The 57,671-nt window shown below is 61.4% G+C and carries 54 protein-coding genes (2 of these 54 running past the window's edge); 24 read left to right on the top strand and 30 right to left on the bottom strand.

Translation table 11 applies throughout. The annotated features are described in order from the left end of the window. The 5 genes from IPM54_09265 to IPM54_09245 all read left to right on the top strand — a co-directional run. Nucleotides 1–317: the 3' portion of a helix-turn-helix transcriptional regulator gene (locus IPM54_09265; GenBank protein MBK9260011.1), read on the top strand. 58 nt of this gene lie to the left of the window's left edge; the window shows 317 of its 375 coding nt (coding positions 59–375); its start codon lies off the left edge, out of view; it ends in the stop codon at nt 315–317. A 240-nt stretch (nt 318–557) separates the two neighbouring features. Further along, nucleotides 558–1,856 (top strand): Hsp70 family protein, encoded by a 1,299-nt coding sequence (locus IPM54_09260; GenBank protein ID MBK9260010.1) that lies wholly within the window; start codon nt 558–560, stop codon nt 1,854–1,856. Nucleotides 1,857–2,190: 334 nt separating this feature from the next. Further along, entirely contained in the window at nt 2,191–2,565 is a 375-nt protein-coding gene (locus tag IPM54_09255) for a helix-turn-helix transcriptional regulator (GenBank protein ID MBK9260009.1), read from the top strand. 160 nt (nt 2,566–2,725) lie between these two features. Beyond that, nucleotides 2,726–3,823, top strand: coding sequence for a redox-regulated ATPase YchF (gene ychF, locus IPM54_09250; protein MBK9260008.1), 1,098 nt, complete (start codon nt 2,726–2,728; stop codon nt 3,821–3,823). A gap of 50 nt (nt 3,824–3,873) precedes the next feature. Continuing rightward, nucleotides 3,874–4,245, top strand: a complete 372-nt coding sequence (locus IPM54_09245; GenBank protein MBK9260007.1) for a YkgJ family cysteine cluster protein — start codon at nt 3,874–3,876, stop codon at nt 4,243–4,245. A gap of 21 nt (nt 4,246–4,266) precedes the next feature. Here IPM54_09245 and IPM54_09240 read toward each other — a convergent pair whose 3' ends face one another. The 9 genes from IPM54_09240 to IPM54_09200 form a co-directional block, all read right to left on the bottom strand. Then, nucleotides 4,267–5,412, bottom strand: coding sequence for a hypothetical protein (locus IPM54_09240; protein ID MBK9260006.1), 1,146 nt, complete (start codon nt 5,410–5,412; stop codon nt 4,267–4,269). 104 nt (nt 5,413–5,516) lie between these two features. Next, nucleotides 5,517–6,950, bottom strand: coding sequence for a HAMP domain-containing histidine kinase (locus tag IPM54_09235; GenBank protein ID MBK9260005.1), 1,434 nt, complete (start codon nt 6,948–6,950; stop codon nt 5,517–5,519). After that, nucleotides 6,947–7,639 carry a response regulator transcription factor gene (locus IPM54_09230; GenBank protein ID MBK9260004.1) on the bottom strand — a complete coding sequence of 231 codons (693 nt, stop codon included), beginning with the start codon at nt 7,637–7,639 and terminating at the stop codon, nt 6,947–6,949. Before IPM54_09230 ends, IPM54_09235 begins: the two co-directional genes overlap by 4 nt. Further along, entirely contained in the window at nt 7,636–10,731 is a 3,096-nt protein-coding gene (locus tag IPM54_09225; GenBank protein ID MBK9260003.1) for an efflux RND transporter permease subunit, read from the bottom strand. Before IPM54_09225 ends, IPM54_09230 begins: the two co-directional genes overlap by 4 nt. Beyond that, complete coding sequence (locus IPM54_09220; protein MBK9260002.1) at nt 10,728–11,810, bottom strand: efflux RND transporter periplasmic adaptor subunit; 1,083 nt, start codon at nt 11,808–11,810, stop codon at nt 10,728–10,730. The genes IPM54_09225 and IPM54_09220 overlap by 4 nt, the downstream gene beginning before the upstream one ends. Continuing rightward, on the bottom strand, nt 11,807–13,048 hold the full coding sequence (locus IPM54_09215; GenBank protein ID MBK9260001.1) for a TolC family protein: 1,242 nt from the start codon (nt 13,046–13,048) through the stop codon (nt 11,807–11,809). Before IPM54_09215 ends, IPM54_09220 begins: the two co-directional genes overlap by 4 nt. An 84-nt stretch (nt 13,049–13,132) precedes the next feature. Next, entirely contained in the window at nt 13,133–13,936 is an 804-nt protein-coding gene (locus IPM54_09210) for a putative DNA-binding domain-containing protein (GenBank protein MBK9260000.1), read from the bottom strand. Beyond that, nucleotides 13,923–14,804 carry a DUF692 domain-containing protein gene (locus IPM54_09205; protein MBK9259999.1) on the bottom strand — a complete coding sequence of 294 codons (882 nt, stop codon included), beginning with the start codon at nt 14,802–14,804 and terminating at the stop codon, nt 13,923–13,925. Before IPM54_09205 ends, IPM54_09210 begins: the two co-directional genes overlap by 14 nt. 183 nt (nt 14,805–14,987) lie before the next feature. Beyond that, nucleotides 14,988–16,121, bottom strand: coding sequence for a DUF3089 domain-containing protein (locus IPM54_09200; GenBank protein MBK9259998.1), 1,134 nt, complete (start codon nt 16,119–16,121; stop codon nt 14,988–14,990). Nucleotides 16,122–16,289: 168 nt separating this feature from the next. On the opposite strand from IPM54_09200, the gene IPM54_09195 reads away from it, so the two are divergent. After that, nucleotides 16,290–17,177, top strand: a complete 888-nt coding sequence (locus IPM54_09195; protein MBK9259997.1) for a hypothetical protein — start codon at nt 16,290–16,292, stop codon at nt 17,175–17,177. 9 nt (nt 17,178–17,186) lie between these two features. Then, nucleotides 17,187–18,383: a hypothetical protein gene (locus IPM54_09190; protein ID MBK9259996.1), complete on the top strand. Its 1,197-nt coding sequence runs from the start codon at nt 17,187–17,189 to the stop codon at nt 18,381–18,383. A 1-nt stretch (nt 18,384) separates the two neighbouring features. On the opposite strand, the gene IPM54_09185 is transcribed toward IPM54_09190, so the two are convergent. From IPM54_09185 to IPM54_09160, 6 genes are all read right to left on the bottom strand, one after another. Then, entirely contained in the window at nt 18,385–22,263 is a 3,879-nt protein-coding gene (locus tag IPM54_09185; protein ID MBK9259995.1) for a protein kinase, read from the bottom strand. A 96-nt stretch (nt 22,264–22,359) separates the two neighbouring features. Beyond that, on the bottom strand, nt 22,360–22,902 hold the full coding sequence (locus IPM54_09180; protein ID MBK9259994.1) for a hypothetical protein: 543 nt from the start codon (nt 22,900–22,902) through the stop codon (nt 22,360–22,362). Further along, nucleotides 22,895–23,863 carry a hypothetical protein gene (locus IPM54_09175; protein ID MBK9259993.1) on the bottom strand — a complete coding sequence of 323 codons (969 nt, stop codon included), beginning with the start codon at nt 23,861–23,863 and terminating at the stop codon, nt 22,895–22,897. The genes IPM54_09180 and IPM54_09175 overlap by 8 nt, the downstream gene beginning before the upstream one ends. Then, nucleotides 23,860–25,215 (bottom strand): DUF1552 domain-containing protein, encoded by a 1,356-nt coding sequence (locus IPM54_09170; GenBank protein MBK9259992.1) that lies wholly within the window; start codon nt 25,213–25,215, stop codon nt 23,860–23,862. Before IPM54_09170 ends, IPM54_09175 begins: the two co-directional genes overlap by 4 nt. Then, nucleotides 25,215–26,882 carry a DUF1592 domain-containing protein gene (locus IPM54_09165; protein ID MBK9259991.1) on the bottom strand — a complete coding sequence of 556 codons (1,668 nt, stop codon included), beginning with the start codon at nt 26,880–26,882 and terminating at the stop codon, nt 25,215–25,217. The genes IPM54_09170 and IPM54_09165 overlap by 1 nt, the downstream gene beginning before the upstream one ends. Before the next feature lie 127 nt (nt 26,883–27,009). Continuing rightward, on the bottom strand, nt 27,010–28,194 hold the full coding sequence (locus tag IPM54_09160) for a hypothetical protein (protein MBK9259990.1): 1,185 nt from the start codon (nt 28,192–28,194) through the stop codon (nt 27,010–27,012). Between the two features lie 15 nt (nt 28,195–28,209). Between IPM54_09160 and IPM54_09155 the strand changes: the two genes are divergently transcribed. Next, nucleotides 28,210–28,365, top strand: coding sequence for a hypothetical protein (locus IPM54_09155; protein ID MBK9259989.1), 156 nt, complete (start codon nt 28,210–28,212; stop codon nt 28,363–28,365). A 537-nt stretch (nt 28,366–28,902) separates the two neighbouring features. Here the strand turns inward: IPM54_09155 and IPM54_09150 are convergent. The 4 genes from IPM54_09150 to IPM54_09135 all read right to left on the bottom strand — a co-directional run bounded on the left by IPM54_09150 (nt 28,903) and on the right by IPM54_09135 (nt 32,012). Further along, nucleotides 28,903–29,493, bottom strand: coding sequence for a hypothetical protein (locus tag IPM54_09150; protein MBK9259988.1), 591 nt, complete (start codon nt 29,491–29,493; stop codon nt 28,903–28,905). A gap of 14 nt (nt 29,494–29,507) precedes the next feature. Continuing rightward, nucleotides 29,508–30,590 carry a PAAR domain-containing protein gene (locus IPM54_09145; protein MBK9259987.1) on the bottom strand — a complete coding sequence of 361 codons (1,083 nt, stop codon included), beginning with the start codon at nt 30,588–30,590 and terminating at the stop codon, nt 29,508–29,510. Between the two features lie 86 nt (nt 30,591–30,676). Then, entirely contained in the window at nt 30,677–31,357 is a 681-nt protein-coding gene (locus IPM54_09140) for a TetR/AcrR family transcriptional regulator (GenBank protein ID MBK9259986.1), read from the bottom strand. 256 nt (nt 31,358–31,613) lie between these two features. Continuing rightward, nucleotides 31,614–32,012 (bottom strand): RNA-binding protein, encoded by a 399-nt coding sequence (locus IPM54_09135; protein MBK9259985.1) that lies wholly within the window; start codon nt 32,010–32,012, stop codon nt 31,614–31,616. Nucleotides 32,013–32,408: 396 nt separating this feature from the next. Here IPM54_09135 and IPM54_09130 point away from each other — a divergent pair, with 396 nt between their 5' ends. From IPM54_09130 to IPM54_09110, 5 genes are all read left to right on the top strand, one after another. Beyond that, on the top strand, nt 32,409–33,392 hold the full coding sequence (locus IPM54_09130; protein MBK9259984.1) for a tyrosine-type recombinase/integrase: 984 nt from the start codon (nt 32,409–32,411) through the stop codon (nt 33,390–33,392). Nucleotides 33,393–33,408: 16 nt separating this feature from the next. Further along, nucleotides 33,409–33,642: a hypothetical protein gene (locus IPM54_09125; GenBank protein MBK9259983.1), complete on the top strand. Its 234-nt coding sequence runs from the start codon at nt 33,409–33,411 to the stop codon at nt 33,640–33,642. Further along, entirely contained in the window at nt 33,639–34,526 is an 888-nt protein-coding gene (locus tag IPM54_09120; GenBank protein MBK9259982.1) for a hypothetical protein, read from the top strand. Before IPM54_09125 ends, IPM54_09120 begins: the two co-directional genes overlap by 4 nt. A gap of 61 nt (nt 34,527–34,587) precedes the next feature. Next, nucleotides 34,588–34,917 carry a multidrug efflux SMR transporter gene (locus IPM54_09115; protein ID MBK9259981.1) on the top strand — a complete coding sequence of 110 codons (330 nt, stop codon included), beginning with the start codon at nt 34,588–34,590 and terminating at the stop codon, nt 34,915–34,917. Continuing rightward, nucleotides 34,917–36,239 carry a phenylacetate--CoA ligase family protein gene (locus tag IPM54_09110; protein ID MBK9259980.1) on the top strand — a complete coding sequence of 441 codons (1,323 nt, stop codon included), beginning with the start codon at nt 34,917–34,919 and terminating at the stop codon, nt 36,237–36,239. Before IPM54_09115 ends, IPM54_09110 begins: the two co-directional genes overlap by 1 nt. Nucleotides 36,240–36,327: 88 nt before the next feature. Here the strand turns inward: IPM54_09110 and IPM54_09105 are convergent, their stop codons facing one another. Continuing rightward, the gene (locus IPM54_09105; protein MBK9259979.1) at nt 36,328–37,671 is read right to left on the bottom strand and encodes a fatty acid desaturase family protein; all 1,344 of its coding nucleotides are present in this window, start codon (nt 37,669–37,671) and stop codon (nt 36,328–36,330) included. A 67-nt stretch (nt 37,672–37,738) separates the two neighbouring features. On the opposite strand from IPM54_09105, the gene IPM54_09100 reads away from it, so the two are divergent. Next, nucleotides 37,739–38,941, top strand: a complete 1,203-nt coding sequence (locus IPM54_09100) for an aromatic ring-hydroxylating dioxygenase subunit alpha (GenBank protein ID MBK9259978.1) — start codon at nt 37,739–37,741, stop codon at nt 38,939–38,941. 50 nt (nt 38,942–38,991) lie between these two features. Here the strand turns inward: IPM54_09100 and IPM54_09095 are convergent, their stop codons facing one another. Further along, nucleotides 38,992–39,330, bottom strand: a complete 339-nt coding sequence (locus tag IPM54_09095; GenBank protein ID MBK9259977.1) for a hypothetical protein — start codon at nt 39,328–39,330, stop codon at nt 38,992–38,994. Further along, nucleotides 39,327–39,674, bottom strand: a complete 348-nt coding sequence (locus IPM54_09090) for a hypothetical protein (protein ID MBK9259976.1) — start codon at nt 39,672–39,674, stop codon at nt 39,327–39,329. The genes IPM54_09095 and IPM54_09090 overlap by 4 nt, the downstream gene beginning before the upstream one ends. 140 nt (nt 39,675–39,814) lie before the next feature. On the opposite strand from IPM54_09090, the gene IPM54_09085 reads away from it, so the two are divergent. Next, on the top strand, nt 39,815–40,303 hold the full coding sequence (locus tag IPM54_09085) for a dual specificity protein phosphatase family protein (GenBank protein ID MBK9259975.1): 489 nt from the start codon (nt 39,815–39,817) through the stop codon (nt 40,301–40,303). 49 nt (nt 40,304–40,352) lie between these two features. Here the strand turns inward: IPM54_09085 and IPM54_09080 are convergent, their stop codons facing one another. The 5 genes from IPM54_09080 to IPM54_09060 all read right to left on the bottom strand — a co-directional run bounded on the left by IPM54_09080 (nt 40,353) and on the right by IPM54_09060 (nt 43,223). After that, nucleotides 40,353–40,721 carry a helix-turn-helix transcriptional regulator gene (locus IPM54_09080; GenBank protein MBK9259974.1) on the bottom strand — a complete coding sequence of 123 codons (369 nt, stop codon included), beginning with the start codon at nt 40,719–40,721 and terminating at the stop codon, nt 40,353–40,355. 171 nt (nt 40,722–40,892) lie between these two features. Continuing rightward, nucleotides 40,893–41,324, bottom strand: coding sequence for a hypothetical protein (locus IPM54_09075; protein ID MBK9259973.1), 432 nt, complete (start codon nt 41,322–41,324; stop codon nt 40,893–40,895). Then, the gene (locus IPM54_09070; GenBank protein MBK9259972.1) at nt 41,321–41,716 is read right to left on the bottom strand and encodes a hypothetical protein; all 396 of its coding nucleotides are present in this window, start codon (nt 41,714–41,716) and stop codon (nt 41,321–41,323) included. Before IPM54_09070 ends, IPM54_09075 begins: the two co-directional genes overlap by 4 nt. Further along, a complete protein-coding gene (locus IPM54_09065) occupies nt 41,703–42,251 on the bottom strand; it encodes an RNA polymerase sigma factor (GenBank protein MBK9259971.1) in 549 nt (182 codons plus the stop codon). The genes IPM54_09070 and IPM54_09065 overlap by 14 nt, the downstream gene beginning before the upstream one ends. Nucleotides 42,252–42,266: 15 nt before the next feature. Beyond that, entirely contained in the window at nt 42,267–43,223 is a 957-nt protein-coding gene (locus IPM54_09060; protein MBK9259970.1) for a Spy/CpxP family protein refolding chaperone, read from the bottom strand. 81 nt (nt 43,224–43,304) lie between these two features. Here IPM54_09060 and IPM54_09055 point away from each other — a divergent pair, with 81 nt between their 5' ends. The 3 genes from IPM54_09055 (at nt 43,305) to IPM54_09045 (ending at nt 45,565) form a co-directional block, all read left to right on the top strand. After that, nucleotides 43,305–43,736, top strand: coding sequence for a hypothetical protein (locus IPM54_09055; protein MBK9259969.1), 432 nt, complete (start codon nt 43,305–43,307; stop codon nt 43,734–43,736). Between the two features lie 573 nt (nt 43,737–44,309). Then, the gene (locus IPM54_09050; GenBank protein ID MBK9259968.1) at nt 44,310–45,074 is read left to right on the top strand and encodes a ParA family protein; all 765 of its coding nucleotides are present in this window, start codon (nt 44,310–44,312) and stop codon (nt 45,072–45,074) included. Next, entirely contained in the window at nt 45,071–45,565 is a 495-nt protein-coding gene (locus tag IPM54_09045) for a hypothetical protein (protein ID MBK9259967.1), read from the top strand. The genes IPM54_09050 and IPM54_09045 overlap by 4 nt, the downstream gene beginning before the upstream one ends. A gap of 28 nt (nt 45,566–45,593) precedes the next feature. On the opposite strand, the gene IPM54_09040 is transcribed toward IPM54_09045, so the two are convergent. After that, nucleotides 45,594–47,036, bottom strand: coding sequence for a hypothetical protein (locus IPM54_09040; GenBank protein MBK9259966.1), 1,443 nt, complete (start codon nt 47,034–47,036; stop codon nt 45,594–45,596). A 162-nt stretch (nt 47,037–47,198) separates the two neighbouring features. Here IPM54_09040 and IPM54_09035 point away from each other — a divergent pair, with 162 nt between their 5' ends. The 5 genes from IPM54_09035 to IPM54_09015 all read left to right on the top strand — a co-directional run bounded on the left by IPM54_09035 (nt 47,199) and on the right by IPM54_09015 (nt 54,944). Next, nucleotides 47,199–48,932 (top strand): right-handed parallel beta-helix repeat-containing protein, encoded by a 1,734-nt coding sequence (locus IPM54_09035; GenBank protein ID MBK9259965.1) that lies wholly within the window; start codon nt 47,199–47,201, stop codon nt 48,930–48,932. Between the two features lie 682 nt (nt 48,933–49,614). After that, complete coding sequence (locus tag IPM54_09030; protein MBK9259964.1) at nt 49,615–50,967, top strand: cation:dicarboxylase symporter family transporter; 1,353 nt, start codon at nt 49,615–49,617, stop codon at nt 50,965–50,967. Nucleotides 50,968–51,128: 161 nt separating this feature from the next. Further along, on the top strand, nt 51,129–51,476 hold the full coding sequence (locus IPM54_09025) for a hypothetical protein (protein ID MBK9259963.1): 348 nt from the start codon (nt 51,129–51,131) through the stop codon (nt 51,474–51,476). Between the two features lie 146 nt (nt 51,477–51,622). Continuing rightward, nucleotides 51,623–52,294 (top strand): carbonic anhydrase, encoded by a 672-nt coding sequence (locus tag IPM54_09020; GenBank protein MBK9259962.1) that lies wholly within the window; start codon nt 51,623–51,625, stop codon nt 52,292–52,294. A gap of 346 nt (nt 52,295–52,640) precedes the next feature. Next, entirely contained in the window at nt 52,641–54,944 is a 2,304-nt protein-coding gene (locus tag IPM54_09015; GenBank protein MBK9259961.1) for a hypothetical protein, read from the top strand. Between the two features lie 978 nt (nt 54,945–55,922). Here the strand turns inward: IPM54_09015 and IPM54_09010 are convergent. Next, complete coding sequence (locus IPM54_09010) at nt 55,923–56,339, bottom strand: FixH family protein (GenBank protein ID MBK9259960.1); 417 nt, start codon at nt 56,337–56,339, stop codon at nt 55,923–55,925. 4 nt (nt 56,340–56,343) lie between these two features. Next, nucleotides 56,344–57,135, bottom strand: coding sequence for a hypothetical protein (locus IPM54_09005; GenBank protein ID MBK9259959.1), 792 nt, complete (start codon nt 57,133–57,135; stop codon nt 56,344–56,346). Between the two features lie 272 nt (nt 57,136–57,407). Between IPM54_09005 and IPM54_09000 the strand changes: the two genes are divergently transcribed. Further along, nucleotides 57,408–57,671, top strand: the 5' portion of a protein-coding gene (locus IPM54_09000; GenBank protein ID MBK9259958.1) for a HAMP domain-containing histidine kinase. It continues 1,032 nt past the right edge of the window; only the first 264 of its 1,296 coding nucleotides appear in the window; the start codon lies at nt 57,408–57,410; its stop codon lies beyond the right edge, outside the window.

Genomic DNA, 57,671 nt, shown 5'->3' with positions numbered 1-57,671 from the left:
AGCTCCGCCTCGAGCGCAACATGTCCCTTGCTGAATTGGCTGATGTAGCCGAGTTGTCGAAGGGGCATCTTTCCAGCGTCGAGCATGGTCTTGCTGCGATCACCATTCAGACGATTTCGCGTCTGGCCAAAGGTCTTGGTGTTCCCGCGCTCTATTTGCTCACGTTCCCGCCGGATGACGAGCGTGATCAAGTAGCGGAGCTGGTGCGCAAGCTGCCTTCGAATGAAGTGGTGAAGTTGCGGCGCGAGCTCACGAAAACGGTCAAGGAATCGACGAAGTCTGCCAAGAGTGCCAAACCATCGGCACGCAGCCGGTAGTCCTACTCCGCCACATTGGACAAAGTGAAGCTTTGGGAGCTGCTTGATTTCACGGCGCCGCGGTGGGGCCCCACTGTTTGAGCCCGCGAAGCGGGCGAGTTTGGGGTGCCGCGGATGCCGTGAAATCAAGCCTCCCAAAGCGCTGCCAACGCAGATGGCAAAGAAGCGAGGGTGCAAATCTTGGCACCGCTTCAATTCTCCCCTTGTCAAAGACAATTTTTCGTAGCAAACCGCCGCCCCATGCGAAGCACTCCGAGCGCCTCGTTTCGGCCGGCCGTGTATGCCATCGACTTCGGCACCTCGAATTCGCTCCTCGCAGCCGCGAATGCGCAAGAAACCGCTCCCCCCGTGCCGCTCGACGATGGCGCCGATGACCCGTCGGTGCTCCGCACGTTGCTGTTCTTCGGCCAAAATGAATTTTCTTGCGGATCGAGCGCCATTGCTCAGTTCGTCGAGGGCGGGATGCAGGGTCGCCTCATCCGCTCCATCAAAAAGTTTCTACCTTACCGCAGTTTTTCCGGTACGCAGATCGGCCATCGGGTCGTCTCGATCGAAGACCTCATTGGCAGGTTTTTGCGCGTCATGCGCGAACGAGCCGATCAATACTTCAATACGCGCGTCGATCGTGTGGTGCTGGGACGCCCGGCCAAGTTTTCGCTCGATGCCGAAGACGACCAGCTCGCCCAATCACGTCTCGAACGAGCGGCGCTGATTGCGGGGTTCCGTGAGGTTTCTTTTTGCCCCGAGCCTGTTGCGGCAGCGCAGGATTTTCAGGTCGAGCTCGACAGGCCTCGCGTGGTGCTCGTCGCCGATTTCGGCGGTGGAACGTCGGACTATACCATCGTCCGGATGCGTCCCGAAGGGTTCGACCCAAGTGACGTCCTTGCGCTCGGGGGCATTTCCGTCGCCGGTGACGCGCTCGACGGAAGCCTCATGCGGCACAAGATTGCTCGTCATTTTGGCGCCGACGTGACCTATCGCGTACCGCTCGGGTCGAATACCCTCACGATGCCTCGCGCCATCAGTGAAAAACTCTGCTCGCCGGCGGACATGACGGTTTTGCAGCATCGCGACGTACTCAACTTCTTGCGTGACGTCAAATCCTGGTCGCTTGGGCCCGACGACAAATGCAAAATGGATCGGCTTTTGTGCCTCGTCGAAGACTCGCTTGCCTTCAAGCTTTTCGAGTCGATCGAGCGAACCAAGTGTGCATTGTCCTCGAGCGACGATGCCACGTTCCACTTCGATTATCCGACGATTCATTTGAACGAAAGCGTTCGGCGGGACGAATTCGAGGCTGGTTCGGCGCGTGAAGTCGGCGCCATCCTGGGCGCGCTCGATCGAACCGTATCGGAGGCGGGACTCGAGCCTGGCGACATCGACGTCGTGTGTTGTACGGGCGGCACGGCGCGCGTTCCGCAGATTGCTCGGGGCATCGAGCATCGATTTGGCAAGGGCAAGGTGAAGGAGCTGCGAGCCTTCCACTCGGTCGTTCAGGGACTTGCCGAACGGGCGCGAATGATCGCCGGCGCGTCATGACCCTTGCGCGTGGGGGCTCATCGGCGTGTTCGGCGCTCTCATACATTGCGCACCACAAACGTTAAAAACATCACAAGCACCTGCGACAAACGGTGAGCTGGGTGCTCGTCGAGTGCGCTTGGTAGCGGCTGCCTGCTTTGAACGCGCCTTGGGACGACTGTGAGGTGGGGGTGTGGCGGAGTATTACATTACCTTGCCAAACCACCCGCCGACAAACTTTTTTCTCGAGCCGGTGATTTTTTTGTTGGCCTTTCGGATGGCCCGGTGGTAATCGTCTCCATGCCCAAGCGCATTGAACCGGAACCCGTGCGCTGAAAGGTGGTAATCGTCTCCCATGCCTCGACGCGTTGAACCGGAACCCTACGCTTTGAAAGTTGGCGAGCGCCTTCGGATGCTGCGCCTCGAACGCAACCTCTCCTTGGCCGAGCTCGCCGATGTGAGTGAGCTTTCGAAGGGGCATTTATCCAGCATCGAGCATGGCCTCGCTGCCATCACCATTCAGACCATCTTGCGCGTCGCCAAGGGTCTTGGTCTCCCGCCTCTTTACATCCTCACGTTCCCCGCCGACGACGAACGCGCCCACATCATGGAGCTCGTGCGGAAGCTTCCCAGCAGCGAGGTGACGAAGCTACGACGTGAGCTGGCCAAGGCTGCGAAAGAAGCTGCGAAAGCCGCCAAGCCGGTCAAGCCGCAACGTTCTCGAGGCTGAGCCCTTCACGCCATCGTCGCCTTCAACCGCCCGCCATCGGCCTCCCAGCGCGCACGTTAGCCCGCGACCAGACGCCTGCCAAATTGCGTGCGCATTCGCTTGAGCTTCCGTCCGGGGCGTGCTAATTCCGCGCGCCCTTCAATCCACACGCACTCTTCCTATGGCACTGAAAGTCGCGATCGTCGGTTTGCCGAATGTAGGCAAGTCCACTCTGTTCAACGCCCTCACCCAAACGGCTGCAGCTCAAGCGGCCAACTACCCTTTCTGCACCATCGAGCCCAATGTGGGCGAGGTGGCCGTTCCTGAGCCGCGCCTCGAGAAGCTCGCGGTGCTTGCTGGGTCCAAGGACATCATCCCGGCTCGGATCAACTTCGTCGATATTGCTGGCCTGGTGCGAGGGGCTTCCAAGGGCGAAGGGCTCGGCAACCAGTTTCTGGCCAACATTCGCGATTGTGATGCCGTGGCGCTCGTGGCTCGGTGTTTCAAGAACGACGATGTCACGCACGTGGAAGGACGAGTCGATCCGCTCGCGGACGTGGACATCATCGAAACCGAATTGATGCTGGCGGACATAGACAGCTTGGAAAAACGCATTCCGAACTTGGAAAAACGCATCCGGGGCGGAGACAAAGAAGGAGCGGCGACGCTGCGACTTTTGAAGCTTGCGCTCGAGCAGCTTCATGCGGGGCGTCCGGCCTTTGCGGCGAAGGTGGAGCCCGAGGACGAAAAAGCTTGGCGCATGCTGCAACTGTTGACTGCAAAGCCGGCGCTTTATGTATGCAACGTCGAGGAAGCTTCGGCGGCGACGGGCAATGAGCTATCCGACGCCGTGGCAAAGCGGGCGGCGCAGAATGGGGCGAAGTCGGTCGTGATTTCGGCGCAAATCGAAGCTGAAATTGCGCAGCTCGGAGCGGCCGAACGAGCCGAATTCCTCGAAACGTTGGGGTTATCCGAGCCGGGGCTCAATCGATTGATTCGCGAGGCATACGCGCTCTTGGGGCTGCAAACCTATTTTACCATCGGCCCGAAGGAGGCGCGCGCATGGACGATTCCGGTTGGAGCGACGGCGCCGCGGTCCGCGGGAGAAATTCATACGGACTTCGAGAAAGGCTTCATCAGTGCCGAAACGATCACCTATGAAGATTACGTGCGATACGGCGGCGAGGCGGGCGCATCGCAGGCGGGGAAAATGCGCAAAGAAGGCAAATCGTACGTCGTGAAAGACGGCGACGTGATGCACTTTCATTTCAACGTTTGACCGTGACGCGGCACTTGCCATCGTAGAGCGGCTGCCATAGCCTTTCGCCCATGCCGCTCGCTCCGCTAGAAGGACGACCCGATCCGAACGGTGCCGATTGTGTATCGTGCGGGCGCTGCTGTCATCACGGCCCGCACACGGTCATGCTGCACGAGAGCGACGAGGAGCGAATGGGTGCGGACGTCTTGCGCCGACTTACCGTTTTGCTCGACCGTCCTCCGTTTTTCCGATTCGTCGAGAACGACGGCGAGCGGTGCGGCGCCCTCGATGTCTCGGTTCCCGACCACTTTCCTTGCTCCATCTATGCGGTTCGCCCGGAAGGCTGTCGTGAGGTCGAGCCTGGTTCGCCCTGTTGTTTGGAGGCGCGGCGTCTGGGGCATTTGGGCAAGAGCGTCGAATTCAAGCGGCCGCGTGGCGCGTAACATGGCCACGCCAAACTGCATTCAAGGTGCGCATTCGGCAAGCAATGTATCTCGAATGAAGGTTGCGCCTTCGATCGACTGATCCATTTCGTGGGCAGCTCCGGCAACGTATGACACCTTCACGTTCGCGCCCTTCGCGGAGAGCTCGTTATAGAGAGCGGTCACGAGCGGCTGATACGCCCCGGGGTCGAGTTTGCCCACGGCGAAATGGACGCGTGCGCCATCGAGCGATGCGGCATTCGGTCCCACATCGGGGCTTGCTGCTTTCAGAATATCGAGGTCGCCTGCCATGGGTGCGCTGCAGCGCGTGGCTCCGCCGAACGATTGGTCAATCAGCGATCGCGGGCCATTGCCGAGCTGACAGCCGGTGCTTGCGCAATCGGGGCAACTGCCTGCTTTGAGGGCCGCGCATTCCGCCGTCCACGCCACGTCCAAGGCCCCGTTGCACGCATAATCGAGCCGGTGGAACGGGCCCGATGTCGGCAAGGCATAATCGAGCACCTTGCCTGCTTGTTGCCACGTCACGGCATACCCGATTTCCGCGCTTCCTCCCGAGTTGCCCGTGGCACAGAGCAATTTGTCCTTGGCCACGTTCTTCTTCAAATACCGCGCGAGAGCCGCATAACGGCAAGCTGCCTGCTGCGGGCCATCTTTGGCGCCCGTGAACCATCCGCCGGGCCAGCGTCTGTCAAGCACGGTAAAACCCGCATCCATCAAGGCTTTTCGCTGCACGAATTGATAATATCCCGTCCCATCACCGCCGCTGCCGAAGATGATCGCTCCTTTCGTTGCTCCTCCAGCAGGCTCGAAATACGCCACATCGACGATTGCGGGGTCAGCCCCTCCGCAAACGACTTCGTAGGATTCGCATTTCGTTGCCGCCATGACCTGTTTCTCGCAAGGCTCTGCGCGAAGCGTCACGGATTCCGCTGGCACACCGCCGCCCCCCGCGCCGCCCATGCCAGCCGAGCCGCCAGCTCCAGCGTCACCACCGGCGCCAGCCGATCCGCCTCCTGCGCCACCACCACCATCACCCCCGCTGCCCGCGGAACCTCCACCCGAGCTGCTGCTGCTGCCGGTGTTCGTGCTCGTATTGTTGCCGTTGCCTCCGGAACAAGCCGAAAGCGTGAAAAGAATCGATGTAAGCAAGACGAAATGAACACGCATGGAACCCATCCTATCAACGCCGCTTCGTGCGGCGCCCGACATGGACACGGCAATGGGTCTACACGTAAAAAATTATCGTGGCAAAAGGCCGTGCACAAAACCGCTCACACGACCGGCGTCCTTGCACCTCTCGATGCGGTATCGCCATCCGGTCGATCCGCGCGCCGAGGCGCGAGCCGCGGAACTTCCAGCACGAAGGTCGCCCCTTGACCATCTGCTTCCACAACATATGCCGTACCCCCGTGCCTGCGCATGATCTCGCGCACGATGGAGAGCCCAAGTCCCGCACCTTGGCCCTGTTTTTCCTTCATTCCGCGGTAAAACGGCTCGAAGATGCGTTCCACGTCCTCGGCCGCTACGCCCGGCCCCTCGTCACGCACGGACAACCGCCATACGCTCCCTGCGCCTTCGATACCCACATGAATCGTCGATCCCGCCGGCGCGTGCGTCATGGCATTGGAAAGCACGTTGTCGATGGCTTGTCGCATCGTTTGCGCTTCGAGCTGCGCCATGGCGTCCGTCGGCAATGCCAATGCAATCGTCACGCCTCGCGCCTCGGCCTCCGCTTCGCACGCCTCGACGGCTTCTCGAGCCAAGGTCACCAAATCGTGCGCCGCGACTTCGCGCGTCACCTTGCCGAGCGCCGCAAGGTCGAGCAGCCGCGTTGCAAGCTCCGACAAGCGAACGACTTCCTTGCGAGCCTCGGCAAGCGCCTCGCGCAATTCGTCGGCCGTTCGCTCCTTGCGCAAGGCCAGGTCCATTTCCGTGCGCATCAGCCCCAGCGGCGTGCGCAGCTCGTGCGCCGCATTCGCAATGAGCCGCTCTTGCGCATCACGCGCGGCGCGTAATCGCTCCATTGCATCCGCGAGCGCTACGCGTAAATCGGCAATCTCGTCGCCCGTCGGATCCGGCGGCAAACGCCACGCGAGCGCCCCGCCTCGCAGTTCCGGAAGCTGCGCCGTCATGTCCGCGATTCGACGGCTCATCTTTCCCGCTTGCCCCCATTGCACGAAAAACAAAAGCGCCGCGGCCATGGCCACGAGCCCCAGCGTCGCCTGCCAATAAAGCCGCATCGTGACGTCGATTTCCGACAGCGGGCTCTCCAGCGAAAGCACGAATTGCTCACCCGACGGCGATTTGACGGCAACGGTCAGCGTACGCATGACGCGCCCATCCGACACCACTTGCGTGAACAGCCGCGGCGTGGCGCTCGAAGCATTCACGTCCGGCGGGTCCGGGATCCACCCATCCTCGGGAAAGTGCGTCACGAGCTCGCCGGACGCGCGGAAAAGCCCCACCATGGGAACGAACGTGCGAACGTTGTCCGCCAAAGGCGACTTGCCCAAATGCAAATGCGGTTTGCCTTCGGGCCCGTCGAAGAGGCTCACGCTCTCCACCGCGGCTTGCCCAAGGAGCGCCCTGTCGAGCGCGCCGTGCAAATTCGCTCGGAAGACCAACCCCGCCGCCACGACGGCAAGCAGCAGCGCGAGCGCGGGCAATGCCGCGCCAAACACCAAGAGCCGCGCCCGAACCCTCATGAAGCGCTCCGCGGCGGTTTTTCGATCACCAGCCGATACCCAATGCCTCGAACCGCTTGAATGGCCACTGCCTCTCCGCAAATGGCGCGCAATTTATTCCGCAAATAACCCACGTACACATCGACGACATTCGGCGCGCCGACGAACCCCGTCCCCCACACCGTCCCCAAAAGCTCCGTGCGCGTCAGCGTTTCGCCCGCATGTCCCGCCAATTCCAAAAGGAGCGCGAATTCCCGCGCCGTGAGCGTTTCCTCGATGCCGCCATTCGATAGGACCCGCCTGCGCGCATCGAGCACCGCGGGACCAACCTTCGTGAGCGGTTCGTGCCCCGCGCCGCGACGGTGCAACGCTTCGAGCCGCGCGACCAATTCTTCGAAGTCGAAAGGTTTGACCAGGTAATCGTCCGCGCCCGCTCGCAACCCCGTCACTCGCTCGCCCACGGTTCCCCGCGCCGTGAGCAATAGAACCGGCGTCTTCAAACCTCGTTCACGCCACCGCCTCAGCAGCGACACGCCGTCCATCTTGGGCAGCGACCAATCCAAAATGATGACGTCGTACGCCACGTCGAGCGCCTGGTCGAGCGCCTCCAGGCCGTCCGCCGCAAGGTCCACCTGATGGCCCTCTTCACGCAAACCGCGCTCGAGCAAGCGGGCCATCTTCGCTTCGTCCTCGACGACGAACAGTTTCATGCGGCCATCGTAGCACTGGAACGAGCACGACCCAGCCAGCCATACAGGCTCGGTACGATCAAAAGCGTCAAGATGGTCGATGTGACGAGGCCCCCGACGACCACGGTCGCCAGTGGCCGCTGCACTTCCGAACCGACGCCGCGCGAAAGCATCATCGGGACAAACCCCAGTGCCGCGACGAGCGCCGTCATGAGCACCGGGCGCGCTCGGGATCGCGCCGCATTTTCCGCAGCTTCGCCAGGATCCATGCCTTCCTTTTCATTCGCGAGCACGCGGGACAGCAGCACGACTCCATTGAGCACCGCAACGCCACTCAGCGCAATGAATCCCACGGCCGCGGAAATCGAAACGGGCATGCCGCGCATCGTGAGCGCCACGATGCCGCCAACACAAGCAAACGGCACGTTGGTGAAGATGATGAGCATGGGTTTTACCTTGCGAAACGCCGCATAAAGCGCCGCCAATATCAAGGCGATGGCGGCCGGAACCACGACGAGCAACCTGCGCGACGCCTCCTGAAACGTCTCGTATTGCCCGCCCCACACGACGCGATATCCACGCGGCGGCGGAGTAGCTCGCTCCACACGCGCACGCACGCGCGCAACGAGCTCACCAAGGTCCGCACCGCGTACGTTGAAGCCCACGACAATCCGCCGCTCGCCATCTTGATGACTCACCATGCCCGGCGTGAGGAGCTGCTCGACCGTCGCCACGCGCGAAAGCGGAACGAGCCCTCCGGTCGCCGTGGGCAAACTCGTGTTTGGCAAGTCAAACGCTTCGGGTGCCCCTGCAATTCGCAGCACGACCGGAATGCGCAAAACTCCATCGTAGGTCGTGCCCACTTGAATGCCGTTTTTCACGGCTTGCACGGCATCGAGCACTTCGCCCACGCCAAGGCCCACTTGCGACGCTTCGAGCGGTTTCGGCTCGACTTCGATGAGCGACACGTCCGGTGGTGCCAAGATCTTCACATCCGCCGCTCCTCGTTCCGCCGCAATTTCCGCTGCAATTTTCGTCGACAGCTCGCGCAGTACGCTCAAGTCGGCCCCATACACGCTCACCGCGACGTCCGATACCGCTCCGCCGAGCAATTCGTTGAACCGCATTTGGATCGGCTGCGTAAAAGATGGATCCGCGCCCGGAGACGCCTCGTCCACTCGACGCCGAATCTCCTCGATGAGCGCTTCGCGCTCGAGCCCCGGACGCCACCGATCTCGTGGCGCGAGCGTGATGAACACGTCGGCTTGTTCGAGGCCCATGACATCCGTTGCGACCGCCGGGCTGCCAATGCGCGAAACCACCTGCTCCACCTCGGGAACCTGCCGCGCGGCCGCTTCGAGCTTGCCCGCTTCGACGACCGCCGTCTCCAGGCGAATGTCCGGCGCACGCGTCGTTTGCACGACCAAGTCGCCCTCGTCGAGCTGCGGCGCAAGCTCGCTGCCCGAACGAAGAAACAACGCCACGCCAATTGCACAAAGCACCAGGGCAAACCCCGCGACGAGCTTTGGACGTTTGACCACAAACGAAAGTTGCGGCCCGTAAAACCGATTGATGATTCGTACGAGCAACGGGTCGCGTTCGGGAACGTCCTTGGGCCGCAAGACCAAACTCATCGCCGCAGGTATGTACGTCAGCGACAAGACGAGCGACGTGAAAAGGGCAAATACCACCGCCAATGCCATGGGGCGAAACATCTTTCCATCGACGCCGGTCATCGTGAGCACCGGCAAGTAGACGATGAGAATGATGAGTACCGAGAAAAACACGGGGCTTGCCACATCGCTCGCCACACGGCTGATCCACGACACGCGCTCGGGTCCCTGTTTTGGCGGATTGCCCTTGTGCGATGCGTGAAACATGTGCTCGACCATGACCACGGAACCGTCGACCACGAGGCCGAAATCAATGGCTCCGAGGCTCATCAGGTTGCCCGGAATTCCAAAAGCCACCATCGCGGAAAGTGCACCGAGCATCGAAATGGGAATCGCCGACGCCACGAGCATGCCGGCGCGCGCGCTGCCGAGCATCGCGAACAGCACGACGATCACGAGCAGCCCGCCTTCGAGCAGGCTTTTGCCAACCGTGCGCAGCGTGCTCGTGACGAGCGTGCTGCGGTCGTACACGACACGCACGGCGACGTCCTCGGGCAAACTCGCGCGCACCTCGGGCATGCGTGCGTGAATGTGGTCCATGACGTCGAGCGCATTGGCGCCTCGAAGCATCTGCACCATGACGTACACGACTTCGCCACCGCCATCGGCCGTCGCCGCGCCAATGCGAGGCACGCCTCCGATGCGCAAATCGGCGACATCCGATACGCGCACGGCTCGGCCCGATTCATCGAGCGGCGAGACGATGGCGTGTCCCAATTCGGACGCATCTTTCGGCTGAGCTACCGCGCGCAAGAGTGCTTGACCGGTTCCAAGCGGCAAACTGGCACCCGGTGCGCTGCCCGTGGATCGTTCGAGCGCCGTGCGCAATGCATCGAGCGTGATGCGGCGTTGCGCAAGTCGCGCCGGATCCGCGACGACTTCGATGGTGCGTTGCTCGCCGCCCCATGTGTTCACTTCGACGACGCCCGGTACGGCACGCAAAAGCGGCGCCACGCGAATCGATGCAAGCTCGAACAATTCCGCACGCGAACGCGCGGGTGACGCGAGCGTGAAATGAAATATTTCCCCGAGCCCTCCCGTAACCGGTCCAAGCTCCGGTGCTTCGACGCCCTGGGGAAACGTGCTCGCGAGACCTCCCACACGCTCGGTGACCATTTGCCTTGCGAGATACGGGTCCACGTCGTCGTCGAAGACCACGGTCACCGCTGAGATGCCGTAACGCGAAACGCTTCGGTGTTCGTCGAGCCCCGGCAAGCCACCAATGGCCAATTCAATGGGACGCGTGATGCGCCGCTCGACTTCTTCCGGCGTGAGGCCCGGCGCTCGCGTGAGCACCAGGACTTGGTTGTTCGTGATGTCCGGCAGGGCATCGAGCTTCAGTCGCACGCCAATGACGGCGCCTGCAATCGCAAACGCCAGCGTCACGGCGACGACGAGCCAACGATGACGAATCGATAGTTGAACGAGTGCGGCGATCACTCGACGCCTCCTCCCGCAGGTTTGTCGCCGCGCAGTGCAAGCGCCAACGATGCATCGGCTGCGACTTCGTCCCCAATGCCGAGACCTCCTTCGACGATGGCATCGGCACCCGATGTCGAAAGCACTTTGACGGGTAAAACATCGCCCGTTTTTCGCAGCACGACGACGGGTTTGCCGCCCTCGAGCTTGACCGCTGCCGCGGGCACGGCCACCGCTCCACCTTTGGGATCCGGCACCACGCGCACCTTGCCGAGCGTTCCGTGAGGCAATGCGATCGGCTCACGAGCCTCGAACCACGCGGCGACAGCGCCATCTCGTCCGCTGACGCTCGGCGCTTCGGAGAGGAGCTTCAGCGCAATGGTTTGTCCGAGTGGACCGACGAAGACGTAGCCAGCATTGGCAGGCGGTTTCTGGGAAAACCGCGCCTCTACGCGAGCCGAACCGGCTCGTTCGACGCGAGCAATGGGTGGGCTCGAAGGTTCACGCGTTTCACCGAGCACCGCGTCGACTTCCGTGACGATTCCACCAATGGGGCTCTTCAGCGTCATTTTGCCGCCGGATGCCGCCAAGCTCGATGCGTCTTTGGGCCCGAGCCCCGCAATTTTCAGCGTAGCGAGCGCAATTTGCTGATCGGCGAGCGCATTCGCCATCGCGCTGTCCACCTCGGCGATCTCGGACAGACGCGTCAAGCCTTCTTTACGTAACGACTCGAGCTGCGCTTTGCGTTTGCTTTGCGCAGAAAGGCGCGTGCTTGCAGCCATGTACGCACCCGCTGCACGTCCGAGCTCCGGCATGACCACATCCGCAATGGCCGCATTTTCGGCCACCTCTTGACCATGCTCGACGTGTACCTTCAGCACCTTGGCCGCAAACGACGGCGATACCGCCGCTTTGGCACCCGCCGGAGGCAACGTTTCAGCGGGCGCTTCGAGCAGCGACAATCCTTCCGGCGCCCGCGCCGCAACCCAGGGCGTCTCGGCACTCTTGGGACTCGATTCCGCCATGACACGCGGAGCCTCTTCACGTTGAGCGCACGCACAGAAGAGCAGCGCCAAAAGCCACGACCATCGCCCGTTCATCGTGCCGTCTCCCGTTTTGCATCGATTGCCGAAAGCCAAAGCCACACTTTCACACGCGCCCAGGCATTCTGAGCTCGCGCTCTTTCCAGCCGACCACGCGCATTCGTCACGTTTCGCCGCGCCGTGATCACCTCGAGCATCGTTGCTTCCCCAGCCTCGAAAAGCCGTGTCCGATGCGAAAGCGCTTCTTCGAGCGGCGGGAGAATTGCATTCGCTATCGTGTCGACGACCTCCTGCGAATGATCCACTTCATGCAAGCCCATCGCCAAGTCCGCCACGGCATTGGCCTGTTCGCGCTTCGTTTCCCCATCGAGCTGCGTGGCGCGGGCGATCGTCACGCTTCGTTCGCGTTCACCACGATCGAACATGGGCAGCGTCAAACCCACCGCACCGAACCCGACAAACCCCCGCGGAGAATCGCGCTGCACGAAGAGGCCAACCGATAACGACGTCCCGCGCGCTGCTTTCTCTTCGGCACCGCGAGCTCGCTGCACGTCCGCCTCGAGCGCCTTCAATTGCACCGCTGGCAATGCCGAAGCTCGCTGCAATGCATCGCGCCGGTTTGCGCCCACCGGCACCGGCGCCAATGGCAAATCGCCCGTCGATCCCAGCGGATCCGCGCCCGCTGCAAGCACTCGAGCCAACAAGAGACCTCGCTCGAAAACTTCACCCTCGGCGCTCACCACCCCGAGCCTCGCTTCGGCATGGTATGCTCGCGCTTCGGCCGAATCCGCTTTCGTCGCCGCCGATGCCGCCGCGGCTTTTTCCACGAGCCGCGCGAATTCACCAGCAAGCGCCGCTTCACGGCTCACCACATCGAAGACGCGTTCGGCGCTCCAAAGATCGACCCACGCTCGCGCTGCTTCGAGTCGCTGCTGGAGCGCCAGGGCTCGAGCTTGCACCGACAATTCGGTTTCTTCCAGGCGTGTTGCCGTCGTGCGAGCTTGGGAAAGCCCCGCCAGGTTCCACGACTGCATCACGCTCGCTTGCACCTCGACGCCATGGTTTTCCGCGGGAAGCACACGGTATCCGGGTTGCACGTACAGTTGTGGATTGCTCGTCATCGTCGACATACGCCCGCGCATGTCGCGTTTTGCACCTACGGCACGTTCGGCAGATCGAACGTCGGGGGTTTCGACGGACAAACCGATCGCTTGGTCGAAGGTGACTTTTTTCTGCGCCGCTGGGGCTGAAAGGGCGACGTTTGCAGCGATTGAAAGCGCGAGCCAGGAGCTCATGTGCGGACACTAGCGCCGCGCCCATGAAGAAATCCTGAGGGAATGATGAGAGTTTTCTCAGAAAAAAAGGGGCGGCCTGATGCTCTACCGCGCCCCGAGCAGCACGTTTCGCCTCGCCAAATCGGCCAATAGCTGCGCAATCGTTTCGAGCACCTCGGGCGGTGGCGATCCGCCGTACGCCTCCATCACGGACTCACCCAGCGTTTTGCCTGCCAAAAGCCGCTCGACGATGCCTGCCGCAAGCTCACTCAGCTCCAAGAATTGCAGCTCGTATCCGTCATCCCGATATCCAAGCAGCACCGTGGATACGTGCGCCGGCTCTTCACGATCGGTCTCGTCGTCGCTCAGCCGATGCACGGCGTAGGCGTAACGCTGCAATCGAACCGAATTGTCGAACGCGACGCTTTTGTCGAGCACCAAATCTCGCTTCATGGGTTCGCGGACGTCGCTTACGGCCGTCGAAATCGCGAATTCGAACAATTCATAACGCGCCAAATCGACCAAGTATGGCGGAATCGATTCATTGTTCTCCCATTTCGGTAAAACCCAAACTACGAATTCGATGGCAACGTCGCGCAAATAATGTGACCGCGGCATTTCTTCCGTGCAATATCGGGATACCCAGGTGTCGAATGCAGCCCCGAGCCTTGCGGCCGTTCGAGGAATCTGGTTCTTGATGGCCGAACGCATGCCATTTCGCACGAGTTTTCGGTACAGCAAAATTCGCTTTGCGCCCACGCCCTCGAACGCTTCTGCGTGGTTTTCCGATAGGCCTGCGGCGTAGAGCCACGCGCGAGCATTTTCGTTGAGGAGCTCCGGTGCATCGGCGTCGCGGATCAGCCTGTGCGTAACGAGCAAAAGATCCTCGAAGTCTTCACGCTCGCTCATGAAACCCTCGCAAGCCTCGCTCGTATGCAACGCCCACGCGGCGCAATTCAACCATCAGCTCATCGAGCTTTGGGATATGGTGATCCCTTTCCAGAATGACCGGTAGCGGCCCGGTTCGCATTACAACCCATTCCAAAAGCTGCAAAACCGGGTCACACACATCAGCCCCATGCGTGTCGATCCACACGTCGTCATCTTCCCAGCGTTCGTGACCGGCCACGTGAATGGCAATCGCCCGATCGAGCGGCAATTTTTCCAAAAATGCCAAAGGATCGAATCCATAATTCAATGCATTCACGTAGACGTTGTTCACATCGAGCAGCAAATGCCCATCCGTTCGTTCGAGCAATTCGCCGATGAATTCCGCTTCGTGCATGGCGGGACGTCCTGGCACGAAGTAATGCGTGATGTTTTCCACTGCAAACGGCACACCCATGCGATCCCGCGCCTCGCAAATACGCGCGGACACGTGCTCGAGCGCTGCGCGTGTGAGAGGCAATGGCAAAAGGTCGTGCAATACGCGCCCTGCGTGTCCCGAAAAGCAAAGGTGATCGCTATGGAAGGGCGCTTCGATGCGCCTGAGAAATGCTGCGAGCTCGGTCATGTAGTCGGCATTGAAAGGATCGGTCCCGCCGACGGACAGCGTGAGGCCGTGGGTGATCAGTGGAAACCTTTCCCGCACGCGCATGAGCGCATCGAGGAAGTATCCGCCGCGCTGCATGTAGTTTTCCGGCGGCACCTCGAAAAAGGGTATTTCGGCAAGCGCCCCCGGTTCGCCCAACCTTTCGAGCACGTCGTCGATGAAGTCCCAGCGCAGTCCGAGGCCCACGCCGTGCAGGGACGAGATGGTCGAAGAGGTCGTGTGCAAGGTGCTTGTTTTTAGAACAGCGATCGGTTCATTGCAAGTGCGCCTGTTGTGAAAGAGGTAGAAGCCCGCCTATTTCCGGCGCTGCGGGGGGGGCCCCACTGTTCGAGCCCGCGCAGCGGGCGAGTTTGGGGTCCCGCAAGTGCCGGAAATAGGCGGGCTTCTACCGGGGTTTCATATCCTGGATCAAGGCCTGGTTTCACGATGCGCCGCGCGAAACGCCTCGACGCGACCCACCGCATTGTTACGCAAATTCACATAAAAGAGCTGCACTTCGATCGGGTGGTAATTGTCCGGGCCCGTCACGTGCAGCAAAAGGTCGCTTGCAAAATCCCGCTCGGGCAGTTTCTCCATGTGCTGAATCAAGAGTTTCCCATCCTTGCACGTCCCATCGGTAAACGCCGGGAGCACCGCCGGCGTTTCCGCATCGAAAAATACCGCACCCTGGTGTTTCTCGACAGGAGCCAGCACATCATCGTTTTTCCACGTCAGTGGATTTACACAAATGCGCGACGCCATGGAACGACTCGTCCCCGTCCCATCGCGATTCTTGAATTCCAGTGCATTTTCCTGGTAACGCGGACCTCTAACATTGTATGCGACAACGCAACCCCACTGGGATTCCGAATTACACACCGGAATGTCCGCGCCCAGCGTTTCCCGTGTGATCGGACCACCAATCAAGTATCCAACAACGAAATCTTTCGCAATGCTTTTCCCCCAAATTTTTTCCCGCAAGAGCCGCTCGGCAACCACCGTCCCCTGGCTATGGGATGCTAGAATGAATGGCCGCCCGGCCCCTCGCCGCTCGAGGAACGCCTCAAATGCAGCGGCAACGTCGGAATAAGCCACATCGATCGCTTTGTTGCCATCGTCGTTCGCATCCACGAACGCTTTGCCATTCGCTTGACGATACCTTGGTGCGTACACCGCACAGCACGCATTGAAGGCGCTCGCTTGAATGAGGGTCCCACCCCGCGCGGTTGCTCTGATCACCTCCGGCTCATCGATGGGCGCATTCCACCGTTTTGCCAAAGACGTCGTCGGATGAACATAAAACACGTCGGCATACGCCGCCCCGCTGCTCACTGCCGGCAATTCCTTCAGGAAAACATCCGCATCATCGTCCATCGTCGGAAGTGCGGCCCACGAAGTGTCCTTCGAATAATCCGGCGCGGCCGGCGTCTTCGTCGAATCGAAAGGCCCCGGATCCAGCGCAATGAAGAGCCACCGATCGAGCGTCGCGAAAGCTACGACCATCACCGCCATGCCCAGCAGCCCAATTGCGCCCAAAACCCGTCCCCAACGTCGCCGACTCATCACTCGCTCCTCATACCCCTCAATCGGTATCGTTCAAACCCTATTCCGCTCCATCGGCAATATTTCAACATTCGCGTAAAAATACACTGCCGCGTCAATCGCCATTTACGCATCGTGTCGCTCAAATAAAGCTTGACGAGTCCTTATTTTCCAGCTCTCATCGATCCCATGAAGCGTGCAACCATCATCTCCGCAATTTTCGCCACGGGGCTCGTCGCCGCACCTTCGGGGGAGGCGATGGCCACGAACTATTCGCTCTGGATACATGGACGTAATCCGGGTACCGCGACACAAAAAGGCAACTACGCTGATTTCTCCTACTGGGGGTCGTCGTCTTCGGCCGCTGGAGTGAACAAAAAAGCCGTCAACTGGGACGGCAAGAGCACCATTAGCGCATCGAATGCCGTCATTCGCGACGCGCTCGATTGTTACTGCACCGGATCGAATTGGTGTTACATCGCGGCTCACAGCGCGGGGAACCTCCAAATTGGGTATGCCATGGCGCTTTACGGTGGATCGACGCGGTCAAAGAAAAACGCCACACCGAATAGCAGCGGCGTTTGTGGCAATACTGGTGGCACTCAAACGGGCTGGAACATCAAGTGGGTGGACGTAGCAAGCGGTGCAGGCGGTGGCAGCGAGCTCGCCAATCTTGGGGAATGGGCCGTCAGTGACGCACTGACGGGCGACTTGAAAACCGCCAATGCGCGAGCGCTCTACAATCACAACACGACGCGCTCGAAGTATTTTTATCTGTTCGCCGGCGCCAAAGGAACGCTCTATTCGGGCCTGCTTCCGGGCCAAGACGACGAAGCGCTCTCGTATCACTCGACCGGCGGCGTGGCGTCGACGGGCAGCTTTTGCAACCCGGGCAATTGGTTCTGCGACGGGAGCTTGACGACGGGCACGGGCAGCACGAGCAATGGCAAAGCGAAGTGGAGCTACCATCACGTCGAATTGGTCGACACGGGCGAAAGTTACGACCATTATTCCAAGGGATCTTGGTCTGGGATCGTTGGACCCGTACGCGCGGACATGGCGACATACGCGTATTGATTCAGTCGCGTGACGAACGATCGCGCCAAAGGCAAGTTTTTCCTTTTCGCCGCGGCCATTGGCCTCGGCGCGATCGTTCTTTTTTTCTTGCTTCGCACCTCGCCGCATTCCCGCGCTCCGTCCGAAGAACGACTGCTCGAAGAATCCCCGAAAAGAGCCGCCCACAAGACGCCTGCTTCTACGGCAGCCCCCAATGTATCCGCGTCCGCGAAAAGCGGAGAAGCTTTGGGCGAGCGAGCGCTCGCGAAAAAGCGCCTCGAACGAGCCCGCCATACGCTCGAAGGATATTTGATAAGCACGCGATATCCATACAGCTCGCGGCCCATGTCGGAACATCCGGACATGATCGAGCCACATAACGTGGCAAAAACGACGCTGCCGCTCGCACGCAAAGACAAAAAGCTCACCGACGCTCGCGTATTGCTCGAACAAGACAGGCTTTACGTCGTCGGTGAAGAAGCGGCCAAATTGACGATCACGTGCACCACGAGCGACGGTCCCGCGCCATGCGAAGTCCTTGCGGCAACGGCTCATGTGGCCGAATCGATGACGAACGCGCCGATCATCGAACCTTCCCCGGTAAACTTCATGGGCGATGGCGTGAAGAGCGCGCTGTTTGCCCCAGCGCAGCAAGGGTTTGGCGGGTATCACGGCCCCATTTCGATCGACCTCGACGTCCGTGTCGATGGCGAAGAAGGCGGCGCTCGATTCGAGGTCATTTACACGCCCGCGCCGCCCGCGCGTTTCACGCGCGTCGTGCGTGAAGAAATGGTGAATGGTTCGCTCTATCTTCACGTGCAAGTCGAAGTGGACAAACCCGGGCGATACGTCATCACGGCTCGCGCGTCCGACACGACGGGCGACAAATTCGCGTACCTCGAATTCAACGAGGAATTGGGGAAGGGGTTACAGGAAGCCAAACTGTGCATTTTTGGCAAACTCGTGCACGACGAGCAGGCGGAAGCGCCGTTCATTCTGCGCGACATCGAAGGGTTTTTGCTGAAGGAATCTCACCCCGACCGTGAAACGATGGTGGGTTTCGATGGCCCTTACTTCACGACCAAATCGTACGATTCCAAAGAATTTTCCGATGCCGAATGGCAAAGCGAAGAGAAGACGCGGCATGTGGAAGAATTCACGAAAGACGTGAAAGCTGCCGAAGAGGCTGTTCGTTTTCAGGAAGAAAACGCGGCAAAAAAGCCGTGAATCACTCGCTAGACCATTCGCGCGCAAGCCCGAGTGTTTGCGCATGGGCTGCAATATTCTCCAAATACGCCATACGCACGGTATGATCGGGAATTTTTTCGGCACAACCGAGGATATCGTCGCGCGCTTCTTGGATGACGCGTCTGGCACCATCCAGGTCACCGGCCGCGTGCAGTGCCAATGCATGACGCAGGCGCAGCGGCTCCTCTCCATAATTGTACCTCGGTCCAGCCCGACCTATCTCCATGGAAAGCGCCGTCAAGCGCACAGCTTCTTCCGCGTGCCCTCGCTTGCGGCAAATCTCGCCCCGAAGCGATAAAAACCGGGCTCGCAGGAAGGGCAAAAACGCATTCGCTTCGCCTAGCTCGTCGAGAATTGCGTCAGCTTCGTCGAGCTTTCCCGAGGCCATCAAAATGCCGACCGCCAAGAGGCACGCACACCAGAACATCAGGCGATCATTTGCCGCCAATACATCCTTGGCGAGCGGTTCGGCCATGGTAAGCGCTTCGTCGAATCGTCCCCATTCGAGAAATAAACGGCTCTTGTAATATGTTGCGTACATCAGCGAGAGTTTCCCTGCGTGAGGCATGGCAAGGACCTGGTTGAAAAGTTCTTCAGCTTTTGCCAGGAGCCCAAGCTGCATGTATGACAAACCGAGCTGCATGCAGGAGATCGCTTGATATTCTCGTGCACCTGCCGCGGCATAGCTGGCAACCGCAGCTTGGCAATGCTTCCACGCCCGCCATGGGTCGTTGTGCAGTTCTCGAGCTGCGCCCGTGAGGGCAAATTCGGTCCACGCGCTTACGAGGAAATCCGTGCCGCGGCAATTCGCGGCAAACTCTTCCATCCGTTGCAGGTAGGGAATAGCCTTGTTCCCCTGCCCCGTGATGAGGAACATGGTGGATACCGGATACAATGCCCGGGTAATGAGCGCAACCGTATCGGGCTCGGGCTCGATCGCCAGAAGTTCGGGAAACAATTCCCCGAATGCATCGAATCTGCCCAAAAAAATTGCGCTTGCCACGGCATGCCCGAGCGCCCTGGCGCGACTCGAAGGACCAAGGGACGAATCTGCGAGGATCGACGCGGATATTTCGTAGCATTTCGCATATTGTGCCGTCAGAATGTGCACATTGGAAAGGACGGCTTGCAGCGCCGCTCTGGTTTCCCCCGTGGCTCCGGCGGCGAGCCCTTTTTCTGCGCGGGCAATGGCCGATTGAAAATCCGCACCTTGCATCGCATGCTCGGCCGCTTTGGCATAAAAAGCGGCTGCCTTGTCCGGCGTCGTTCCGCGTTCGAAATGCGCGGCAAGCACCATTGGATCCTTTTCGCCAGCACGCACGAGCCATCCGGCTGCCAAGTCATGCCCGAGCGCGCGGTCGCGATCCGTGAGCATTGCATACGCACCTTCACGCAGGAGCGAATGACGAAATCCGTATTCTGTTTCTCCAGAAAAACGGCTCGTCGATCGGCGCACGATCAATTCTCGGGCACACAGATCCTTGATATAGCCAGCGCTGTCATTCGAAAGGTCGTCCCGCAAGAGTTTGTTCACGCCCCTTTGCCAGAACGTATCGCCAAAAATGCTGGCCGCACGCAAAATACGTCGCGCTTCGGGCTCGAGCGTTGCGATGCGTGCCTCGACCATGCCGAGCACCGTCTCTGGCAGTTGCCTGCCATGCCCGTCGTTGACTGCACGTATCAGTTCCTCGAGGTAAAACGCATTTCCGCCGGATCGATCCACCATCGCCGAAATGGTTGCCGCATTTGCCTTCGAGCCGAGCACGCTTTTGATGAGCGTTTCGCAGCCGCGTCGAGACAATCCCCCGAGCGTCATCGAATGAACGCCCCGTCCCATCCACAACTGCGGAAATATTTGATGAACCTCGGGACGCCCAAACGCGACGACGATCAAAGGTTTGTCCGCGAACTCGCGAAGCACGGCGTCGATGAGCTTGACCGATGGACCATCACCCCAATGCAAGTCCTCCAGTACGAACACAATGCGCCTTTTCGCCAAAACGCCGCGCACGAGGTCGACATACGCCGATTGTATTTGATCGGCCATGATCGCGGGATTTTGACGCGCAGCACGCATGCGAGGATCATCATCGTCGGCAATTGGTAGGCCGATGAGCTCGCCCAGAAATTCGGTCACCCGAACGCGATCGGCCGCTCCAACATGCACCGCAACCGACGCAGCCAGTTTCCCCCGTGCCGCTCCGAGCGGATCGTCTTTGGCAATGCCGAGCCCCGTCCGAAAGCCCGAAGCGACGAGGGCAAACGCCGAACCCGCGCCAATCGAATCGCCGCGTCCGATGGTTATCACCAGATCCGGATGCAAGGCCTTGAGCCTGTGCAAAAGTTCGAATCGTAATCGAGACTTACCCGTGCCCGCCTCACCGGTCACGAGCACCACGCGTCCGTGCCGGTCTTCGAGCGCTTCCTCGACCGTTTCCAGCAAATGGCGCAACTCTCGGTCACGACCGACGAAGGGGCTCGGTTTTCCAAGCAGCGTACGCGCCTCGGACCCAACAAACTGTTCGCCTCGAAGTACGAGACGACCATCTTCTTCCGTAACACTAAATCGAGCGTCGAGCAGCGCTCGCGTAATGTCGTCAGTGTAAATTCCTCGATTGGTTTGCTCCGATGCGCTCATTTGTTCGAGCAATGATGCCGCGCTCTCGAAGACGTCACCAACCGGGAGTCGCCCGGTATTTTCGCCCCGCCCGGTAAGCAGCACGATGGACGCGCCCGGCATCATGTAACGCATGCGTAATGCGCACCGAGCGGCATTGGCTGCTTGATCCGTCGCCGGCCCGGTTCCCACGAGCAGCGCGATGAACATCCCATTGGCGATTTCTTCGATCTTCGCCCCATATGGGCGCACGGCACCGCGCACGTCATCGAGCAGCGTCGATGGGTCCTGATCGGCGTCCGAATCCTCCGCGCGTACGACTTTCGGCGGCACGACCGCCACGACGGAGACGAGCCGCTTCTCGGTATGCGTGAGCGACTGCGGCGGCGCCGGGCGAGGCAATGCCGGAAGACGTTCGAGCGACCCCATTCGCTCGAGCAATGCCACGACCGCGTGACCATCGGCAGGGCGGCCGTCGGGATTCTTCGACAGCATTTGCACAATCAATTCGTCGAGCACTTCCGGCACTTCCGGACGCAATTCCCGCACCCGCGGCGGATCCTCCATGAGCAACTTCGCCAAACGCGCCAAAAGATGCGTGCCCTGAAATGCGGGTCTTCCCGTCAAACATTCAAAAAGCACGCAACCGAGCGAAAACACATCGATTCGACCATCGAATTGACTTCGCGGGCCCTTCGCTTGCTCCGGCGCCATGTACCCCGGCGTGCCGATGAGCGTCCCGGTCACCGTCAACGCCGTGTTCATCGCATCGACACGCACGATGCCAAAATCGAGCAGTTTTACACGACGAACATCTCCGTGGTGCAAAAGCAAGTTCCCCGGTTTGATGTCCCGATGCACAATGCCTCGCGCATGCGCCTCGCCCAAACCACTCGCCACCCGACGCGCAAGCTCGACCGTTTCTTCGATGCCGAGCGGCCCCGTCACGAGGCGACCGGCAAGGGTTTGTCCGTCGAGCCACTCCATGGCCAAATAGGGCTGGCCCGAAGGCAACTTACCATGGGCGACATAACGTACGACATGCGGATGCTCGATTTCACCGAGCACCCGCGCCTCGAAACCAAAGCGAACGACCGCTTCGTCCGCCGAATCGCGCAACACCTTGACTGCCACTGCCTGCTGCGTGACCCGATCGAAGGCGCGATACACCGCCCCCATCCCGCCTCGAGCTACGCTATCCCGCAGCTCGAATCGGCCATCGATCAGGACCAACTCCGGCATGTTCGGAGATTGCACTCGATCCATGTCGGACTTCAAGCTTTTTGTCGCACTTGCGTCACAGGTGATGCATGTACAGTGCGAACCAATTTGCGCAGTTTACGGATTGGACGAACGGGTCGGTTTGGCGGCAGGCTCTTCTTTGCCGGGAAACGTCAGCCCCTTCGGCCCATACCATGGCATCAGCTCCAGGGAAAATCTCCCCGCCTTGACGGCGGGATCCTCCGCTGCGAGTGCACGTGCTTCTTCAATGGATTCCATATCGAACAGAAGTATGCCTGCCAGCGCATTGGGAGGAGTCCCCTCGACCTCGAAGGGCCCAGCGAGAACCAATTTGCCCGTCGCTCCCATGGCTCGAATATGCGCCATGTGGCCTTCGCTGATGCGCACGACTTCCGGCGTTCGTTCCGCCGACCATGCGGGTCCGCGGCGCAAAAACCCCATGATGTACGTGCGCATTTCAAACTTCTCGGGCGCCTTGGTTTCCGCCGGTGGGCATGACGCTGCGGCGGGTCGAGCCGAAACGGCGGGCGGCGGGGCCGAGGCACAATGCAGCGTCGACATTCCAAGACAAACCAATACGACCGCGTTTCGCAAACGTGATGTCAACGAAGCCATTTTCACGTGTTCACCTTTACGCATGATTCGAACGTCGCTCGTGGCGCCGCCGCACTGCATACATCGTCGCGAGGACCGCAACCAGGTAAAACCCATTCACGTCGGCCGCACCACGGGGCGAAAATGCACACGTCCCGTCCTTTGCAATATCGTCCGGCGTGATGTCTCCACCGCTCGACGAAGATGACGAGCTCGAACCGCTGGGCGCCGTGACGAATGGCTGAGGATCGTCCACGAGATACAAGGCGCCATGAATGAAGAGCACCGGGCGCGGCCGCAAGGCACTTCCAAGCGGCATGGCCTGCACTTCCGACGCAGGGCGCGAGGTGACTTGCCCCAAATCGAGGCGCCACGCGGCGATGTCGTTCATCGTGACATGCCGGCGCACGCCGTGATCGACCAAATACACATCGGGCGTGCCGTCGTCGGCTTGGATCAATTCGGGCCGCGAGGGAATGGCCATTGCCTCGGGAAGCATTTCCGCATCGGCCGAAGGCAATGGCAAAAGATCCCAAAACGTCGAAAACTTCCAGGCTTCGAGCACCGGTACGCCATCGATTTTGCGCCGAATGCCGGTTTGCGTAGCGGGTGCGCATTGGAGCGTGCGTGGACTATTTCCCAAAACGGGATTCCCCTCGCCCGCATTGTCGATGCCATACGCATACACGTCGTGCGGCGCGCCATCGTGAAGCGAAAATGGCGATGGAGCGTAAAATCCGTGCGCGCAGGATCCAATGGCCGCACAAAGATCATCACGATGAACGTTCGCGCGCGTCGCAATCGCGGGCGCCCCAGGCGTGCCCGCGGGACCCGTGAAGTAGACGTGCACGTCGATCGGGGAATCGGGGATGTCTTGGTCCTGCGACCAACCAGCAACGACGTCGCATCCGGCGCTGTCCAGATACCCAATGGGCTGAACGGCCATGGCCGCGCGAGAAACCGAGGCGACCGCAAGAGCCGCCAATGCAATAACGACAGCCCTCATACGAGAATGTCGCCAAACGCTTCGGACGTCTCGCCGCCATTCCAACCGAAACTCGGTGTTTCGAGGCCAATGCCACGCAGCATCGTGACGTGCGCTTTGCTGATGTTGCCTCCAGGATCCCGCACGTGCACGTTGCGCTTGATTCGACCAGCACCTCCACCCGCCAAGACACACGGCATTTCCGAAACGCTGTGCTGAAACCCTTCGCCGTATTCGGATAGCCCGAAAACGACCGCTCGATCGAGCAGCGTCGCACCCGTCGGATCCGATACGCTGGCGAGTTTGCCGAGGAACGTTCCGAAGGCTTGCATCTGATACAGAATCCCCGCGCGTGTTTGATCCCAAGCTCCAGCGTGCACGGTCGCATGAAAATCGTTGGGCACGCCCAGGTTGGCAAAAACGTGCGTCGTCGCCGGTGACGTGAGCATGAACGAAAAGACGCGCGTCATGTTGCACGCCAAAGCCGCCGCGAGCAGGCCGGCCATGATGTCCGTCTTGGCAATGAGGTCAGCGGTGTTTCCTGGTTTGGCCGGCGCAACGCACGCTTCACCCGAATGTTCGAGACGCGTCTTGACTGCGTTCAGGTGTTCGAGATGCGCCTCGATGCGCTGTTTGTCCTCGGCTCCTACGCGCGCCGACAAACTCTTGGCGTCTTCGAGCACCGCATCGAGCAAGAGCGCCCTCTTCTTCAGAGAGCTCGTATCCGTTTGTACGCCAAACAAAAGATCGAAGAGCTGCCCTGGATCCATCACGGGAAGGTTGAGGTTGTCCGGGCCGTTGTACGAAATCGCGTTCCAGTGACCATAGTCGTGGAATCGCGCCGAGCTCGCGCCGAGCACGAGCGACCTGAATCGCGGTGACTCGAGACCGTAAAAGTCCGGATGTTTTGCCACGTATTGATCGAGCGTCGGACGAAGCGCCGTGAGCGTGTGCGATGGATGATCGAACCCTTCGGGACGCACACGATCGCCCGTCATCGACACCATGAACCCACGCATGTGACCATCCTCTTGCCCCGGCGGATTGGGCGGCACTTGCGTATGCGGCGTGAGCCCCGTGATGACGCTCGGTTGATGAGGCGCGAGAGGCGCGAGCAATTCGGTCGGCGTATACCCGGCGCCCGTTTCCTTTGGCGTCCAGATGTCCGGGTGCCCGGCTTGAGCAGCGCCATGACCGTCGTGCCAAGGCAAACCTCCGCCCCAGAAGAAGACGCCAAAGATGGGACCTCCAACGGCTGCATCCGCCTCGCGCGATCCAAGCATTGCTTCGAGCGTGGGCACGGCCAGCGCGACCGTGGTGCCAGCGGCCACGCCGCGCAAAAACGTTCGACGAGAAAGCATCGGGCGGGCCATCACGGAGTCTCCTTCGTACCAACGAATCGGAATGCGTCGTGCGTCACGAGCTCGATGAGCAGCGACCGAAAATCGAACGATGCGGCGGCAAATCGATCCGCCAAGTCTTCGAGCGCAAGGGCTTCGCCCGGTGTTTCGAGCCTTCCTTGTGCATGACGGTAAAGCTGTCTGACCATGCACCTGCCAACGCGTGGATCGGTCTCGAGGATCGTCGCAAGACCACGCGCATCGGTGAGCGGCGTGCCGTCGAGATCACCCGATGAATCGATCGGCAAGACGCCTTCTTGCACGGTGCGATACGCGCCCGACGAATCGAAGTGTTCGAAGAGAAACCCGGGCGGATCCATGAAGGAATGACACGACGCGCACGACGGGTTTGTCCGGTGCAGCTCCATGCGTTCGCGCACCGTTTTCGGCGGCTCACCCATCGGAACCGGATCGAGCGACGTATCGACGCCGGGCGGAGGTGCGGGCACCTCGAGGCAGAGCACGCGTTCACGCACGTATTTGCCGCGCGCCGTCGGCGACGTGTACGACTCGTGCGCGTTCATCGTGAGAAATGCGCCGAACGTGAGAATGCCGGCGCGTGGACCATCGGCCGGTAGTTCCACTTCGACAAACTCCGTCTTCGTCGCGCCCGGAGCGTCGACACCATAGAGCGCAGCAAGATCGGTGTTCACGTAGGTCATGCGCGTGCTGAAAATGCTTCGCGCATCACCGCGCGTTTCGAAGACGAGGTCGTCGACGATGAGCTCGACCTCTCGGCGCATGGCGTCCGTGATGCCTGGCGCAAAGAGTGGATATGTCGCGGGATTGCGGTTGATGCCTGCGAGACGTCCAAGGTCCAGGTACTGCCGGAAAAACGCCTGCACCGCGCCACGCGCTCGCGGATCGTCGAGCAGTCGTTCGGCAGCCATGGCCACGCCTTCACGCGTATCGAGCTCGCCGCTTTCGGCCGCATCGAGCAGCGCTTCATCGGGACCTTGGTTCCACAAGAGAAACGATAAGCGCGACGCCAATTCGTAGCCGTCGAGCTTGCGCCGTGACGCGCTTTCTCCGGCCGATCCAAGGTCGACCCGATACAAAAAATGCGGCGACTGAATGAGCCCCGCGACAGCGAGTCGCAGACCTTCCCATGCATCGGGATCAGCGAGCGTCTTTGAAACGTTCACCCAACGAGCAACCTCGTCTTCGGTGAGCGGACGGCGCACGACGCGACGACCGAACTTGCGCAAGAACGACTCGACACACGCATCGCCCGGTGCTGCGGGTGTGCACCCGACAAACGCTGCGCGCCGCGCAGCGTCGGCGAACACGTAGCGGGAAAGCGCATCGGCTGACTCTTCGTAAAGCTGCACGCCGAGCTCCGACAACGTCGTCGTCGATGCGCCGATGTTGTAGAAAAGGTACGGCTTCGTATCGTCTTCGAGCGGCCCCGATGGCGCAGCATTGCCGAAAAGCTCGACGAGCGTGCTGCGGTACTGCTCCGCCGTGAGACGAGGCAACGCTGCAGGCGCAAGGACGAGCGTCTTGCCGTTCGCTTCGTCCCCCGTGTCTCCAACGATGCCCACGCACGCCGTCGTCGAAACGAACGCGGCAAGCAGCGTTGCTACAACGTTACGTAAGCCAATCTGGTCTCGCCTCGAGCCTATGTATCTCTTGGACATTGCCAGCCGAGCTTACCAGTAGCGGCGCGTCTTGGGAAGCATGGTCGTCGCGCTGAGTTTCCCTGACAAACCTTTGACCAGGCAGCAATGCAAGCGCGGTTTTTACCTCGTGCACATCCCTTCCCATTCACGCGGTCGAACGCCGTGGCATTTTCGTATCGAACGTTTCGAGCACGAGCTTGTACACGATGCCTGCTCGGGCCGCCGTCGATGCAGCCTCCTGCCGCTCACACATTTTTGCAGCCAAATCGAGTGCTCCCAGAAGCTCCGTCATCGACGCTCCTCGTTCGCGAGCGATCATCGCGAGCTCCGTTGCCAGCGTCGGCGTTTTCGCGAGATCGTTCAGCGCACGACGCTCGGACAAACCCGTGACGATTTGCGCCACGTCCGCCGGCAGGTTCGTCTTTGCAATGGGTGGTTTGGTCTGACGAACGCCCCAGGTTGCAAGCTCTGCCGGCGCTGCAACGGGTGCTGAAGGCTCCGGCGCGGGACGACCCACGTTCCGGACAAACGGCAGCACGGGGGAGGCGGCGCGGCGAGGTTCAGGGCGCGGCGCGAGACGTTCGAGCAATGCTTCGATGGCTTTGCGCACGCGATACGGCAGATCCGCGGGCAGAGCGCTCATGCGATGACTGACGCGCCGCAGGTAGTCGTTTGCCCCGGGAGAATCGAACCAAACGCGCAGCGCTTCGTCGGCGAGCAGTTCCACGGGCGACTTTTCGAGCGCCGTCACATCGACGTTTCGTTCGACAAACCGCGCTCGAAGAAGCGTCGCCATGTCGGCGAGATGTCCTGCCATTTGCATGCGAGACTCGACGGACAAAGGCTTGTTTGTAGGCCTTGCGTGATACACGCGCCGGTAGTGACGGTCGTACGCGGCTTCGAGCGTGAGCCACGCGTGATCGTCCGAAGCAGCTTCGACAGGCGCTGATGTTGCAATCGGTTTGGTGGGTGCTTCGCCAACGGTCGATGTTTGTCCGTGTTTCTCGATTCCAACTTCGATCGGGTGGGCCTTCTGCCTTGGATCCCCCCCGTTTCTGTATAGATCAGCAGAGAGATCCCTAGGATCGTCGGACGAACTGTCCGCGGGATCGACAGGGGCCTGGGGAGGTTCGGTCGACACGTTTGTCCGCGGGGGGCCCTGGACCATCTGACCGGGGGCTGAACGCCGCCGAGGCGCGGGCCGAAGATCGGTCGCGGGTTGTCCATGCATGAGGAGCGTGATGAGGTCCGGGGCCTGGCCGTCGTCGTTACGACCTGGAAGCGGCAGGCCGAGCGTGGCCTGGGCGAGCGCGAGCTGACGAAAGGTCATCGATTCGACCCGCGCGTGGCCACTCGCTTCGAGCGCTGGAAGAAGGCGACGCACGGTACGAACGGTGCAACCGGCGTGCTGGGCAATGGCAGCTTGGCTCCACCAGACGCGTCCGAAGTGGTCGGAGAGGCGCAGGAGGACTTGCAAGAGGCCGCGAAGCTTCAGCGGTAGGTTCTGCTTCGACCAGATGGCGTCTTCATAGGCGTATTTCCACCCCGGCCGACTTTTGGGCTGTGAACCATCGTTCAGTGAATCACTGATGGATGGCGCATGTTTTGTGATTTCAATTTCGTTCGCCGACGGCGGCGACACTCCACCCACGAAACTCGCGCGAGAACTTCCCGCACGAGTGGCATGATGTGCTAGCATCCTGTCACTCCGTGCGCGTCGACTGCGCCTGGTCCCTCAACCTTTGGCAGTCGGCGCGCTGGTTTTTTGTAGGTCTGCGTGGGTCGCGGGCCTGCCCGCGACGAACGCGCGTTCAGATCAACCATCCATTGGTCCGTGGATCCAGAGAATTTTGCGAGATCCAAGGTCTGAACGTTTGTTTTTCCCTGCGCGCCTTTCCAGAAGGCCGTTTGTGCCAGTTTCCGTTGGATCCAGTCTGGATCTTGGCTTACGCCGGACGCGCGCGTCACTCCTCACCCCTCCCCCGCTTGGCGGCGGAGGAAGAGCGTGTTCATTTGTCGAGGCAGTCAGGCAAACCGTTCAATCTCGTACGAGTTCGCCCATGGCTTCGCGGACAAACGACGCGATGGTAGCCTCGTTCCAGGGCAATTCTGCGTCCGGCGACAAACTTCGAATCGTCGTGTGCACGCCGCCGTGTTCATCGACGAGCGCCACGCGCCCCGCATCGAACGCTTCGCCTCGAACGCGAGCAACCACGATTTCCGCGGGCCACGCCGCATCCAAAAACGTCACGATACACGCGCCGACTTGGTTCTCGTCCCGAATGTTCGTCACGACAACCTGATCGCTCGTCACGACGATCTGCACGAAGTCCTTGTCGGCCACGTAAAACAAAATCGACTTCGGTTGCGCTTTCGATCGAGCGAGGATCGCGAATCGTGGTGCGACGGCGACTGCGAGCGCTTGCAGCAAATCTTCGTTGGTGTGCCAAGTATTTTTACGATCGGCGGGTTGCATCCAGCCGTGCTCTTGCAGCTTGGCCATGATGCGCGGCAGGTTCTCTTCGGTAAACGAAGCGAAAAGGCGCTCGTCCATGCCGACGATTTTCTTGGCGTTCAAGAAGCCAACCATCGCCGCAAATTCGTCGGTCTCGAGCGTGAAGGATGCCATCGCCGTGCGTTCCTCTATCGATTCGTCAGCCAGTTCCAGCCATCGGAAATGGCGTCCTTGGCCGTGTTGTAGCCGCTCGATACGGTGTCTTTGACCGTGTTGTACACGTCCGACGCAGTGTCGATGCCTCCCACGACGCCGTCCATGATGACGTCGCTCGCCGCATCGGTGAACTTCTGCCCGCCGCTGCGATCGGGCACCACATCGCGCCAGTATGAAATGCCCGAGCGCTGACCCGAAAGCGGGCTACCCGTGTCACGCCCTTCCAAACCGAGGTAATCGTAGCCGGGGCCTTGGTCGTGGTAGTTGTAGAGGTAGCCCGCAGCATCGTGCACGGCGCCGTGATACCCAACTGCGGAATCATCGCCGTCGAAGGCCATGTTGCCCGGACCAACCAGACCACCGCTCGGATTGAGCATCGCACCGAATGCCGGGTCCATCCCGAATGCGTCGCCAACGACCTGGCCCGATCGCATTTGAGATGTGCTGCCCATGAAGTCCGGATGCATCCAGTTGAGACCGCCGGAAGGATCGAGACCCTTGGATGCTGCGATGCGTTCCTGCTCGGCCAGCGCCGCTTGAAACTTGCCCCATTCCGATTGGATCTCGTCGAGCGGGCGGCCGCGAGCTTCCGCGAGCTGCTCGAGCGCCTTCGCAACGTCGGGATGATTCGGATCGTGGCGATGCTCCCAAAGCGTGTTCATCGCATCGCGGAGCTGTTCGCTATCGGCGCCCTGCCACGTTTTGCCGAGCAGCGCGCGCATGTACTCGTCGCTGAACAGAGCGGCGATGGCATCGCCTGGCGCGATGGGCCCGATGAGGACCGTGGGAAAACCCATCACGATGACGCCACCGTGTCGCGTCAGATCCCCCATGCGCGCCGCAGGCTCGCCGCCGATCAATACGGTGGGCGCGCCCGTGCGGATCATGTCGAGCGGCCCGGTGCATTGACACATGTCGTTGACCCGAGCGGCAGGCTCGCCGCCGATGACCACCGTGGGGCATCCCGGAGGCAAGATCGGCCCTCCGATGTGCGGTGACGGAGTCACCATCGGACACGTATGGGGATCACCAACGCGCGCGGCCAGTTGTGCCATCGGTCAATCGCTCGATGAGAAGGACAACGGCATCCTACCAAAGGGCGACGCCCACGCATACACGAAACATGGCGCGCACGCGTTCACTACGCGCGTGATCGCGCCCCACGAGACGACTTTGCTTTTGACGTCTTCTTCGACATGGCCGCCCCGCTGACAGGCTTCGTCACGAGCCCATCGAGCAGCCGCCCGTGCGCGAGGTCGGACACCGCTTTTACATTGGCTGCGTCGAGCGTTCCGAACACTCCCAAGGAAATGAGCTCTGCCAGACCTTGATGCATTGCGAAGACGGGAATGACGAATGATTTGGGATCACCTGGACCGAAATATCCCGAGGTTTGAGCAGCCGCGATGTAATCGTGCAATAGGCCCAAACTGCGATCTCGAGCGGCCACGTAGGCCGCATCGTTCGTATCGATGTCGCTCGAGAACATCGCCCGAAAATGCGCCGCGTGATCCAACGCGAAACGTACGTACGCATGGCCTGCTGCGAGAAACTGCGCGCGAGCATCGGGTCCGGCCGCTTGAAGCGCGGCTTCGATGTCATCGGCCAAGCGTCGAGCTCCTTCGACGGCAAGGGATGTGAGCAGCGCTCGTTTGTCCGCGTAATGCCGATAAGGTGCGGCATGAGAAACGCCGACGCGCCGCGCAAGCTCGCGCAACGTGAATCCCATGGGACCCCGTTCGGCAATCAGCTCGAGCGCCCCTTCGCGAAGCACGCGAGGCAAGTCCCCATGATGATAGGGTCGAGACGAAGCGCTGGGCATGGCGCATCGTAGCAGTAGATGGTTCGGGGTTGGGCTGATGACTCGGTTTGTTTTTCGGGGGGTATGGGGGGCAGAGCAGTCGGGGCGTAGCCCCAAAAGACTTATAGAGCCGCCTGCGAGCCCCCCATCGTGACTGGCCTCGCGCAGCGCGCGTCCCACGCGCGCGGAGCGAGCGTTCGAATCAAGACCCGGTTTCAAATAGAAAAAGGGCGCGGCCATGGCCACGCCCTTTTCAGTTTACGCAGTGACGACGCGATCAGTAACGACCGCGACCACCGCCGCCGCCGCCGCCGAAGCCGCCGCGACCACCGCCACCGCCGCCGCCGCCGAAGCCACGGCCACCACCGCCGCCACCGCCGCCGAAGCTGCGGCCGCCGCCACCACCGCCGCCGCCACCGCCGTTGCGGGGACGCTCTTGCGCCTCGTTCACCTTGAGCGAACGACCGTCGAGCTTGGCGCCGTCGAATTGTTCGATGGCCGAAGCAGCTTGCGCGGCATCACCCATCGTCACGAAGGCAAACCCACGAGGTTGCCCGGTTTCGCGATCCGTCGGCATCGCGATCTCGCGAACTTCGCCTGCCGAGGCAAACATGGACTCGAGCGATTCGCGGCTGGTGCTGAAAGAGAGATTGCCCACGTAGAGACGATTACCCATATGTCACGTTGCTTTCACGGCTTCTGCGCACAGTGCGCCCCTCGTGCCTGCCATCCGATGAAGCCGTAGCGGATCGAACGGAGTCGTGCCGTGTGGCTATCCACACGAGCACACAAATGCGTCGTCCAGTCATCCGCGCGAGCCGTCGCCCCCATGCACCGGGGGATGAAAAGCGTCGTGTCGTAGGGCCAGTGACGTTCGTGAGTGCAAACAAGCTAGCGTGGTTGTTTTTGGATTGCAAGAACGATGTTGCACATTTCTGCGATCCGCAGGCGAGCGCTGCCGTCGCAGGCTTTTGCGCCCTGCCTCACATCGCCCGCTTAGGGGCAACGGACGCGCAGTACCGAGCGTCGTTAGCGTATTTCCATCGATCTCGTCCTGCGCTAGCATGGCCCCATGGCGCTCACACGTGCCCTTCCGCCCGATCTTTCACAACGTTTCCCCGTTGGCGAAGCGTTCGTCGAAGGCGCTCTCGTCGCCGCTTCGATGCTCGCCGTCTCGCGTGCACCCGAAACGCTCCGGAAATACCGAGGTGCATGGGCAGCGTTCGAAGCGTGGGGCAAGGAACAAAGCGTGCCATGTTTGCCCGCGACGCCCGCGGTCGTCGTGTCGTATCTGGGACATCTACATGCCGAGGGGCTTTCGCCGGCGTCCTTACGTTTGGCGCTGGCGGCGATCGTGGATCATCACCGCAAAGCGGGATTGCCGAATCCTCGGGATCCCAAGATCAATTTGTTTCTTCGCGGATTGCATCGCACCGTTGGAAAAGCTCCAAAGCATCGAAAAGCGGCGCTGACGCCGGCCGAGCTCCGCAGGATGGTGGAAGCATTGCCAAAAACATTGGCGGGGCTTCGCGATCGAGCGCTCTTCTTATTGGCGTTCTCCACGGCCTTGCGCCGCGTGAACGTCGTCGAATTGCGCATCGAAGATTTCGAGCGGCGCGGCGATGGGCTTTTGGTCCGCGTTCGTCGCAGCAAAACCGACCAGGAAGGTCGCGGACACGTGATCGCCGTGCACCGAGGGACGCAGCTATGTCCCATTGCCGCCGTCGATGCGTGGCTCGACGCAGGGCGCATTCGGTCGGGCTGGCTCTTTCGTAAAATCGACCGGTGGGGGCATATCGGCACCGGGCGCCTCGATCCGGGAACCGTGGCGCGGCTCTTGAAGCGAGCTGCCAAGCGCGCCGGGATCGATCCCGAGCAAATCAAGCGATTGGCGGGTCATTCTTTCCGCAGTGGCCACGTCACCACGGCGGCGAAAGCTGGCGTGGGACTCGCGGAAATCGCAAGCGTCACGAATCACCGAAGGCTCGACCAAGTGCGCGAATACATTCGCGAAACGGATGCCTTCCGCGTCAATACGTTGGCCGGTTTGCTTTGATGGGAGGCCGTTTGCCGTGGCAAAAATTCCCGACCGCAGCGCGTACATTCTCGAATTGTCCGTGCAACCCGGAGGCTCACGCTGGGCCGAAGCGCACGTCTATTCGAAGCTCGAACACATCCGTGCATGGCTCGAACAATTTTGCAAAAATGACAGCATGGCTGCGTATCACGCCATTTGGTACGGCGCGACGCTCGCCATTTGGGTCGTGCAAAAGGGCGAAGTCGTCAAGTTTGTCGAAATAATGTGAATCCGAGCCACTCACGTCACCTGCAAATGCGCGCCATGGGCCTCGTGGGCGTGCTCCTCCTTGTACTTGGGCAAACCCTCACGCTCGTGCATCTGCGCCCCGTGTCCGAATATTGGTACGGCATCGTCTGGACCGGCTTCATCCTCGCGTCGGATGCATTTTTGGCATGGCGCACCGGCGCTTCGCTCATCCTCGACCGAAAGCGGGACTTCGTCGCAATGGTGCTGCTCAGCGCGTCCGCTTGGTGGCTATTCGAGCTTGCGAACGTGCTGTTGCTCGATAGTTGGTCGTATTCGCCGAGCCCCGATGTGCCGCGGTGGGTGCAGGCCGTGCGTTCGACCTACTTCTTCGCGACGCTCGTGCCAGCCACGTTCGAAGCTACGCTGCTTGCTCTCTTCGTAGCAAAAGCAAAACCCGCTGTGATCGCGCAACAGCCGTCGCCACGTCGCCCGCTTGCAGCCCTCGCGATGCTCGCAGGCGCCGCGTTTGCCGGGTTTGCCCTGACGTACCCCATCGTATCGCTGCCGCTCGTGCTCGTTGCCACGGGGCTCATCGTCGATGCGCTGAACTCGTTACGAGGTCGTACGAGTTTGCTTTTGCATCTGCGTGCGCGGGCGTTTGCGCTGCCGCTCGCGATTGCAGTCGGAAACATCGCGGCAGGCGTGATCGGCGAGATGTGGAACCATCCGGCGGCGCCCAAGTGGACGTATCGCGTGCCTTATGCGGATGTCATGCGGCTTTTCGAAATGCCGCTTCCGGGCTACCTCGGTTATGCAGCTCTCGCGCTCGACCTGTTTGCCCTGTACCACCTGGTTCGCCCGAAAAGATCGGCCGAGCGTTTGGTGCCGGCGGACCACCCGCTCGCCGTGGCTGGTCTCGGTTAATTGCATCTATCGCTTGCGCATGGGGCATGTGCCGATCACAAGCGACACCGAAGGAAAGCGCATGGCCTGGATCTACGTGCTACTCGCGAGCGTGTGCGAAATCGCATTGACCCTGTCGTTGAAACTCGCCGACGGGTTCAAAAATCCCAAGGCGACCGTGGCCACGTTCGTCTCGGCGGGTCTCGGATTCTTTTTCTTGGGTCTCGCCGTCAAAACCATTCCGATCGGCACGGCGTATTCCGTGTGGGTCGGCATCGGCATTGCGGGTACGTCGGCGATCGGAATTCTGATGTTCAATGAGTCGGCAAGCCCGGCGCGGCTCGTATGCATCGCCCTCGTCTTGCTCGGCGTCGTCGGACTCAAAGTGCTTCCGAGCGGTGCACAGCCCTGATGCGAGCGCTCACGCCGCACGAGCTTCTGATCAACACGGCGCACATCGCGCTCGATCTTCCTGCATTCACGCTGCGCCCGTTTGCTCCGCGTCGTCTCGTTCGCCATTACCAATTGCGCAAGTTGCGCGAGCTCGTCGCGTTTGCCGCGAAGTTCGTCCCGCTGTATCGCGAAAAATATCGCGCTGCGGGTGTTTGTCCGGACGATTTGCGTTCACTCGAAGACTTGCAGCACTTTCCCACGGTCACGAAAGCCGAGATCCTTGCGGCGTATCCCGAAGGCGCGCTTGCTCCAGGGCTCGACCCTCGAGGGCTCATCGTGTCCAAAAGCTCCGGATCGACCGGCGTGGTGCTCGACGTCGTACATCAAGCGGATCGCCTTGCGATTCAAGGTTTGGCGATGCACCGCTTGCTCGGCTTGTACACGCATTACCTGCCGTGGCATCGATTTGCGTACATCTACACGTCGGAGTACCCGGCGCGATCGCTCTTCGGTACGTATCCGATGACGTTCATCCCGACGCTCGCACCGATGTCGGACATCGTGGCGACGCTGCGTCGGCTGCGTCCTCATTTGCTTGCGTGTTATCCGAGTCATCTGCGTGCGCTCGCGCGTGAGATGGGTCCGCAAGCGTGTCGTGAAGCGGGACTTTTGGCGATTTCGGTGTCGTCCGAGCCGTCGACGCAACGTGAACGAGACGAGCTTGCGAGGGTGTTTGGTTGCGGCGTTTACGACGAATATTCGACGGAGGAACTAACGCGCGTGGCCGCGCAGTGCACCGAGCGGACGTATCACCTGTTCGAAGACGTGGCGTACGTGGAGATCGTCGAGCCCGATTCGGAGAAGCCCGCGGCCGTGGGGTCACGCGGCGAGATTGTCGGGACGTACCTGCACAACTTTGCGATGCCCTTCATCCGGTATCGACAAGGAGACGTTGCGCGGGTGAGCGAGTCCGACTGCGCTTGTGGTCGCACGTTCCGCGCGCTCGTGGATCTTCAAGGGAGAAAGCTCGATCAATTCGTACTTCCGAGCGGTCGAGTGCTCACGAGCGGATGGCTGCTCGATGCGACGTACAGCTTTCTTTTCGACGTTCGTGCGGACATCGCGGCGTTTACGCTCGTTCAAGAAACGACGTCGCGCGTGCGTATCGAAATCATTCCAGGCAAGCGGTTTGTCCAGGCAGACGCATCGGCGATCGAAGCTCGTTTCCGAGCGCTCGTGGGCGAGCCGATCGACGTGGTGGTGGAGCTCATTCCGGAATTGAAGCGATCCGCGGCGGGGAAACACAATCCGATCGTGTCGCTCGTGCAGCGTTCAGGGTGACGCGCTGCCGAGCGCGAACAGGACGAACGACACGAGCGCGAGAAAAGAGATCAAGTGGCGGGTTGCGCGTGAATCCAATCGCATGGGCTCAAGACTCCTTCGGAGGTTTTTCGGGCGCAGTGATTGCCTTCAAGTCCGGGAAAAACCGCAGCGAGCATGAAAGCACGGCCAGCGTACAGCCGACAATGCCGAAGACGAGATCACCTCGATCGAAGACGCCGGGGACGACGTGCCAGCGTTGACCGAGCTCCCATGCAATCAACGCGACGAATGCCGATGCGATCCAAAAATATCGAGCGCGGCTCGGATCGCGCGCCCAGAGCAGCGTCATGAGGGCCGCGAGCGAATAGGACCAGGCGAAGTCGGGAAACCAATCGACGAAACGGGGGTGCAATTGGCCCGCGAAAAACCCGTGTGCAGGGAGCCACGCGAGCGCAATTGGCACGGTCTTTCGGCATGCGACGTACACGAATACGGCCATGACAAACGGTAAGACGACGTGGACGAGCCATCGCAGGATGAGCATCTGCTTGGCTGCGTTCGATCGAATCGTCGGTTCACCTGACGGGATCACGCGTGGAGCGTCCGGGCCGACGGTCACACCAATCGAGCCGGATCGAAGGGGCTGCGAGAGCAGAAACGATGCAGCGAGTGATTGCAACGTCACGACCGGCGGCGATTGGCCTTCGTCTGGAGGCAACAGCGCGCGGAGCTTGCGCAAGTTCCAAAACGGCACGTTCGGGAAATGGTGGTGCTCCCAGTGCAGACCGATGTCGTGCGGCATGATCAGATGTTCGAGCCACACGGGCACGTGGATGCGGTGTGTGTCCTTGGTGCCGAGGTGCTCGGTCCAAATGCGCAGGCGTACGCCCGACCAAAACACCGTGGCGATGCTGATGATCCACAAGAGCGGCATCCACACGACGTGAAGGCGAAAGGCGCACAAAAAGATCGCGATCCAGAAGATGCCGATGCCGGCCGTTTCGATGAACGAAACGGGCCGCGTGAGCGATCCTGCTGCGACGAGATGCGGCAGACCGCCGCCGACGAGATCGCTCGCGAAGTCGCGTGCCGTGCGCAAGGGAGATGCGGGGAGCGACCATTGCTGCAGCGTGCGTTTGTGCGTGATTTCCGGGTCGAGCTCGGTGCCGAGATGTTTGTGGTGCGCGAAGTGATAACGGCGATACCCACCGAGCGTGAGGCCGAGCGGCCATGCAGCAAGCACGTTTCCGAGGATGTCGTTCGCGAGGTGACGACGCGAAACGAGCCTATGGGAAGCGTCGTGAAAGAGCGCGCCGAGCGCTTGCTGTCGTGAGCCCAGCGGCACGATGGCAAGGGCGTACGCGAGCGGATGATCGATCCAGGCGACTGCGGCAAACACCGCGATGATGACGGCCCAGTCGACGATCGCTGCGAAAAGCCAGCGACCCACGCGCGGCTCCGACAATGCACGGAGGGCTGTTTCGTCGACGTGCGGGCGGGGTGGCAAGAGGCGCGCGATGATCGTCGAGGCGCAATGCGGTTGCAAGCGCGGCAGTGCAGGTTGTCGTCGTGATACATGGCTTCTGATGTGGGTGAACAAGACCCGGCTCCCGCACGTGCTTCCGCCATCGGCCTATTCGTCGCGCACGTTCTTCGATCGCGAGATCGACAAAATCTTCGCTCCTGGGTGGCACCTTGTCGCGACAAACCACGAGCTTCGGCGGCACGGGGATTTCGTCACGCGCGATCTTTGGGGCACGCCCGTGATCGTACGTCGTCACGACGAACGCCTCGTGGCGTTCGTGAACGTGTGTGCGCATCGACATGCGCGTCTCGTGCACGAGAAATGCGGATCGGCCGAACGTTTTCGTTGTCGTTACCATGGTTGGGAATACGACGGCGCGGACGGCGAAGTGTGCGTCATACCGGACGCGTCGTCATTTGTTCCGCTTGGGCGTAAGGGCGGGCGTGAAAGGCTGAAATCGCTCCGCGTGGAGATGCTCGGGGGGCTCGTGTTCGTGTCGCTCGAGAACACTGGACCCTCGTTGCGCGAGCACTTGGGTGAGGAGACGTCACGGATGATCGAGCGGTTCTTTCATGCCGATCTGCGGCTCGTTCACGCCGGTGAGGCCGAGCATCCCTGCAATTGGAAGATTCCGATCGAGAACGTTTTGGAGACGTACCATGTACCGTTTGTCCACCAGAACCCGCTGGCGCGGCATCCCGAGTGGTTCGAGGTGTTCAGTGGCAAGCGCTCAGGGGACCGCGAGATCGTGCATCAATTGCGTGAACGATTTACCTCGTACGAGGACTCGCTCGGGGCCGAGTCGAGGTTTTACCGTGCGGCAATGCAGCTCTTGCATCCGGCGGCGACGACGGACTACGTGCACCATCATGCGTTTCCGAACGTCGTCTTCGGGTACACGTCGATCGCGAGGTTCGTCCAAGTGATAGAGCCCATCGATCGAGCGTCGTCGCGAGCGTCGATTCGGCTTTTTTTCGACTTCGGACACGCTGCGCCGACGTTTTTGGTGCGGGCTGTCGAGCCGGCGCTACGCCTCGTGGCTTCGCGGCTCATCGAACTGGTTTTACGTGAAGATGCGGCGGTGTATGTGGACGTTCAGCGCGGCATGGAAGCAAGTCCTCATGCGGGCGTGCTTGGATGTCGCGAAGAGCGGGTGCACGCGTTTCAGGCGTACGTTGCAAGCGCGTGCGCGTGAGGGTTTGGCTGTCCAAACCGCAATGGATTCGCGCGTGGGTGAAGAGTCGATCAGGGGCCTTGCCGCGTGCCTTGTTTGACGGCGTTAGCGAGCAAGAAAATGGACACGGGCAAGAGCGCACTGGCGACGATGGCGAGGAGCGTGGTGAATATCTGGCTCAGGGTGAGCAGCATGTAGCCTCCACCGCCGATGTTGATCGCCAGACTCATGATGCGGCGGATGACGGCGCCGAGTGCACCGAATGCGCCGGCGCCAGCCATGCAGAGGCCGGCCATGACGTTGACGCGGCGAACGTAGACGAGGCCGACGAGGAGAATGCCAAGGGAAAGCAGCGTCAAAAGGCCCATGGCTGCGAAGTCGACGAGCTGAAAGACCAGCATCTCGTTCACGACGCACCTCGCTGCATGTGGGCATTGGCGAGCTTGAACGAGCCGAACATGATGCCGCCGTAGAAAACGATGGCCGTGACGATCCAGATGAGCGTGCCGATGCTGTTGAACAGCATGATGATGCTCAAATCGGCGTCTTTGGGCTGCAGGGCGTCGACGATCGCGTCGAGTCCGAGGCCGATGATTCGGCCGCCACCGGCACCAGCGAACGCCAAGCCTGCGACCTTGTTCAGTGGGCGCACGACGACGAGGCCCAGCACGAGCACGGCGATGGCGATCAAGAAAGCAAAGAGGCTATTGACGCTCCCTAGAAGCGAAAGGAGCTCGCGTTCCCCTGACTGCATGGGTCCTCCGATGCGCACGGCGCGCCTTGTTCGAGCGGCGGCATGCTACACGCATTGCGCGCGGGCCGCGAGAAAGCGACGAGCGATCTGGCGAAGCGCCCGCAGCTGCCCAAGAGCTCGGTCGATGCTATCCTCGAGCGATGCGCCCGCTGCACGATCACCAATGGGTGACGCAACGAATTGCCCTTGGTAGCGCGGTGGTGACGCGTGATCACGTGCAAGCGCTCGTGGCCGATGGAATCACGCATGTTCTCGATTGCCGCTTGGGTGAAGGGGGACAGGCGCTTTACGAAGGCACGACCATTCGATACATGTCGGCTCCTACGGCGGACGACGGCAAACCGAAGGCCGAGGAGTGGTTCCGAAAAGGCATCGCATTCGTGCTTACGGCCCTTTCGATTCCGAAAGCTCGCGTGCTCATTCATTGCATGATGGGCGTCTCGCGAAGCCCATCGATGACGTACGCGGTGTTGCGATCGCTCGGGCATCCACCGGACGACTCCGTGAAATGCATCAAGAGAGCGCGGGCTTTGGCGAGTGTGACGTACAAGGAAGATGCGGACCGGGCCATTACGGCGATCGAGCAAAAACGAACGGCGGCGCTTCGGGGAGTGCCGAGGCGCCGCTGACGTCGTGCTCGCATTGTTGTGGCGCGCCAAACCGGCACACCACGACGCGTCAGGACTTGGCTTTGGCCTTGGCAGCGGATGCCTTGGCGGCGGCTTTCACCGTCTTTTCCAATTCCTTGCGCAGTTTGGTCAAGTCACGCGGCGGGAGCTTGCGAAGCAGCTCGACGACCTGGTCACGATCATCGTCGCCGGGGAACGTGAGCAGATAAAGCGGGGGAACGTCGAGGCCCTTGGCGAGCCGAGTAATCGTTTGGGTGGTGATGGCGGCGAGGCCGTGCTCGACGCTCGAGAGGTGGCCTTTCGACAGCTCGCTGGCGTCGGCGAGGTCGGCGAGGGACATGTTTCGTTCGGCGCGCAATTCGCGGAGTCGCGTGCCGACCTTGGTGGCATAGGGATCGGGTTCGAGTCTTCGAGGCATGAAGGCCGGATATCATCGAGCAAAACGGAACACAACACTTTTTGCGCGCTGGTCGAAACGCGCTTGGCCCCGAAACACGCCCATGGTTATCCCGAGGCGTGGCGTGCCGAGGGAGGGTGGTGCGGGATGATGCGGTGCGTGCAATTCGTGTATCGATGGAGCGCGTATGCGTCAATGTCGAGGCGGGGGAAGAAAGCCGGAGGGATGAGCGTGTGGAAACGGACCGCGTCCACGACGTTTGTGCATTTTCTCCGAAAATTCGCGAAACTTGGTGGCTTGTGCTGGATCGAGCGATTCGATGATTTTTTCGTCGACGCGTTTGCGCACGGCTTCCATTTCGTCTCGACACGGTTTCAATGCTTTTTCGTGTTCTTCCTCGGCATCTTGTAAAATCGTTTTGATTTTGGTGACTTGGTCGGGGGACAAGTCGAGTTGCCTGCGCATGGCCTGGATTCGCAATCGGGAGCGCACTTCGCGTGGGGGCCCATCGAAGGGCGAACCGAATTCCTTGAACATGTAGGCTCGCGTGCCGCCGGCGCCCGCGACGGCACCGAGCACGAATACTCCGACAAACGCTGCAGCCGCCCAGAAGTTCGATTTCATTCGTCCACCTCGATCGCAGCGACACCTTCGAGAATGGCGGCATCGAAGCTCGACTCCGCCTGGCTCGAAAGCCAAAGGCAAAACGCTGCGGCCGCGGCAGCGCCCACCAATGCGAAACGCGAAAACCGATTGACGCCCGAGTGCCAGCCGGAATCGAATCGCGGGCGCACGCCGCTCCCCTGCCCCACCGATTGCATCACGGCATCGACGAAATCGGCCGTCGGCGCGATTATTGCCGTTTCACGCTGCGCACGAGCGAGAACGTTTTCCGCGGAAGCGTTTTCAATGGCCGCCATGACGGCATCCGAAAAATCGTTCGTCGGACGCAAGTCAGTCGTATCGCGCGAAAGCGTTTCGAGCAGGGCGAGCGGATCTTTTTCACGCGCGGCCATGGTTCACCTCAGGCTGTTCCGTTTTCATGCGTAGTGCGGCGCGTGCGCGCACGAGGCGTTGTTCGATGGCACCCTCGGTGGCGCCGAGCGCTTCGGCGGCATCTTTGGCTGAAAGACCTTCGACGGCGACGAGGACGAGAGCTGCACGATCGAGCGGCTGGAGGGTTTTGAGGAGCGCGTCGAGCTCTCTGAGTGCGACGCGAGCTTCGGCATGCACGAGGCCATCGAAGCGGGGTTCGTGCGTGTCGTCCGACTGTTTTTCGCGCCGCTTGCGCAAAAGGTCGACGCTGGCATTGGCCACGATCCGGTAGAGCCACGTTTCGACCTTGGAGCGACCGTCGTATTGACCGGCAAGCAAAGCTCGGAATGCGCTCGCGTACGCATCTTGCAGCACGTCTTCGGCGTCGGCGAGGTTGCCGACGAGACGAGCTGCAAGACGGTACAGTGGAGCGCGCGTGTGGTCGACGATGGGCCTGAAAGCGGCCACGTCACCACTCGCCACGCGCGCTGCCACGAGTCTCAGGTCGACGTTCATGAACGCGTCGCGGGGTTACTCGGTTGCGCCTTGGTGATGGCCGGGGCCATGGCCGTGTCGGCCATGCTTGCCCTTGCCGCGGTGGTGACCCATGCGCGGGCCTTCTTCGAGTCGCTTGGCGAGCTCGGCGCGCTGTTCGGCATCGAGGACCGGGACGACGGCTTGAAGCATCTTGACGAACCTTCCGGCCATCGGATGCTTGTCGTCGCGCTCGGGGAGCACGGCGTTTGCGTCGAACTTGTCACCTTTGAAGGCCTCGAGCGCTGCGTCCATGCGAGCTCGGTGCGCTTCGAACTTTTCGGCCTTGTCAGCGGCGTCCATTTCGGGCTTCGGCGGCATCGCGGCCTTGATGGCTTGGCGCTGGTCGTCTCGAAGCTCGATACCATGAAGCAAGAACATCATGGGGCCGCCCTTGCCGCCCTTGCCGCGGTGGGCGCGATGTTCGCCGTCCTTTTTCTCGTCGCCATGCTTTTTGCCGTGCATGGCGTGCTTTTGCATGCGGTCTTTGACGAGCGTCACGAGCTGCGTGCGCTGTGCGGGTGTGAGCGTCGCGTGCAGCGTTTCGACGGCCTTGACGACGGCTGCTCTGCGTTCGGCGTGAGCTTTGTCGACGTCGGGCATCTGAGCTTTGAGGGCCGTTTCGTCGATTTTGCCTGCGCGCACTTGGTCTGCGAGCGTCTTGTGGACGGCTTTCATTTGGTCGCGCTGTCCGCCGTGGACGTTGTCGATGGCGGCTTCGATGGTTTTGCGTTGTTCGGCCGAGAGGTCGATTTCCTTGAGGGCTGCGGCGAGCAGTGGATGGCCATGCATGCCGCGGCGTCCTTGTTGTTCGTCGGCGGCGGCAGCGGCTTCCGTGGTCGAAGCGACATTTTCGTCGGGTTCCATGACCGGGTTGGCCGAGGCGCAACCGAATGCGGCAAGCGAGGCGGCGACAAGGACGGGAGCGAAGAACTTCAAGGTTTTGTCGAGCATGGTTTGGATTCTCCTGTGCCTCGCACGATTGTCACGAGACTCGACGGTCTAGACGCCGGGTCCTAGGAGGTCCCTACGGAGATGGCAACATTTCTTTGGGAGTGCGGCAAGGGGTGGATTTTTGGTGGGCGCATCCGAGCGTCGCTGCAAGCATGCTGCGATGCTACGAAGCTCGTATGCGCCAGCCTTCGCGAGCGCATGGTGGACCAGCGTCACAGCGCCGCTGCAGCGCTTTGTCGCAGCAAGCCAAAGACGAAGCCGGGACACTACGAAGCAACGACGCGGCGCTGGTTCGGCGGTCGTTCATGGCTCTCTGCGAAACGTCGTCATGACGACGCTGCGCTGCGGGGAAGCAGCGAAGGAACGAAACATCGCAAAGGTGCAGCTACGCTGCGTAGGAGGTTGAAGGTGGCGCCACGTCGCCACATAGAAACGAGCGTGCAGCTCAACGTCGCGACGGCGAAGTGCAGAAGCGTAGGAGCGCCGCTGGAGGCTTGCAACGGAGCAGGCTAGCAAAGAAGCTGGGTGCACGAGCGACAGCGGATATGCGCCGCAAGCTAGCTACGAAGCCTCGGAGCTACGCATATGAGTGGCAGAGGCGCCGCGCAGGAGAGTAGCTAGCGTATGAGCTTTTATCGCAGCGTAGTGCCTAGCGCATGGAGCTATTGCGCCATATCGCTACAGCGCACGTAGCTTGCTGGCTGACGGTGCAGCGGCGTATGTCGTTTGCAAACCAGGAGCGCATTGTCGCTGCGGCGTAAGGGTGCCGCTGCGTCGATTCGTAACGGCGCAGCAAGCCAGCCACCACACGACGAAGCAGCGTACATAGGCTGCAACGCATCGAAGAAGCGACGATCATCGCATGCAAGCGCGTAGGGAAGGTGCGCCACGGTGCTGCAGCGGATATACGTCACTACGCTAAAGCGGAGCAACGCAACGTGTTTGGTGCGCCTCGACGAAATGTCGCAGTGAGCGTGGTGCGCAGCTAGCCAAAAACGTAGCTGGTTTGCTCGCCAACAGATATGTTTCGACGTGGCGCATGGTAGTATCTTGCCAGCAGCGAACAGGCGTGCTAGCGAGCCCGGCATGAGAAGGATCGCCATCGTCAACCAAAAAGGTGGGGCAGGCAAAACGACCACCGCCGTACACCTCGCCGTGTCCCTCGCAAAATTGCGCAAACGCGTCCTGCTCATCGACCTCGATGGCCAAGGCAACGCCACCACCTACCTCGGACTGCAAAAAGGCGGCGACGCCCTGCTCGAATTGCTCCTCGGTAAACGCTCCTTCGAAGACGCCGTGAAGCCCACCGCTTTCGGCGTCGATGTCCTCGCCGGCGGCCCGCAACTCGAAGGCCTCGACGTCGTCCTCTACATGGCCAAAGGTTCCACCGGCCCGCTGCTCCTCAAAAAGCAGCTCGACGCAGCCAAAAGCCGCTGGGACTTCGCCCTCATCGATTGCCCTCCCAACTTGGGCACGGCCACAGCTTCGGCGCTCGTCGCGGCCGCCGAAGTGCTCATTCCGGTCCAAGCCGAAGCCATGGCCGCCGAAGGCCTCGCACGGCTCTGTGAAAACATCGAAGAAGTGCGCGGCGTCAATACCGCGTTGCGCGTCGTCGGCGTCTTGCCGTGCATGACGACCGCTCGAGATAGTCTGTCCCTGGAAGTGGAAGCTGCCTTGCGAGAAAACTTCGGCGACCTCGTGTTCTCACAATCCATCAAACGCGCCACGAAAATCGCCCAATCCTATACGGCGCGAAAACCCATGCATGCGTTCGATCCGAAAAACCCCATTCTGAAAGCGTACGACAGCGTCGCGCGAGAGCTCGTCAAGAGAGGAGTGGCAGCGGCATGAGCAAGAATCGTCAGCAGCTAAAAACGGGCCTTCGAGCAATCCTTGGTGGGGGCATCCGAGAAGAACCCAGCGCACCCGAAATCGAAGAAACCGTGCATCGAGCCGAACCGCTCATCCCAAAAACCGCGCCCGACAAAACACTCGTCGTGGTGGTGCAACCCCAAGCGCCCGTCGATGTATCACACGAAGAGCCGCTCGAGGAAGCGCCCGCCGCCGCAGGGGCGGAGGAGCCTGCGCGAAAACCACGAAAGAAGCCCGCTCCGCCGCCTCCGCCCGAACCAAAACCGAAAATGACCGCCGCCGCACGCGTCGGGACACTCGACAACCCCTACGTGCGAAAACGCGACAATTTGCCCACGCGAAAGGTGGGCATCGTGCTTCCCGTAGCGCTCGCCGAACGAATGCAGATTCATTGCGTAAAAGCTCGCACGCGCCCCAACGAATTCGTCGCACGCGCCATCGAAGCGCTCCTCGACGAATTGCAGGCATGACGCGCCCCCCAAAACATTCTCGCACCGATCACTCGTCGAACGTCGCCGCGCGCTGCAATACGGCGCGTTGGGGGCGCCGCGTGTGGACGTAAATGTTCGCGCTCGGCACTCGCATTCGATTAAAAATGCGCAGCGTCCACGCGAAGATCGCGGTCATGCTGACGGTGAGCGTCACCAATCGGAGCGAGTCCACGATGGGAAATGCCGAACATTCGATGAGCAGGCAATTCGACAAGGCCACACCGGAAAGCGTAATGCTGGCAAACGTGCCACGCCGATAAAGCGCTGAAACAATGCCGAGGTGGATGCCAAAAACGGCCGCAATGATGACGAAACCAGAGATCCCTCCAAACAAGAGCCCTTCGGTAATCGGCGTGCACGGCAGGTCCGTGAGCATTCCCAGCGACTCGTAGGCGCGCTCACATACGACCTTGTCCGTCGCGTATTTGTCGGGCATGATGATGCCCGGCGTCGCTTTGATGACGGTCGTGCTGAACGAGTCCCAAAGGTCATAACGACCTCCGAGCGCATCGAGGTGATCGATGCTGGTCGAATCGATCCATAAATACGTGAGCCTGTCGGAGAAGTTTTGCGATGCCGCCGCAATGTCTACCGAGCGGCCGGAAATGACCCGCAAGTGCTCGACGGCATTGCCCGAGGGGCCTTCCTGTCGCCAAAGATAACTGCCGACGATCAAAACGCCGCCGAGGAAAGCGAGCCCTGCCGTGACGAACCCCGTGCGTACGATGGAAATGCGCGTCGAATCGAGCCATGCGCTGGCAATGGAGAGAATCAAGGCGCCGAGCATCATCCGGCGCGACTGCGCAATGAAGAGCAGAGCAATGGTCGTGACCCAAATGGCGCTCATTGCGAGAGCTCGGGTCGTTTGCGCTTTTTCGCCGATGGCTTCTTTGAGCGTCGTTCGGCCCATTGCGGCGGAAAAGCCGAAGAGCAAGGGAAAGTAGAGCAATTCGAGCCGAATTCCTCCGCTCTCCATCTGGACCGTGTCGCCATAATGGCTCCAGAGGCCCGCATTGAAGCCGGATATCGTCGAAACGGCAGCGGACATTCCAATGGCAACGGCCCCGATTTCCGGGCGACCCGCCGTCGCGACGTACTCGATGGCTTTCGCCGGACGCTGGAACACGACCGCCGACAATCTGCCCACGAGAATGGCGATGCCCATGAAAGCGACGAGCGCAAGGAGCGCCATCGCCACCGAATCCGCCGAAGCTGGGAGCGGAAACGTAAAACCCTGTTCGAGCGCCCCCAATGCATTGGGGCAGTAGGCAGCAATGAAAACGATTGCCACCGTCAACAGAGGAACATGTTCGCGATGATATACGTGCCGCAGCATTCCGGCCAAGGGTGCCGCGAGCAGCAGCACGAACAAAAAAGCCATCGACGACGTGCCATCGGCGCCCCATGCCATGAGCGTGAAGATGCCCGTGAACATGGCCCAGAGGATCACGCACACCTCGATCGTCGAAGCGGCCTTCTCTTGGCTGTCTCGGTCTTCGGCATGAGCTGAGATTGCATGGCGGAAGCCTCCGTCGTTGTCAAGTTGATCCCGCGGCGCGTCTTGAAGTACTGTTTTCGATGCAGAGCGGCATAGGCAACACGGGAGACGATCATGCTATCGAACACGGGTCGAGGATTTTTCAATCGAGCGAGTTTTGTGGGAATGTTGGGAGCGACAGCCATTGTTGTAGGCTGCACGGGTTCGCCCAATCCCAGCGCAGCGACGGGCGGACAAGGCGGCGCCGGAGGGTCGGGTGCAGGCGGCGGGGGCGGCAGCGGAGGGTCGCCCATTGCGCAAATCGAGTGGACCGAATTCAAGGAAAGTGCCGATACGAAAAAAGTGTATGTCAGCAGCTCCGGCGGTGACGACAACAATGACGGGTCGGCGCCCGAAAAAGCCGTCAAGACACTGGCCAAAGGCATCTCGCTGTTGCGTGACGGAATGCCGGACTGGATGCTCTTGAAACGCGGCGACGTGTGGCTCGAATCGCTCGGCGAATGGAAACTTTCGGGGCGAAGCGCGACCGAACCGATGGTGGTGATGGCCTACGGCGAAGATCTCATGCGGCCGACGCTCAAAACAGGAGCCCTCGGAGCGCTCGAGGCATTCGCTGGGCCCCTTCGGCACCTTGCATTCGTGGGAATTCACTTTTACGCTCATACGCGCGACCCCGAGTCCTCGGACTTCATGGGTGCAAATGGAGCCACCGGCATTCAATGGCTCGCGCCGACGGAAGATCTTCTCTTCGAAGACGTGATGGTACAGTACTATTCTGCATCGAACATCACGATTCAAGGCAACATGGCGAACGTGAGGTTACGGCGATCGGTGATCGTGGATGCATACAGCACCAACAGTGACGCGCGGGGCGTGTACGTGGAGGGGGTCCAAGGGCTGCTCATCGAGGAAAACGTTTTCGATCACAATGGATGGAATTCGCATCCGAACCTTGCTGGCATGGGGGCGGGCCCGAAGATCGACAGTCACAACGTGTACGTTCAAGTTTCGTGTGACGACGTGACGATTCGCGGCAATTTTGCGACGCGGGCGGCAAGTCACGGGGTCGAGGCGCGAGCGGGGGGCATCGTCGAGGGCAATCTGGTGCTCGAAAATCCCGTGGGTTTGTCGTTTGGGCTCGTGACGGACACGTGGGATCCGAAGCCGGGCGGTGTGGTGGGGCGCGTCGCGGGCAACGTGGTGCGCGATGCGGGAGATGTGGATGTGAACAACACGCGCGGCATTGGGCTCGCGCTGGGGAACATTCAATCGGCGACGGTGGAAGACAACATCCTTGCCCACGATCAATCGATGGGGACATCGAGCATTGCGATCGACGTGCGTCGGAAGACGAATCCGCTCGTGGCCGACGAGAAAGTCCAGAACTTGACCATTCAGAACAACATCATTTACGACTGGCGCGGTGGAATTCGGTTTGGCACGAGCGCGCTCGCGGGCGTATCCATCCAGAACAACGACGTGCAATCACCGATTCGAGCGACGGCGCTGGTGAATTATTTCGGAATGGCGTTTTCGCCGGAGACGACGTACGGAGGTAATCGCTGGTTTTCCGCGGCGAATCCGAACGAATGGTTCACGATTGGGGCGAATTCGCAATCGTTCGAAAATTGGATCACGACGAGCGGCGAGCAAGGAGCGACGAGCACGCCGGTGATGTACATGGATGCGCAGCGGCGTCTAGGCAACTACCACGAAACGCTGGGCAAGGACGCGAGTTTCGAGGCGTACATGGCGGAGGTGCGGAAGCAGTCGCAGATGAATTGGCGCGTCGAATACATGGCCAAGGCGCCGATGGCGTACATGCGCGAGGGGTTTGGCAAAAAATAGCGGCGGGAAGACGCGCCCGTCATGGGACTTGAGTTCCATGGAAGTTGTTATGGTCCGACAAACGGCCTCCGGGTGAGCCCTTGGCAGGCCGTTTGAAAGGCGGGGAGACATCCGTTCAGCAGCTCGGGAACATTTTCGAAGGAGAGTGAAGTTTGTCGGGTGACCTCGGTAAAACGATGCGTTACCCGTGACAAACTTTTTTGTTGACGAACGGAAGGGATGATGATAATTTGCTGGAAATGCAGTGATGAGGAGGTGCAACAAGGGTACGGTCTTCGGCATGAACCATGTTCATGGCGGAATTGGGTATCGCTGAGGTGCGGTCAAACGGTTCGCAAAAGTTCGCAAGGTAACAAATCGTTGGGTTGTTGTGCGTCGAGGAAGGCGCTGGCCCACTGATGTGGCAGTGCGATCTTTTGGGGCCCGTTTGTTTGCACCAAACGTAATTACTCCCGAGGGTTTCTCCTCGCCCGGGGTAAGAGGTGTTCGGCGCTTGGGCAAGCAGCCGCATCGTTGGTGCAACAAGCGGTCCCCGCTCTCTTACGCTCGCCGCGCACGAGCGGCGAAGTGCTGCTCACGCCTTTGAATTGCGCGGTTTCGGGCATGGGTGACAAATGAGTTGCCTTCTGGCGCTCGACGCAGGATAAGCGATCTTCGTACCCTTCCGAAAGGTCGTGTCGTGATGAGCGCCAAGGCGAGCGTGTGGTATCGATCGAGCACGTTTTGGATTTTCGTGGGGCTCTTCCTCGGCGTCGTTCTCGGCGGCTTTTTTCCGCAAGACGATTACCCTACGGCATACGAATTTTTCCGCTTTTTGTCCAAAGCGTTCATTTCGCTCATCAAGGGACTCATCGTACCGCTTTTGATCTCGACGATCATCGTGGGCATCGCGCAAACGGGCGATTTGCGTTCGGTAGGGCGTTTGGGCGGGAAATCGCTGCTCTACTTCGAGGTCGTCACGACGCTGGCGCTGATCATCGGCCTCGGAATTGCCAATTGGTGGAAACCGGGCGAACACCTGCCGATCGACTTGAGCTCGTCGGGACCGACGCTCGCCAAACCTCAATCGGGATGGGACACGGCGCTTCATCTTTTCCCATCGAACTTGATCAAGCACGCGGCAGAAGGCGACATTTTGCCCGTCGTCGTGTTCGCGTCGATGTTTGGCATCAGTCTGACGCGCATCGGTGAAAAGGGAAAACTCATTCTCGACTTTTTCAAAGGCACGTCGGAGGTGATGTTCAAATACACCGACATGGTAATGAAGCTGACGCCGATTGGTGTGTTTGGGGCCATGGCATACAATGTGAGCCACATGGCGGCGGAGCACACCGTCAATGGTGTGGTGGTTCGAGGGTGGCCGGCGGTGCTTTACTTGATGAAGCAATATGCGCTGCTCGTGGGGAGCTTGTATTTTGCGCTCGTGGCGCTCTTTTGCTTGGTGTTCGTGCCCATCATGCTGATTGCAGGCGTCAAGGTGGTGGCGTTTTTGCGCGCGGTGCGCGAGCCTGCGCTGACGGCATTTTCGACGGCATCGAGCGAGGCTGCGCTGCCGCGGTTGCTCGAGGAAATGGTGCTCTTCGGGGTGCCTCGGCGCATTGCGAGCTTCGTGATTCCCACGGGATATTCGTTCAACTTGGATGGGTCGACGCTGTATCTGGTGCTGGCGTCGCTCACGATTGCGCAAGCGGCCAAAATCGAATTGTCGCTATCGCAGCAGATCACCATGCTTTTGGCCTTCATGCTGAGCTCGAAGGGGGTCGCGGGCGTGCCGCGCGCGTCGCTCGTGATCATTGCGGGTACGTGCGCGAGTTTCGGGCTGCCAGGTGAAGCAGGGATTGCAATGCTGCTCGCGGTCGACGAGCTGATGGACATGGCGCGGACGATGATCAACGTGATAGGCAATGCGCTCGCGTCCGTGGTCATTGCGAAGTGGGAGGGCGTTTTCGGAACGGCGCCCGAAGATGCGGTTGGTCTCGAGGAACCTCCGCCCGCGCCGGAAGAGGACCCGTCGGCGCGAGTTTCCGTACTTTAGAAATCTGAAACACAACGGCTTGCGAAAAATTTTCGCGTTGGAAACATTTGGGGCTTGAACTGGTTCGGGGCGTGCAAGTAATCTCGTAGGTGACAGAGATCGGTCCTCCCTACTGCATGCCGAACCGCACACGAGTCCTGAAACGTCTACTTTCCCGCTTCATGCTGGCAGCCCTGCTGCTGGTGGTCCCTTTTTTCGCCTGGGCGCGGCTGTCGCTTTTTGCGTTTCCTGGCGACGTTGGGTCGACTTCGACCGACGTCACGACGCAGGTTCAGGGGTTGACGGAGGAGGCGGAGTGGGAGAGTGCGCGTGAGGTTGCTCGTCCGGCGCCGCGGACTCGGTTGCGAGACGGCCGCCGTCTGTGCGTGCCATCGAACGCCGATGAACGCCGAGCGGCGGAGATCCGACATTCGCGCTTCAAGCTCGTGGTGGATGTGCGGCGTGTCAAGCCTAAACGGCAGCACGATCCGCCCTATTTGCGACCTCGTGTGGTGCGTCTTCTGAGTTGATATGCGGGCGTCGGCTGGGCGACGAGCGCAGCGCGGCGCAGCGAGTACCGCTGAAGTATCGCAACCGTAAGCAACGCGGCCGATTCGTTCAAGGAGAGCGTCGCCGCACCTGAGCGCAATGATTTGCGCATCAACAAGGAAGACCCATGCAGAAGCTCGTCGATGGATTGCACATATTCCAGTCGGAAGTTTTCCCCACTCACCAAGAGCTTTTCAACGCATTGTCGAAGGGGCAGAAGCCGGAGACGTTGTTCATCACGTGTTCGGATAGTCGAATCCTGCCCAACATGATTACGCAAACGAAGCCGGGGGATTTGTTCATATTGCGGAACGCGGGAAACCTGATTCCGTCGTATGGTCCGCTGAGCAGCCATAGTGGTGAAGCAGCGGCGATCGAGTTTGCCGTGGTGGCACTCGGGGTTTCGCACATCGTCGTTTGTGGGCACACGTTGTGCGGTGCGATCAAGGGGTTGCTGGATCCCCCGAGCCTCGAGAACATGCCGGCGGTCAAGGCATGGTTGGCGCACGCCGAAGGGACGAGGCGGGTGGTGCAAGAGAACTATCGGCACCTCGAAGGGCAGGCGCTGCTCACGGCGGCAATTGAAGAGAACGTGCTGACGCAGCTCGAAAACCTGCGCACGCATCCCACCGTGCGCTCGCGCCTTGCGCGCAATGAGCTGTCCCTTTATGGGTGGGTATACAAGATGGAAACGGGTCAAGTGTTTCAATACGACCACGCGACAGGCCAGTTTGCTGCCGTGATCACGAGTCAGCCAGCCGTTACCGACGTTGCAGGGGCTCGCCCGAACGTGTTCTGACGCTTCGCGCGTGTGGGCCGCCCTGAGAGAGGCGCGATTTCTCGGCGCCCGCGGTGCCCCCCAAACTCGCCCTCGTACGTGTAGGCCCGCGCCCCGAGAGAGGCGCGATTTCTCGGCGCCCGCGGTGCCCCCCAAACTCGCCCGCTGCGCGGGCTCGAACAGTGGAACCCCCCGCGAACGCCGAGAAATCGCACCTCTCTCCGGGCTACGCTGGTCACAGCGTTTAGGCGAGTGGAGAGGCCATACGCCGCGTATCGAACCGGAACCTTCCATCCATTCGAATCCATTGCCATTCGCATCGCATTCTGCGAAAGTGACACCTCGACCGCCCGCGCGAGGTGAATGCATGCACGTCCTTACCTTGGAATCGAAAAACAGCCGCGTACGAATCCATCACGCCGTGGGGGCGCTGGTGATGGCTGTGTCGGTAATGGCCATGACTGCAACGGGGTGTGGTGATACGGGCGTGGCGGCGGATGCATCGTGCTCCGATAAAATCCAAAATGGCAGCGAGACGGGCGTCGATTGCGGCGGGACCTGCGCGGCATGTGGCGACGGCGCGGGATGCACCGATGGCACGCACTGCATGAGCGGCGTGTGCAATGATGGCACCTGTCAAGCGCCGACGTGCAGCGATGGCGTGCAAAATGGCAGCGAAACGAGCGTCGATTGCGGTGGAAGTTGCGCCGTCGCCGAATCGTGCAATGGGAAAGACGACGATTGTAATGGAATCGTCGACGATGGAATCGCGTCAATGACGTGTGGTGTGGGGACCTGTCAGCAGACCGTGCCGGGGTGCACGGCGGGGCAGCCTTCGAGCTGCGAGCCCGATCCGGCAGGCGTCGAAACGTGCGACGGGCTCTTGGACGAGGATTGCGATGGCGTCGTCGACAACGGCTGCTCGTGCCAGAACGGCGATACGCAGACGTGCTACACGGGATCGCCGACGACGATGGACGTGGGCGCATGCAAGGCGGGAACGCAGACGTGCGATGCCGGGACGTGGGGCTCGTGCGACGGCGAGGTCACTCCGCTGGCGGAGACGTGCGACGGGCTGGACAACGATTGCAATGGCGCGGCCGACGACGGCATTGCATCGGTGACGTGCGGGGTAGGCGCGTGCCAAGTGACGGTTGCCGGCTGCGTCAATGGCGAGCCGTCGACATGCACGCCGGGCGAGCCAACTGCGGAGACGTGCGACGGGCTGGACAACGATTGCAATGGCGCGGCCGACGACGGCATTGCATCGGAGACGTGCGGGGTAGGCGCGTGCCAAGTGACGGTTGCCGGCTGCGTCAATGGAGAGCCGTCGACGTGCACGCCGGGCGAGCCAACTGCGGAGACGTGCGACGGGCTGGACAACGATTGCAATGGCGCGGCCGACGACGGCAATCCTGGGGGCGGCGCAGCATGTAATACAGGTATGCTCGGCGCATGTGCCGGCGGGACGACGGCATGCAGCGGTGGAAGCATCGTGTGCAATCAGAACACGATGCCAAACGTGGAAGTGTGCGACGGATTGGTCGACGAAAGCTGCGACGGGCAAGTCGACGAAGGTTGCCTTTGCACGAACGGGACGATGCAATCTTGTTACGATGGTCCCGCGGGCACGGAAGGCGTTGGTCCGTGCACGACGGGCTTGCAGGCGTGCGCGAGCGGCATGTGGGGCGCGTGCGTGGGCCAAGTGCAGCCGGCAGCCGAAACGTGCGACGGCATCGACAACGATTGCGATGGCTCGATCGACGAAAACAATCCTGGTGGGGGGCAAGCGTGCAGCACGGGTTTACCCGGCATTTGTGCGGCCGGCACGATGACGTGCGCATCCGGCGCGCTCACGTGCGTGCAAAACATGCAAGCCGCGCCAAGCGAAGATTGCGGCACGCCGGCCGACGACGATTGCGATGGTCAGGTCAACGAAAATTGCGGCGTTTGCACGCCCTTTTCGACGCGAAGCTGTTACTCGGGCCCCGCAGGTACAATCGGCGTCGGCGTTTGCAAAAGCGGAACCGAGACGTGTAACGCTGCCGGGAGCGCGTGGGGACCCTGCACCGGACAGACCACTCCATCCACGGAATCGTGCAAAAACAACCTCGATGACGATTGCGATGCCCAAACCAACGAAGGCTGTTCGGCGCTCACGTGCCAAAACTTCTACGTCGAGGACTTCAACGACGGAACGGCTACCGATCTAACGGGCGGCGTCTACCAAGTCGATTGGTGCAATTCCTATGTCGCATCGGCAGCCAATACGCCGCTGTGTATGCTTCCAGGACAAACGACGCGCACCAATGCGAGCGGCGGAACCAATACATTCGTGGGCTTTTGGGTGCACAAAGCGACGGCGAGCTGTTCGGCCGTGCGATTGTCGTACGATTGGTATCAATTCGCCAATGCCGGAGCGGTCGTCGAATACAAGCAAACGAACGACAGTTTTTCCTCGTATTCGTCCTGCTCCAGCAGCTCCGGTTGGACCACGGCCGTACCGTCCTCTTCCATGTCGACATTGCAAACGTGCAGCTCGACCACGAACATCAACATTCCATTCGGCAGCTCGCCGGCGGTTTACATCAAGTTCAAGAGCACGAACAGCCAAAACAACGCGATGTGGTGGGACAACATCAAGCTGACGCTCGTCGGCTGCGATTGTTGACAGGCTGTCCCCCCCCCCCCCCCCCCCCCCCCCCCCCCCCCCCCCCCCCCCCCCCCGCCCCCCCCCCCCCCCCCCCGCCCCCCCCCCCCCCCCCCCCCCCCCCCCCCCCCCCCCCCCCCCCCCCCCCCCCCCCCCCCCCGCCCCCCCGCCCCCCCCCGCCCCCCCCCCCCCCCCCCCCCCCCCCCCCCCCCCCCCCCCCCCCCCCCCCCCCCGGCCCCCCCCCCCCCCCCCCCCCCCCCCCCCCCCCCCCCCCCCGCCCCCCCCCCCCCCCCCCCCCCCCCCCCCCCCCCCGCCCCCCCCCCCCCCCCCGCGCCCCCCCCCCCCCCCGCCCCCCCCCCCCCCCCCCCCCCCCCCCCCCCCCCCCCCCCCCCCCCCCCCCCCCCCCCCCCCCCCCCCCCCCCCCCCCCCCCCCCCCCCCCCCCCCCCCCCCCCCCCCCCCCCCCCCCCCCCCCACCCCCCCCCCCCCCCCCCCCCGGGCCCCCCGCCCCCCCCCCCCCCCCCCCCCCCGCCCCCCCCCCCCCCCCCCCCCCCCCCCCCGCCCCCCCCCCCCCCCCCCCCCCCCCCCCCCCCCCCCCCCCCCCCCCCCCCCCCCCCCCCCCCCCCCCCCCCCCCCCCCCCCCCCCCCCGCCCCCCCCCCCCCCCCCCCCCCCCCCCCCCCCCCCCCCCCCCCCCCCCCCCCGCGCCCCCCCCCCCCCCCCCCCCCCCCCCCCCCCCCCCCCCCCCCCCCCCCCCCCCCCCCCCCCCCCCCCCCCCCCCCCCCCCCCCCCCCCCCCCCCCCCCCCCCCGCCCCCCCCCCCCCCCCCCCCCCCCCCCCCCCCCCCCCCCCCCCCCCCCCCCCCCCCCCCCCCCCCCCCCCCCCCCCCCCCCCCCCCCCCCCCCCCCCCCCCCCCCCCCCGCCCCCGCCCCCCCCCCCCCCCCCCCCCCCCCCCCCCCCCCCCCCCCCCCCCCCGATGGAGTGATCTCTACGAACGACCAACGTCAACGAAGGTCGTACGTAAACCGTGCAGCATCGACGGTTTGCTGCCGCGATGCCGTTACCTCGACGTACCACCTGCCAGCCATGGGCAACGCAAAGCCCGTCGCGACGTAGGTGCCGCTTTCTGAATCTTCGATGGCCGTCGCACGCGGCGCATCGTGCGCCATTGCCGGCATGATCGCCAATACATGCACTGCGGCCCCAACGAAAGGCGCTTCCGTCGACGCTTCACGGATCGAAATCCGCAAATCATTCTCGCCCTGCGTCAAGGGCTTTTCCGAATCGACTTGGAAATGCAAAAGCCCCGCGTCGCCTACCGTATCTCGATAGGGATCGACATCCCCGTCCGCACTGCCACATCCAACGAGAGCGAAAGTCACGACGGGTACGACGAACAAGCTCGATGCAACGTGTTTCATGAATTCAGTTCTCCCACGAGGTCGATCGGCGCAAACCAATCGAAATGGCCACGTACGCAGGTTCGTTCTTACCGAGCTCGTGGACCGGTACGTCCAGCTCGAGCGAACCCAAAAGCGTAAATCGAGACGGCAGGTCATATCCCACAAAAGCGAGCGCTGCCGTGCGATGGCGATCGGCGTCGGGCATCGTCACGCCCCCGATGGATGGCGCCCCCTCGCGCTCGTGGATGACTCCCAATGACAGCGACAAACCCATGTCGAAAACGGGGCCGGCCGCCGCCAATAGACGTAATCGTGGAGCAAGGTCGAAGGATGGCGACGCGGACAAATCATTCGCTGCGGAACGCAACCCGACCGAGGCTGCGACAATCGCGTTCGCCTCGCCCCCGAAAGAATGCTCGAGGAAAATGCCGGGACGAAATTCGGTCACACCCAAGCCCGTGGCATCGGCTGCGAGGACATTCGTGGCTTCCGAGGCTGAACGGCCGGTTGGAAATGCAAGAGCGGCTGTGAGCGCTATCGCTGGCCAAGAGCTCGCCGTGGACAATGGCACGATGTCAAAACGCCCAGAAAATGAAAAATCGCCGATTCCGCCCCCCATTTCCGTGTCGGCACCGATGCGCCGCATGTTCAAGACAAACGGCACGGTGATTCCGAGTTGCAATCTCGATACCGGAGCAACCATTGCAGTGAGGTCGGCGCGAGCATCCGCATCGAATACGTTCGAGGGAATCGTGAAAAACCCGCCGCTGGCGTCGTACGACCCGAAACGATCCGCAACGCGAGTGGACAACATGATGGCCGCTCGCTCGCCAAGACCAAGGCGTTGCCCAAGTCCGTGCCCACTACCACAGCATGCCGTCGCATACGCGGCTATGGGGCGGGCGAGCAGTACGAAAGCAAAGCTCAGCAAACCAAGAGGTACGCGCATCGGAACGCGACGGTTATGATGCCGCGGTCGTGGTTCGTCGATGAGTCATGTTGTCGCAGATCCGTGCCTGCGACGATCGGTCGCACCTCGAAGTGCCGTCCGGCTGCTAGCCTCCGCGGCAAATGACGGCAACGCACATGAACGCGCCGCTCGAGCTCACGCGGCACCCAGGGGATCCCGACGAGGATGGCGATCTGCACCTCGTTCAACGCGGCCTCACGGCCCTGCGATTCGTGGTGGGCGCGCTGCTACTCGTGACGCTTCCGTTGAGCGAGCGAGTGCTTGGATTTCCTGTCGAGTACGGGATCGCCATTCCGGCGATGGCGGTGGTCGTCGTGAGCAACTTCGTCCTCGCGACGCGCGCCAAAACCGGACGCATGCCGCCGCGTACGCTCGCCGCA

The sequence above is a fragment of the Polyangiaceae bacterium genome (genome assembly GCA_016715885.1).
Classification (GTDB): domain Bacteria; phylum Myxococcota_A; class Polyangia; order Polyangiales; family Polyangiaceae; genus Polyangium.
This window is presented reverse-complemented; position numbering and strand designations above follow the sequence as displayed.

Coding starts and splice junctions, on each gene's coding strand:
- IPM54_09235 (MBK9260005.1), bottom strand. CDS start 6,950: ATGAGGGTTCGGGCGCGGCTCTTGGTGTTTGGCGCGGCATTGCCCGCG.
- IPM54_09070 (MBK9259972.1), bottom strand. CDS start 41,716: ATGGCCGCGCGTGAAAAAGATCCGCTCGCCCTGCTCGAAACGCTTTCG.
- IPM54_09260 (MBK9260010.1), top strand. CDS start 558: ATGCGAAGCACTCCGAGCGCCTCGTTTCGGCCGGCCGTGTATGCCATC.
- IPM54_09110 (MBK9259980.1), top strand. CDS start 34,917: ATGCGAGCGCTCACGCCGCACGAGCTTCTGATCAACACGGCGCACATC.
- IPM54_09080 (MBK9259974.1), bottom strand. CDS start 40,721: ATGCCTCGAAGACTCGAACCCGATCCCTATGCCACCAAGGTCGGCACG.
- IPM54_09195 (MBK9259997.1), top strand. CDS start 16,290: ATGAAGCGTGCAACCATCATCTCCGCAATTTTCGCCACGGGGCTCGTC.
- IPM54_09180 (MBK9259994.1), bottom strand. CDS start 22,902: ATGCGTAAAGGTGAACACGTGAAAATGGCTTCGTTGACATCACGTTTG.
- IPM54_09185 (MBK9259995.1), bottom strand. CDS start 22,263: ATGCCGGAGTTGGTCCTGATCGATGGCCGATTCGAGCTGCGGGATAGC.
- IPM54_09230 (MBK9260004.1), bottom strand. CDS start 7,639: ATGAAACTGTTCGTCGTCGAGGACGAAGCGAAGATGGCCCGCTTGCTC.
- IPM54_09240 (MBK9260006.1), bottom strand. CDS start 5,412: ATGCGTGTTCATTTCGTCTTGCTTACATCGATTCTTTTCACGCTTTCG.
- IPM54_09150 (MBK9259988.1), bottom strand. CDS start 29,493: ATGGCATCCTTCACGCTCGAGACCGACGAATTTGCGGCGATGGTTGGC.
- IPM54_09050 (MBK9259968.1), top strand. CDS start 44,310: ATGAGAAGGATCGCCATCGTCAACCAAAAAGGTGGGGCAGGCAAAACG.
- IPM54_09255 (MBK9260009.1), top strand. CDS start 2,191: ATGCCTCGACGCGTTGAACCGGAACCCTACGCTTTGAAAGTTGGCGAG.
- IPM54_09055 (MBK9259969.1), top strand. CDS start 43,305: ATGGCAACATTTCTTTGGGAGTGCGGCAAGGGGTGGATTTTTGGTGGG.
- IPM54_09015 (MBK9259961.1), top strand. CDS start 52,641: ATGCACGTCCTTACCTTGGAATCGAAAAACAGCCGCGTACGAATCCAT.
- IPM54_09085 (MBK9259975.1), top strand. CDS start 39,815: ATGCGCCCGCTGCACGATCACCAATGGGTGACGCAACGAATTGCCCTT.
- IPM54_09140 (MBK9259986.1), bottom strand. CDS start 31,357: ATGCCCAGCGCTTCGTCTCGACCCTATCATCATGGGGACTTGCCTCGC.
- IPM54_09145 (MBK9259987.1), bottom strand. CDS start 30,590: ATGGCACAACTGGCCGCGCGCGTTGGTGATCCCCATACGTGTCCGATG.
- IPM54_09035 (MBK9259965.1), top strand. CDS start 47,199: ATGCTATCGAACACGGGTCGAGGATTTTTCAATCGAGCGAGTTTTGTG.
- IPM54_09075 (MBK9259973.1), bottom strand. CDS start 41,324: ATGAAATCGAACTTCTGGGCGGCTGCAGCGTTTGTCGGAGTATTCGTG.
- ychF (MBK9260008.1), top strand. CDS start 2,726: ATGGCACTGAAAGTCGCGATCGTCGGTTTGCCGAATGTAGGCAAGTCC.
- IPM54_09160 (MBK9259990.1), bottom strand. CDS start 28,194: ATGACCTTTCGTCAGCTCGCGCTCGCCCAGGCCACGCTCGGCCTGCCG.
- IPM54_09210 (MBK9260000.1), bottom strand. CDS start 13,936: ATGAGCGAGCGTGAAGACTTCGAGGATCTTTTGCTCGTTACGCACAGG.
- IPM54_09175 (MBK9259993.1), bottom strand. CDS start 23,863: ATGAGGGCTGTCGTTATTGCATTGGCGGCTCTTGCGGTCGCCTCGGTT.
- IPM54_09170 (MBK9259992.1), bottom strand. CDS start 25,215: ATGGCCCGCCCGATGCTTTCTCGTCGAACGTTTTTGCGCGGCGTGGCC.
- IPM54_09065 (MBK9259971.1), bottom strand. CDS start 42,251: ATGAACGTCGACCTGAGACTCGTGGCAGCGCGCGTGGCGAGTGGTGAC.
- IPM54_09090 (MBK9259976.1), bottom strand. CDS start 39,674: ATGCAGTCAGGGGAACGCGAGCTCCTTTCGCTTCTAGGGAGCGTCAAT.
- IPM54_09130 (MBK9259984.1), top strand. CDS start 32,409: ATGGCGCTCACACGTGCCCTTCCGCCCGATCTTTCACAACGTTTCCCC.
- IPM54_09115 (MBK9259981.1), top strand. CDS start 34,588: ATGGCCTGGATCTACGTGCTACTCGCGAGCGTGTGCGAAATCGCATTG.
- IPM54_09045 (MBK9259967.1), top strand. CDS start 45,071: ATGAGCAAGAATCGTCAGCAGCTAAAAACGGGCCTTCGAGCAATCCTT.
- IPM54_09100 (MBK9259978.1), top strand. CDS start 37,739: ATGATCGTCGAGGCGCAATGCGGTTGCAAGCGCGGCAGTGCAGGTTGT.
- IPM54_09220 (MBK9260002.1), bottom strand. CDS start 11,810: ATGAACGGGCGATGGTCGTGGCTTTTGGCGCTGCTCTTCTGTGCGTGC.
- IPM54_09135 (MBK9259985.1), bottom strand. CDS start 32,012: ATGGGTAATCGTCTCTACGTGGGCAATCTCTCTTTCAGCACCAGCCGC.
- IPM54_09005 (MBK9259959.1), bottom strand. CDS start 57,135: ATGTTGTCCACTCGCGTTGCGGATCGTTTCGGGTCGTACGACGCCAGC.
- IPM54_09030 (MBK9259964.1), top strand. CDS start 49,615: ATGAGCGCCAAGGCGAGCGTGTGGTATCGATCGAGCACGTTTTGGATT.
- IPM54_09215 (MBK9260001.1), bottom strand. CDS start 13,048: ATGAGCTCCTGGCTCGCGCTTTCAATCGCTGCAAACGTCGCCCTTTCA.
- IPM54_09060 (MBK9259970.1), bottom strand. CDS start 43,223: ATGCTCGACAAAACCTTGAAGTTCTTCGCTCCCGTCCTTGTCGCCGCC.
- IPM54_09165 (MBK9259991.1), bottom strand. CDS start 26,882: ATGTCCAAGAGATACATAGGCTCGAGGCGAGACCAGATTGGCTTACGT.
- IPM54_09020 (MBK9259962.1), top strand. CDS start 51,623: ATGCAGAAGCTCGTCGATGGATTGCACATATTCCAGTCGGAAGTTTTC.
- IPM54_09245 (MBK9260007.1), top strand. CDS start 3,874: ATGCCGCTCGCTCCGCTAGAAGGACGACCCGATCCGAACGGTGCCGAT.
- IPM54_09200 (MBK9259998.1), bottom strand. CDS start 16,121: ATGAGTCGGCGACGTTGGGGACGGGTTTTGGGCGCAATTGGGCTGCTG.
- IPM54_09010 (MBK9259960.1), bottom strand. CDS start 56,339: ATGAAACACGTTGCATCGAGCTTGTTCGTCGTACCCGTCGTGACTTTC.
- IPM54_09025 (MBK9259963.1), top strand. CDS start 51,129: ATGCTGGCAGCCCTGCTGCTGGTGGTCCCTTTTTTCGCCTGGGCGCGG.